This window comes from Nonomuraea sp. NPDC049028 (assembly GCF_043197735.1).
In the GTDB taxonomy this organism is placed as follows: Bacteria; Actinomycetota; Actinomycetes; order Streptosporangiales; family Streptosporangiaceae; genus Nonomuraea.
This window is the reverse complement of record NZ_JBICTR010000019.1, coordinates 111,321-168,083: the sequence shown is the minus strand read 5'-3', so window position 1 is coordinate 168,083 and position 56,763 is coordinate 111,321. Positions and strand designations below refer to the sequence as shown.

The 56,763-nt window shown below is 69.6% G+C and carries 50 protein-coding genes (2 of these 50 running past the window's edge); 29 read left to right on the top strand and 21 right to left on the bottom strand.

All coding sequences use genetic code 11. From position 1 onward, the window contains the following. The 3 genes from ACGFJ2_RS53615 to ACGFJ2_RS53605 form a co-directional block, all read right to left on the bottom strand. Positions 1–1,104: the 5' portion of an ABC transporter substrate-binding protein gene (locus tag ACGFJ2_RS53615; protein ID WP_393482131.1), read on the bottom strand. Its footprint begins 720 nt before the window's first position; only the first 1,104 of its 1,824 coding nucleotides appear in the window; the start codon lies at positions 1,102–1,104; the stop codon falls past the left edge of the window. Between the two features lie 150 nt (positions 1,105–1,254). Further along, positions 1,255–2,217: a zinc-binding alcohol dehydrogenase family protein gene (locus tag ACGFJ2_RS53610; protein WP_358197731.1), complete on the bottom strand. Its 963-nt coding sequence runs from the start codon at positions 2,215–2,217 to the stop codon at positions 1,255–1,257. A gap of 15 nt (positions 2,218–2,232) precedes the next feature. Further along, a complete protein-coding gene (locus ACGFJ2_RS53605; RefSeq protein WP_393482128.1) occupies positions 2,233–3,423 on the bottom strand; it encodes a M20 family metallopeptidase in 1,191 nt (396 codons plus the stop codon). A 53-nt stretch (positions 3,424–3,476) separates the two neighbouring features. Here ACGFJ2_RS53605 and ACGFJ2_RS53600 point away from each other — a divergent pair, with 53 nt between their 5' ends. Further along, entirely contained in the window at positions 3,477–4,265 is a 789-nt protein-coding gene (locus ACGFJ2_RS53600) for an HAD-IIA family hydrolase (protein WP_225291503.1), read from the top strand. 42 nt (positions 4,266–4,307) lie between these two features. Continuing rightward, positions 4,308–4,931 (top strand): hypothetical protein, encoded by a 624-nt coding sequence (locus tag ACGFJ2_RS53595; RefSeq protein ID WP_393482124.1) that lies wholly within the window; start codon positions 4,308–4,310, stop codon positions 4,929–4,931. On the opposite strand, the gene ACGFJ2_RS53590 is transcribed toward ACGFJ2_RS53595, so the two are convergent. Continuing rightward, a complete protein-coding gene (locus ACGFJ2_RS53590; RefSeq protein WP_393482121.1) occupies positions 4,894–5,361 on the bottom strand; it encodes an NUDIX domain-containing protein in 468 nt (155 codons plus the stop codon). The two genes, ACGFJ2_RS53595 and ACGFJ2_RS53590, sit on opposite strands and share 38 nt — an antisense overlap. An 83-nt stretch (positions 5,362–5,444) precedes the next feature. Here ACGFJ2_RS53590 and ACGFJ2_RS53585 point away from each other — a divergent pair, with 83 nt between their 5' ends. After that, the gene (locus ACGFJ2_RS53585) at positions 5,445–6,365 is read left to right on the top strand and encodes an acyl-ACP desaturase (RefSeq protein ID WP_357946373.1); all 921 of its coding nucleotides are present in this window, start codon (positions 5,445–5,447) and stop codon (positions 6,363–6,365) included. A gap of 24 nt (positions 6,366–6,389) precedes the next feature. Here ACGFJ2_RS53585 and ACGFJ2_RS53580 read toward each other — a convergent pair whose 3' ends face one another. After that, on the bottom strand, positions 6,390–7,382 hold the full coding sequence (locus ACGFJ2_RS53580) for an aldo/keto reductase (RefSeq protein WP_393482118.1): 993 nt from the start codon (positions 7,380–7,382) through the stop codon (positions 6,390–6,392). A 117-nt stretch (positions 7,383–7,499) separates the two neighbouring features. Here ACGFJ2_RS53580 and ACGFJ2_RS53575 point away from each other — a divergent pair, with 117 nt between their 5' ends. Continuing rightward, on the top strand, positions 7,500–8,063 hold the full coding sequence (locus tag ACGFJ2_RS53575; RefSeq protein ID WP_357946154.1) for an NAD(P)H-dependent oxidoreductase: 564 nt from the start codon (positions 7,500–7,502) through the stop codon (positions 8,061–8,063). A 14-nt stretch (positions 8,064–8,077) separates the two neighbouring features. Here ACGFJ2_RS53575 and arfB read toward each other — a convergent pair whose 3' ends face one another. Then, a complete protein-coding gene (arfB, locus tag ACGFJ2_RS53570) occupies positions 8,078–8,485 on the bottom strand; it encodes an alternative ribosome rescue aminoacyl-tRNA hydrolase ArfB (protein ID WP_225291497.1) in 408 nt (135 codons plus the stop codon). A gap of 113 nt (positions 8,486–8,598) precedes the next feature. On the opposite strand from arfB, the gene ACGFJ2_RS53565 reads away from it, so the two are divergent. Next, a complete protein-coding gene (locus ACGFJ2_RS53565; protein ID WP_358197682.1) occupies positions 8,599–9,426 on the top strand; it encodes a hypothetical protein in 828 nt (275 codons plus the stop codon). Between the two features lie 44 nt (positions 9,427–9,470). On the opposite strand, the gene ACGFJ2_RS53560 is transcribed toward ACGFJ2_RS53565, so the two are convergent. Continuing rightward, on the bottom strand, positions 9,471–9,749 hold the full coding sequence (locus ACGFJ2_RS53560; protein ID WP_357946160.1) for a helix-turn-helix transcriptional regulator: 279 nt from the start codon (positions 9,747–9,749) through the stop codon (positions 9,471–9,473). Positions 9,750–9,909: 160 nt separating this feature from the next. On the opposite strand from ACGFJ2_RS53560, the gene ACGFJ2_RS53555 reads away from it, so the two are divergent. The 5 genes from ACGFJ2_RS53555 (at position 9,910) to ACGFJ2_RS53535 (ending at position 16,508) form a co-directional block, all read left to right on the top strand. Continuing rightward, on the top strand, positions 9,910–10,728 hold the full coding sequence (locus ACGFJ2_RS53555) for a hypothetical protein (protein WP_358197665.1): 819 nt from the start codon (positions 9,910–9,912) through the stop codon (positions 10,726–10,728). Further along, on the top strand, positions 10,725–11,306 hold the full coding sequence (locus ACGFJ2_RS53550; RefSeq protein WP_357946166.1) for an HAD family phosphatase: 582 nt from the start codon (positions 10,725–10,727) through the stop codon (positions 11,304–11,306). Before ACGFJ2_RS53555 ends, ACGFJ2_RS53550 begins: the two co-directional genes overlap by 4 nt. Before the next feature lie 93 nt (positions 11,307–11,399). Further along, on the top strand, positions 11,400–13,181 hold the full coding sequence (locus tag ACGFJ2_RS53545; RefSeq protein ID WP_357946169.1) for an HSP90 family protein: 1,782 nt from the start codon (positions 11,400–11,402) through the stop codon (positions 13,179–13,181). After that, a complete protein-coding gene (locus ACGFJ2_RS53540; RefSeq protein ID WP_393482112.1) occupies positions 13,174–14,916 on the top strand; it encodes a hypothetical protein in 1,743 nt (580 codons plus the stop codon). The genes ACGFJ2_RS53545 and ACGFJ2_RS53540 overlap by 8 nt, the downstream gene beginning before the upstream one ends. Before the next feature lie 65 nt (positions 14,917–14,981). After that, positions 14,982–16,508: an alkaline phosphatase D family protein gene (locus ACGFJ2_RS53535; RefSeq protein WP_358197641.1), complete on the top strand. Its 1,527-nt coding sequence runs from the start codon at positions 14,982–14,984 to the stop codon at positions 16,506–16,508. A gap of 102 nt (positions 16,509–16,610) precedes the next feature. Here the strand turns inward: ACGFJ2_RS53535 and ACGFJ2_RS53530 are convergent, their stop codons facing one another. After that, the gene (locus tag ACGFJ2_RS53530; RefSeq protein WP_393482108.1) at positions 16,611–18,143 is read right to left on the bottom strand and encodes an efflux RND transporter periplasmic adaptor subunit; all 1,533 of its coding nucleotides are present in this window, start codon (positions 18,141–18,143) and stop codon (positions 16,611–16,613) included. A 177-nt stretch (positions 18,144–18,320) separates the two neighbouring features. Between ACGFJ2_RS53530 and ACGFJ2_RS53525 the strand changes: the two genes are divergently transcribed. From ACGFJ2_RS53525 to ACGFJ2_RS53500, 6 genes are read left to right on the top strand one after another with little or no spacing between them, the layout of a single operon-like run. Further along, the gene (locus tag ACGFJ2_RS53525) at positions 18,321–19,433 is read left to right on the top strand and encodes an efflux RND transporter periplasmic adaptor subunit (RefSeq protein WP_393482105.1); all 1,113 of its coding nucleotides are present in this window, start codon (positions 18,321–18,323) and stop codon (positions 19,431–19,433) included. Further along, positions 19,430–20,161: an ABC transporter ATP-binding protein gene (locus ACGFJ2_RS53520; RefSeq protein ID WP_357946184.1), complete on the top strand. Its 732-nt coding sequence runs from the start codon at positions 19,430–19,432 to the stop codon at positions 20,159–20,161. The genes ACGFJ2_RS53525 and ACGFJ2_RS53520 overlap by 4 nt, the downstream gene beginning before the upstream one ends. Next, on the top strand, positions 20,158–21,432 hold the full coding sequence (locus ACGFJ2_RS53515; protein WP_393482102.1) for an ABC transporter permease: 1,275 nt from the start codon (positions 20,158–20,160) through the stop codon (positions 21,430–21,432). The genes ACGFJ2_RS53520 and ACGFJ2_RS53515 overlap by 4 nt, the downstream gene beginning before the upstream one ends. A 22-nt stretch (positions 21,433–21,454) precedes the next feature. Beyond that, on the top strand, positions 21,455–21,997 hold the full coding sequence (locus ACGFJ2_RS53510) for a hypothetical protein (protein WP_393482099.1): 543 nt from the start codon (positions 21,455–21,457) through the stop codon (positions 21,995–21,997). After that, on the top strand, positions 21,994–22,686 hold the full coding sequence (locus tag ACGFJ2_RS53505) for a response regulator transcription factor (protein ID WP_225291483.1): 693 nt from the start codon (positions 21,994–21,996) through the stop codon (positions 22,684–22,686). The genes ACGFJ2_RS53510 and ACGFJ2_RS53505 overlap by 4 nt, the downstream gene beginning before the upstream one ends. A 26-nt stretch (positions 22,687–22,712) precedes the next feature. Next, a complete protein-coding gene (locus ACGFJ2_RS53500; RefSeq protein ID WP_393482096.1) occupies positions 22,713–24,239 on the top strand; it encodes a sensor histidine kinase in 1,527 nt (508 codons plus the stop codon). 8 nt (positions 24,240–24,247) lie between these two features. Here the strand turns inward: ACGFJ2_RS53500 and ACGFJ2_RS53495 are convergent, their stop codons facing one another. From ACGFJ2_RS53495 to ACGFJ2_RS53485, 3 genes are all read right to left on the bottom strand, one after another. Continuing rightward, entirely contained in the window at positions 24,248–26,515 is a 2,268-nt protein-coding gene (locus tag ACGFJ2_RS53495) for an arylsulfatase (protein ID WP_393482093.1), read from the bottom strand. Between the two features lie 137 nt (positions 26,516–26,652). Next, positions 26,653–27,417 carry a FadR/GntR family transcriptional regulator gene (locus tag ACGFJ2_RS53490; protein ID WP_358197577.1) on the bottom strand — a complete coding sequence of 255 codons (765 nt, stop codon included), beginning with the start codon at positions 27,415–27,417 and terminating at the stop codon, positions 26,653–26,655. Next, positions 27,414–28,874: an amidase gene (locus ACGFJ2_RS53485; RefSeq protein ID WP_393482090.1), complete on the bottom strand. Its 1,461-nt coding sequence runs from the start codon at positions 28,872–28,874 to the stop codon at positions 27,414–27,416. The genes ACGFJ2_RS53490 and ACGFJ2_RS53485 overlap by 4 nt, the downstream gene beginning before the upstream one ends. A 119-nt stretch (positions 28,875–28,993) precedes the next feature. On the opposite strand from ACGFJ2_RS53485, the gene ACGFJ2_RS53480 reads away from it, so the two are divergent. Genes ACGFJ2_RS53480 through ACGFJ2_RS53455 form a run of 6 tightly spaced genes read left to right on the top strand, consistent with a single transcriptional unit; the run spans position 28,994 to position 34,449 of the window. Continuing rightward, positions 28,994–29,173: a hypothetical protein gene (locus tag ACGFJ2_RS53480; protein ID WP_357946204.1), complete on the top strand. Its 180-nt coding sequence runs from the start codon at positions 28,994–28,996 to the stop codon at positions 29,171–29,173. Then, on the top strand, positions 29,170–30,696 hold the full coding sequence (locus ACGFJ2_RS53475; RefSeq protein ID WP_393482087.1) for an ABC transporter substrate-binding protein: 1,527 nt from the start codon (positions 29,170–29,172) through the stop codon (positions 30,694–30,696). The genes ACGFJ2_RS53480 and ACGFJ2_RS53475 overlap by 4 nt, the downstream gene beginning before the upstream one ends. Positions 30,697–30,712: 16 nt before the next feature. Continuing rightward, positions 30,713–31,663, top strand: coding sequence for an ABC transporter permease (locus ACGFJ2_RS53470; RefSeq protein WP_358197553.1), 951 nt, complete (start codon positions 30,713–30,715; stop codon positions 31,661–31,663). Next, positions 31,660–32,538 (top strand): ABC transporter permease, encoded by an 879-nt coding sequence (locus ACGFJ2_RS53465; protein ID WP_357946212.1) that lies wholly within the window; start codon positions 31,660–31,662, stop codon positions 32,536–32,538. Before ACGFJ2_RS53470 ends, ACGFJ2_RS53465 begins: the two co-directional genes overlap by 4 nt. Beyond that, positions 32,535–33,584 carry an ABC transporter ATP-binding protein gene (locus tag ACGFJ2_RS53460; RefSeq protein ID WP_357946215.1) on the top strand — a complete coding sequence of 350 codons (1,050 nt, stop codon included), beginning with the start codon at positions 32,535–32,537 and terminating at the stop codon, positions 33,582–33,584. The genes ACGFJ2_RS53465 and ACGFJ2_RS53460 overlap by 4 nt, the downstream gene beginning before the upstream one ends. Beyond that, complete coding sequence (locus ACGFJ2_RS53455; RefSeq protein WP_358197527.1) at positions 33,577–34,449, top strand: ATP-binding cassette domain-containing protein; 873 nt, start codon at positions 33,577–33,579, stop codon at positions 34,447–34,449. The genes ACGFJ2_RS53460 and ACGFJ2_RS53455 overlap by 8 nt, the downstream gene beginning before the upstream one ends. Positions 34,450–34,558: 109 nt before the next feature. Here ACGFJ2_RS53455 and ACGFJ2_RS53450 read toward each other — a convergent pair whose 3' ends face one another. After that, a complete protein-coding gene (locus ACGFJ2_RS53450; protein ID WP_358197515.1) occupies positions 34,559–35,953 on the bottom strand; it encodes an FG-GAP and VCBS repeat-containing protein in 1,395 nt (464 codons plus the stop codon). 67 nt (positions 35,954–36,020) lie between these two features. Here ACGFJ2_RS53450 and ACGFJ2_RS53445 point away from each other — a divergent pair, with 67 nt between their 5' ends. After that, on the top strand, positions 36,021–37,250 hold the full coding sequence (locus ACGFJ2_RS53445; protein ID WP_357946223.1) for a cytochrome P450: 1,230 nt from the start codon (positions 36,021–36,023) through the stop codon (positions 37,248–37,250). On the opposite strand, the gene ACGFJ2_RS53440 is transcribed toward ACGFJ2_RS53445, so the two are convergent. From ACGFJ2_RS53440 to ACGFJ2_RS53425, 4 genes are all read right to left on the bottom strand, one after another. After that, positions 37,240–38,640 carry an MFS transporter gene (locus ACGFJ2_RS53440; protein ID WP_357946225.1) on the bottom strand — a complete coding sequence of 467 codons (1,401 nt, stop codon included), beginning with the start codon at positions 38,638–38,640 and terminating at the stop codon, positions 37,240–37,242. The two genes, ACGFJ2_RS53445 and ACGFJ2_RS53440, sit on opposite strands and share 11 nt — an antisense overlap. Positions 38,641–38,676: 36 nt before the next feature. Further along, positions 38,677–39,288 (bottom strand): TetR/AcrR family transcriptional regulator, encoded by a 612-nt coding sequence (locus tag ACGFJ2_RS53435; protein WP_393482080.1) that lies wholly within the window; start codon positions 39,286–39,288, stop codon positions 38,677–38,679. Between the two features lie 469 nt (positions 39,289–39,757). Then, complete coding sequence (locus ACGFJ2_RS53430) at positions 39,758–40,399, bottom strand: biliverdin-producing heme oxygenase (RefSeq protein ID WP_357946229.1); 642 nt, start codon at positions 40,397–40,399, stop codon at positions 39,758–39,760. 103 nt (positions 40,400–40,502) lie between these two features. Then, positions 40,503–41,315, bottom strand: coding sequence for an alpha/beta hydrolase (locus tag ACGFJ2_RS53425; protein ID WP_393482077.1), 813 nt, complete (start codon positions 41,313–41,315; stop codon positions 40,503–40,505). 433 nt (positions 41,316–41,748) lie between these two features. On the opposite strand from ACGFJ2_RS53425, the gene ACGFJ2_RS53420 reads away from it, so the two are divergent. The 4 genes from ACGFJ2_RS53420 to ACGFJ2_RS53405 all read left to right on the top strand — a co-directional run bounded on the left by ACGFJ2_RS53420 (position 41,749) and on the right by ACGFJ2_RS53405 (position 45,528). Beyond that, complete coding sequence (locus ACGFJ2_RS53420; protein WP_358197473.1) at positions 41,749–42,603, top strand: SDR family NAD(P)-dependent oxidoreductase; 855 nt, start codon at positions 41,749–41,751, stop codon at positions 42,601–42,603. Between the two features lie 351 nt (positions 42,604–42,954). Then, complete coding sequence (locus ACGFJ2_RS53415) at positions 42,955–43,899, top strand: acyltransferase domain-containing protein (RefSeq protein ID WP_357946237.1); 945 nt, start codon at positions 42,955–42,957, stop codon at positions 43,897–43,899. Between the two features lie 34 nt (positions 43,900–43,933). Next, positions 43,934–44,059 carry a hypothetical protein gene (locus ACGFJ2_RS53410; protein ID WP_393482072.1) on the top strand — a complete coding sequence of 42 codons (126 nt, stop codon included), beginning with the start codon at positions 43,934–43,936 and terminating at the stop codon, positions 44,057–44,059. A gap of 404 nt (positions 44,060–44,463) precedes the next feature. Next, positions 44,464–45,528 carry an LLM class flavin-dependent oxidoreductase gene (locus tag ACGFJ2_RS53405; RefSeq protein WP_393482069.1) on the top strand — a complete coding sequence of 355 codons (1,065 nt, stop codon included), beginning with the start codon at positions 44,464–44,466 and terminating at the stop codon, positions 45,526–45,528. Between the two features lie 97 nt (positions 45,529–45,625). Here ACGFJ2_RS53405 and ACGFJ2_RS53400 read toward each other — a convergent pair whose 3' ends face one another. From ACGFJ2_RS53400 to ACGFJ2_RS53380, 5 genes are all read right to left on the bottom strand, one after another. Continuing rightward, entirely contained in the window at positions 45,626–46,987 is a 1,362-nt protein-coding gene (locus ACGFJ2_RS53400) for a phenylacetate--CoA ligase family protein (RefSeq protein WP_393482066.1), read from the bottom strand. A gap of 112 nt (positions 46,988–47,099) precedes the next feature. Then, complete coding sequence (locus ACGFJ2_RS53395; protein ID WP_393482063.1) at positions 47,100–50,762, bottom strand: hypothetical protein; 3,663 nt, start codon at positions 50,760–50,762, stop codon at positions 47,100–47,102. A gap of 305 nt (positions 50,763–51,067) precedes the next feature. Then, complete coding sequence (locus ACGFJ2_RS53390; protein ID WP_358197426.1) at positions 51,068–51,400, bottom strand: hypothetical protein; 333 nt, start codon at positions 51,398–51,400, stop codon at positions 51,068–51,070. A gap of 321 nt (positions 51,401–51,721) precedes the next feature. Beyond that, positions 51,722–52,378, bottom strand: a complete 657-nt coding sequence (locus ACGFJ2_RS53385; protein ID WP_357946251.1) for a response regulator transcription factor — start codon at positions 52,376–52,378, stop codon at positions 51,722–51,724. After that, entirely contained in the window at positions 52,375–53,640 is a 1,266-nt protein-coding gene (locus ACGFJ2_RS53380) for a sensor histidine kinase (protein WP_393482059.1), read from the bottom strand. The genes ACGFJ2_RS53385 and ACGFJ2_RS53380 overlap by 4 nt, the downstream gene beginning before the upstream one ends. Before the next feature lie 169 nt (positions 53,641–53,809). Between ACGFJ2_RS53380 and lon the strand changes: the two genes are divergently transcribed. Both lon and ACGFJ2_RS53370 read left to right on the top strand, forming a co-directional pair. Then, positions 53,810–56,170, top strand: coding sequence for an endopeptidase La (lon, locus tag ACGFJ2_RS53375; RefSeq protein ID WP_357946256.1), 2,361 nt, complete (start codon positions 53,810–53,812; stop codon positions 56,168–56,170). Positions 56,171–56,278: 108 nt separating this feature from the next. Then, positions 56,279–56,763, top strand: partial view of a Fic family protein gene (locus tag ACGFJ2_RS53370; RefSeq protein WP_393482056.1) — the start only. 664 nt of this gene lie beyond the right edge of the window; the window shows 485 of its 1,149 coding nt (coding positions 1–485); its start codon is at positions 56,279–56,281; its stop codon lies beyond the right edge, outside the window.

Genomic DNA, 56,763 nt, shown 5'->3' with positions numbered 1-56,763 from the left:
GGCCTTCTGGTGGATGCCGCTGGTGGTGACGGCCGGGGTGCCGCCCTCGGGCGAGGCGACCTTGGTGACCTGGTCGCGGTCGATGAGGTAGGCCAGGCCCCTGCGCACGTGCACGTTGTCATAGGGCTTCTTGGACTGGTTGAAGGCCATGCCCACGGCCACCGGCGAGTAGCCCTTGATGACCTCGTTGCCCGGGCCCTGCTTGATCCGGTTCATCACGTCCGTGGGAGCGGCGACGAAGCCGGACTGGTCGAGCTTGCCGGCGGTGAGGTAGTTCCAGATCTGCTCGTTGCCGGTGTAGTTGAGCAACTTCACCTGCGACGGGGCCACGTTGGCGGCGTTGAAGAAGTTCTTGTTCTTGACCAGCAGGGCTTCCGCGGGATTGACCCGCTCCAGCACGAACGGACCGGCGGAGACGTCCTTGGGCGGGGCGAAGGCGATCACCTTCTGGCCCAGGGCGGTGATCTCCGCGCGGGCCTTCTCCGCCTCCGCGCCGTCGCCCCGGGCGGCCTTGAGCTTGTCCCAGAAGTCCGCGGGAAGGACACTGCTCCACACGTGGGCGGGCAGGACGGCCGTGTCGAGCACGCCGCGGGCGAACTTCGGACTGGGGCTGGCCATGTCCTGCGTGATCTTCAAGGTCTGGTTGTCGACGACCGTGACCTCCGCGGCGGCGCCCGCCGCGCCGGGGGTGAGCGAGAAGGCCGTGCTCCCCTGCGTGTAGGCGATGCCGATGGACATCTTGACGTCCTCGGCGGTCACCGGCTTGCCATCGGACCACTTGGCGTTCGGCTGAAGCTTCAGCGTGATCGCGGAGTTGTCCGGCGCGATCTCCCAGCTCGCCGCGATGCCGGGCAGAGCCTGGTTCGGGTCCGTCAGGTGGTTCTTGACCCACGCGATTCTCATCGCGTTGAAGCCGGAGAACGAGTTGCCCTTGGGGTTGTACGGGTTGGCCGGGGCCGAGGCCTCAAGGCCCGGCCGGTTGACGTCGATCGTGGTGAAGAGCCCGCCACCACCGCCCGAGCTGGACTTGTTGGTGGAGCCACTGCTGCACGCTGTGGCAGTGGCCAGGCCCAGCAACGCTACTACCGCTGCTAGTCGCTTCATGTACCGCTCCGGGGAGTGTCGGACCTGCTTGAGGATCGCGTGGGATTAGCCGGACCCTACGGTCACGCACAGGTCACGTCAATAATCTCCAGGTGTTGTGAGGCTAATGTAACTTTCCTTCATGCCCCATGTCGATGGCGCTCGGCGCCATTAGCCCAGCATAAGCACCGCAGCCCCGTTGACCTGCCCGTCTGCCAGATCGCGGAGCGCGGAGGCGGCCCTGCCGAAGGGATAGGGCGTCGTCATCACGTGCGGCGGACGCCCGAGTGACAGGTCGAGATAGGCCCGTCCGTCGGCCCTGGTGTTGGCGGTCACGCTCCGTAGCGTCCGTTCCTGGAAGAGGTGGCGCTCGTAGTTCAGCGTGGGGATGTCGGTGAGGTGGATCCCGGCCACGGCGAGCGTGCCGCCCCGGTCGAGCGCCGCCAGCGCCACGGGCACCAGATCGCCCACGGGCGCGAACAGGATGGCCGCGTCCAGCGGCTCGGGCGGCCGGTCTCCGGCGGAGGCGGCGCCCAGCTCCAGGGCCAGCTCCCTGGCGGCGCTTGACCTGGTGACCACGTGGACGACGGCCCCATGGGCGATGGCCGCCTGCGCGGTCAGGTGGGCGGACGCACCGAACCCGTAGACCCCGAGCCGGCCGCCTTCCGGCAGGTCGGCTCGGAGCAGCGCCCGATAGCCCACGATCCCGGCGCACAGCAGGGGCGCCAGCTTCTCGGCGGGCGCCCCCTCGGGCAGGGCGTAGACGTAGGCGGCGGGCACCGTCAGATACTCCGCGTAACCGCCGTCGGCATCCCACCCGGTATAAGCGGACGAAAGGCAAAGATTTTCTTTACCGTCCAGGCAGTAGCGACAGGCCCCGCAGGTCCATCGGAGCCAGGCGACCCCGACCCGCTGCCCGACGTCCCCGTCCCCGCCGACCACGTGCCCGACGACCTGGTGGCCGGGCGAGATCGCGGGGTGACGGGGCGGCAGGTCCCCTTCGACCAGGTGCAGGTCGGTCCGGCACACACCGCAGGCCTCGACCTGGACCAGCACCTCCCCGACGCCCGGCTCCGGCATGGGCTTGTCCACCATGACCAGCAGCCGGTCCGGATCCGGAATCCATGCCTTCATCGGGCCCCCTTCAGCTCAGGACGCCAGCCGGGACAGCGCCAGGGAGGCGTACAGGGCGGCGCCGTCCGGCAGCACGGAGTCGTCGAACTGCGCCTCGGGGGAGTGGTTGTACGGCGCCGTGGCCGGATCGCGGTCGGGCGGGCACGCCCCCAGGAAGACGAATGCCCCGGGGATGGCCTGCAGCACGTACGAGAAGTCCTCCGAGCCCATGACCGGCTGCGGCGAGACGAAGTAGCGTCCGGGCCCGAACAGCTCCTCGGCGGTCCTGGAGACGAAGTCCGCCTCGGTGGGATCGTTCACGGTGACCGGGTAGCCCATCCCGAACGACGCCTCGACCGACAGCCCGTGCGCGGCCGCGACGCCCTCGACCACCTCCACCAGCCGCCGCTTCACCAGCTCCCGGTTGCCCGGCGAGAACGTGCGCACCGTCGCCTCGAAGCGCGCCTCGTCCGGGATCACGTTGTCGGCCGTGCCCCCGTGGAAGGACCCGACCGTGACCACGACCGGGTCGAACACGTCGAACGTCCTGGTCACCATCGCCTGCAGCGACGTCACCATCTCGCAGCCCGCCTGGATGGGGTCGAGCGCGCGGTGCGGGCTGGAGCCGTGCCCGCCGCGCCCCTTCACCGTCACCTCGAACACGTCGGCCGCGGCCATGAGCGGCCCGGGCCGGGAGGCGAACAGGCCCGGGGGCAGCATCGAGGAGACGACGTGCATCCCGTACGCGGCGACGGGCCGCGCGCCCGCCGCGTCCAGCACGCCCTCCTCGATCATGTGCTTGGCGCCCTCATGACCCTCCTCGCCCGGCTGGAACATGAAGATGACGTCCCCGGCCAGCTCCGCCCGCCGCGCGCTGAGCAGGTGCGCGGCGCCGGCGAGCATGGCGGTGTGCAGGTCGTGGCCGCACGCGTGCATCTGCCCGTCGATCTGCGACCGGTAGGGCAGATCATTGCGCTCGGTGACCGGCAGCGCGTCCATGTCGCCGCGCAGCAGCACCGCCGGACCCGGCCGGCCGCCCCTGAGCACGGCGGTGATCGAGCTGAGCGCCTTCCCGGTGGTGATCTCCAGGGGCAGCCCGTCGAGCGCCGTCAGGACTTTCTCCTGGGTACGCGGCAGCGCGAGGCCGATCTCGGGAGTGGTGTGCAGTGACTGACGCAGCCGGACGAGCTCGTCCCGCAGGTCCCGCGCGGATTCAGTGAACGACATGAACAACATTCTTCATGTGCTGGTCGGGAAGTCGATAAGGGACACTCTGTACGATGGGCCGCGTGACTCAGCGTAAGCGGATCAACTCCTGGCTTTCCGACATGGACGGCGTCCTCGTACACGAGGGCCGGCCCGTCCCGGGTGCGGATGTGTTCATCAAGCGGCTCAGCGAGTCCGGCAAGAAATTCCGGGTGCTGACGAACAACTCCATCTACACCCAGCGGGATCTTTCGGTACGCCTGGCGAATGCCGGTCTGGAGGTGCCCGCCGAGTCGATCTGGACCTCGGCGCTGGCCACCGCCCAGTTCCTCGACGACCAGCGGCCGGGCGGCTCCGCCTACGTGATCGGCGAGGCCGGGCTGACCACCGCGCTGCACGAGGTCGGCTACGTGCTGACCGACCTCGACCCCGACTACGTGGTGCTCGGCGAGACGCGTACCTACAGCTTCACGCAGATCACCCGGGCGATCCGCCTCATCGAGGGCGGCGCCCGCTTCATCGCCACGAACCCGGACCCGGTCGGCCCGTCCACCGAAGGCTCGCTGCCCGCCTGCGGCGCGGTCGCCGCCATGATCACCAAGGCCACCGACGTCGAGCCCTACTTCGTCGGCAAGCCCAACCCGCGGATGATGCGCAGCGCGCTCAACGAGATCGAGGCGCACAGCGAGACCACCGCGATGATCGGCGACCGGATGGACACCGACATCGTGTGCGGGATGGAGGCCGGGCTCTACACGATCCTGGTGCTCACCGGCGTCACCCAGCGCGAGCAGATCGACCGCTTCCCCTTCCGGCCGTCGCTGGTCGTCGACTCGGTGGCGGATCTCATCGACCTGATCTGAACCTGACACTGGTTGGCAGGTAAGCCTGGCAAGGTGCCCCGTATGACGCATATCTACCTGGAGGTCGGCCCCAAGAAGGTCTTCGCCTGCTCGCTGGAGTGGCCCGGCTGGTGCCGCGTGGCCAAGGGCGAGGAGGCGGCCATCGACCTGCTCGTGGACTACGCGCCGCGTTACCGGGTGATCGCCGAGCGGGCCGGGCTGCCGTTCGAGCCGGGCGATCCCGTGGTGGTCGCCCGCGAGCCGGGCAGCGAGATGACCGACTTCGGCGCGCCGTTCGCGATTCCCGAGCTCGACCAGGAGCCGATCGACGCCGAGACCGCGGGACGCCGGGTGGCGCTGCTGCGCGCCGCTTGGGAGCTGTTCGACGAGGTCGCCGCCGAGTCTCCGGAGGAGCTGCGCAAGGGGCCGCGGGGCGGCGGGCGCGACCTGTCGAAGGTCGTGGCGCACGTCGCGGAGGCGGAGCGTGCCTACGCCCGGAAGGTGGACGTACGGCACAAGCCCTACAAGAGCCCGGCGGACCGCGACGCCATGCGCGAGGAGCTGGCCGAGGTGCTGTCACGCCCCTGGCAGCCGCCGCAGACCACCGGCTGGCCGCCCGCCTACGCCGTGCGGCGGACCGCCTGGCACGTCATCGACCATCTGTGGGAGATCGAGGACCGCCGATGAGCCGCGGCAGCGCGCTGATGTTGCGCGACAGGTAGGCGGCCACGGCCTCGGGGACGACGTGCCGGGAGGTGATCTCCGCCTCCCGCAGCGGCAGCCGTACGACCTCGTAGACGCCGCGCGACGGGTCCTCGAACTCGGGCCCGTGCCGCAGGGCCGGATCCATGTCGATCAGGCGGCAGCCATATACGTGCTGAGTCTTGACCTCGCCCTGCCACGGATAGGTGACCGTGGTCAGCGGGGTCACGCCCGAGACCGTCGCGCCCAGCTCCTCCAGCAGCTCCCGGTGCAGCGTGTGCTCCAGGGTCGCGTCCTCGGGCTCGACATGGCCGCCGGGCACGGACCAGTAGACCTGGCGGCCCGGGACCGTCCGGCGGAAGATCACTAATTGCTCGTCATGGTCAAGGAGGACGCCACGGACACTCGGTCGCATACGACCACCCTATTTGGCCGGTATGACCTTCGGGTAGCCTAACTTACGGTACCGTAACCTACAGGGAGACGATCTTGAAGGCGATGACGCAGACGCAACTTCTGCACGAGCTGGAGCCCGTGGTCGCCGGGGAGCTCGACCGCCATAACGCGATGGCGAAAGAGTGGTTCCCGCACGAGTACATTCCGTGGAGCGAAGGCCGCGATTTCGACGGCGTCTACGGCGGCGAGGCCTGGCAGGACAGCGACTCGAAGCTGCCCGAGGCCGCCCGGGTCTCGCTCATCGTCAACCTCCTCACCGAGGACAACCTGCCCAGCTACCACCACGAGATCGCCACGACGTTCGGCCGTGACGGCGCGTGGGGCACCTGGGTGCAGCGCTGGACCGCCGAGGAGGGCCGGCACGGCGTCGCGATCCGCGACTACCTCACGGTGACGCGCGCGGTCGACCCGGTCGCGCTGGAGCGGGCCCGCATGACGCACATGGAGGCGGGCTTCGCCACCGAGTACGGCACGATGCTGGAGCAGCTGGCCTACGTCTCCTTCCAGGAGCTGGCCACCCGCATCGCCCACCGCAACACCGGCCGGGCCTCCGGCGACGAAGGCTGCGAGCGGCTGCTGGCCAGGATCGCCGCCGACGAGAACCTGCACATGCTCTTCTACCGCAACCTGCTCAAGGCCGCCTTCGAGCTGGACCCCAACCAGACCATGCGCGCCGTGACCGACGTCGTGAAGACCTTCCAGATGCCCGGCTCCAGCATCGAGGGCTTCACCCGCAAGGCGATGATCATCGCTCACGAGGGCATCTACGACCTGCGCCTGCACCTCGACGACGTGCTCATGCCGGTGCTGAAGCAGTGGTCGGTGTTCGACAAGACCGGCCTCGACGCCGGCGGGGAGCAGGCCCGGGAGGAGCTGGCCGAGTTCCTGGCCAAGACCGAGGCGACGGCGGCCAGGTTCGTCGAGCGCCGGGCCGAACGCAAGGCTCGCGCCGCCCAGCGCTGATCGAGAGTCCGGGCCCTTTGCCGATCACCAGCCGTAGCCGAAGGGTTCGCGCGGCCGGTAAGGGGCCTCCAGGCGGGCGACCTCGTCAGCGGTGAGGACGAGGTCCACGGCGGCGAGCGCGTCGTCGAGGTGGCCGGGGCGCGTCGCCCCCACGATCGGCGCGGCGACGGCGCTCGCCGCGTGCCCGACCGCCGTGCCGTTGCCGGGCTTCTTGCCGAGCAGCCAGGCCAGGGCCACCCGCGCGGGCGGCACGCCGCGCTCCCCGGCGACGGCCCGCAGCGCCGCCACGACGCCGTCGTTCTCGGGCGCACGGTCCTCGTGGGCCGCCCTGGTGGTGGCCCGCCCTTCCCCGCCGGCCAGCAGGCCGCGGGCGAGCGGACTGTACGGCAGCACGCCCAGCCCCTGGTCGGCACAGTAGGGAAGCACCTCGCGCTCCTCCTCCCGGTAGGCGAGGTTGTAGCGGGTCTGCATCGCCACGAACCTGGTCAACCCCGCCGCCTTCGCCACGTGCTGCGCCTTGGCCAGCTGCCAGCCGTACATGAGTGAAGCCCCGATGTAGCGGGCCTTGCCCGCCCTGACCACGTCATCCAGCGCCCGCATGGTCTCCTCGACGGGCGTCTCGTCGTCCCAGCGGTGGATCTGGTAAAGATCCACGTGATCGGTGCCGAGCCGCCGCAGTGACGCGTCGATCGAGTCCAGGATGTGCTTGCGCGACAATCCGCGATCGTTGACCCCCTTGCCCATGGGGTAACCGACCTTGGTCGCCAGTACGTAGTCCTCGCGGCGGTCGAAGAGCCGGCGCAGCAGGCTGCCGGTGATCTCCTCGCTGACGCCCCCGGAGTACATGTCGGCGGTGTCGAAGAAGGTCACCCCGCCCTCCACCGCCCGGCGCACGATCGGCTCGGCGGCCTCCTCGGGCAGGAACCAGGGCGAGGCCGCCGGGTCGCCGTAGCTCATCATGCCCAGGCCGATCCGCGACACCTTCAGGCCCGACGTTCCCACGCGTACGTATTCCATCGGCCCATCATCGGGTAAGCCCGTGCCCCCTCTTGACCCGGAGATGGTCTTGGACATCCGCGACATCGGGAAGGTTCAGGACTACGGGCCACACATCAACATCCCTGGGAGTGAAGGGTGAGAATCTTCGGGATCGCCGCGAGCCTCCAGGCGGGATCGTTCATCACCAGGTTGCTGGAGGCAATGGAGGGTGAGCTGCCCCGGGGGGCGCGCCTGGAGTGCTGGCGGGGGCTCGGCACGGTCCCGCCCCACTCCCTCGGTCCCGTACCGGAGCAGGTCGCGGGCCTGCTGCGCAAGCTGGACGAGTCCGACGCGGTGCTGATCACCGCGCCCGAGCACAGCCTGCTCCCGGCTGAGCTGGGCCACGCGCTGCGCTGGATGTCGACCGGCGGGCGCCTGGCGGGCAAGCATGTCGCCGTGATGAGCGCCAGCGTGCGCGCCTGCGGCGCCATGTGGGCGCAGGCCGAGCTGTTCAAGGAGCTCACCGGCGCCGGCGCGGTCGTGATGGGCACGGAGCTGGTGCTCTCGCCCACCTGCCCGCACTTCGACGACCAGGGCCGTCTGACGGCGCTCTACCTGCGCGACCAGGTACGGGAACTGGTCGGCCAGCTCTGCCCCGTACCGCACAGGACGCGGCCCGTGTTCACGCCCCGGCTCGTCCTGGCGGGCCCTTCGGCATAGTCCCGGCTAACGGGTCAGGGGCTGCGGCGCAGGCGTTTCACGTCGGAGCGGAGCTTCTTGGTGGCGATGCGGCGCTCGACCGAGCCCCGGCTGGGCTTGGTGGCGCGGCGGCGCTTGGGCGGGGGCGCGATGGCCTCGCGGATGCGCTGGGCCAGGCGCTGTTCGGCGGCCTCGCGGTTGCGCAGCTGGGAGCGGTATTCGGACGCGGCGATGGTGATCGTGGGGGAGCCGAGCCGGTCGAGGGCGCGGGCCTTGAGCTCCGGCGGCAGCGCCGTGGTGGCCGACACGTCGAAGACGAGCTCCACCCGGCTGTCCGTGGTGTTGACACCCTGGCCGCCCGGGCCTGAAGAGCGGGAGAAACGCCAGACGAGCTCGGCGTCCGGGATGACGACCGAGTCGTTGACGACCAGCGGGCCGGGCATGGCGGGGTGCTCCTGTTCTCCGAAGTGGAATGTCACCGTACCTGAGCGACATATGCCCAAAGCAATGGGATTTCCAATCACAGACGCCGCTGCGACTATGGAATGAACGATCTGTGGGGGAGGCCGATTCCGTGGTGCACGTGACGGCGGTGCAGCTGGCCCTGGTGCACGTGACGGCGACGCAGATAGCCCTGACAGTGCCCTTGGCCATCGCCTCCGCCACCGGATTCCTCTTACTCCGCTGCCAGGGCAAGGGCCGGCCGTTCGGGCCCGGCGGCTGGTGGCTGGCGATCGTCATCATCCTGCTGACCGGGCTGGTCTCCTCGGCCGTGGCGCTGGTGGGCGGCGAGCTGCTGAACAACTACCTGTCCACGGTGCTGGGCGCGGTCGCGCCGGGCGGCCTGTGGCTGAGTCAGGTGCGCTCCCGCGAGGACGACCGGCGCTCGCTGGCCAAGGAGGCGGCGACGTTCTGGCTGGTGTCGTTGCTGGCCAAGCTCGACCAGGCGATGGCCGAGGACCAGCGGGTCTGGTGCGAGAAGCGGGTCGACGACTCGTGGAGCGTCTACGAGCTGAGCCTGGCCGCCAACCGCTACCACGAGCGCATCGGCGAGCGGCTCTCGGTGGAGGAGCGCAGGAAGGAGCGGGTGCACGCCAGGCTCGACGCGATCGAGCGGCGGCTGGACGTGGCCGCGCTGGTCGAGGACGGAGCGTCGCGGTCCAAGGTGATCACCGCGCTGCGCGGCTCCCGGCACACGCGGCTGGCCAGGTATGAGCGCTACATCAATGATCTGACCCGGTTACACGGCATCCTCCGGCATGACGCCGAGAACGACGTGCTGCGGCTGCTGGCCTCGGCCTATCGGAGCGGGTATCGGTCGCTGCCCAGGTTCGTACCGCCGACGCGGTCGCGAATCGCCACGTCGCTCAGACCGCACCCATGAGACGCGCCGCTCACGCCGCCCCTATGAGACGGGCCGCTCAGGCTTCACCCACGAGAGCCGCGAGTCTCCTCGACGAGCAGGATGGACTCCTCCTCGGCCTCGCTCAGCGTGAACTCGATGCGGGCGCCGAGCGCCTTGACCACGGCGCCGAGAGTGCGGAGCGTGAGGTTCTCGTCCCCCGACAGGATCTGGCTCACCCGGCCCGGCGACACGCCCATCGAGGCGGCCAGATCGGCCCGCGAGACCTTGTGTTCACGCATATACCACGTGATCTCGTCGACGGCGTCCTGGGCGAGACCGCCCGGGCTCACCTCGTCAGGCATGCTCCGGCGAAAGGCCATCTCGGTCTCGCTCTCAGCGGTCGGTTCCTGGTGACTCAACTTTAGCTCTACCTAAACCTTTAGGCAAGACTAAACCGGCAAACGATCTGCAAGTGAGGTGTGTCACCATCTCCGGGAATCACGGGGAAACAGGGAGGGCGCTGTGGCGGGCATCGTCGGCGTGCACGGGATCGGCAAGTACAACTACTACGTAGCGGCGGGCAACTCCGCGACCGGGGCGGCCGAGGCGATGCGCCGCAAATGGGACCGCTACCTACAGGCGGCGCTCGGGGGAGAGCACCGGGCGTACTTCAGCGAGGTGGCCTACTTCTCCCACCTGCTGCACGACGGCCGGCCCAAGGAGGGCCCGCAGGCGTTCGCGGCCATGCAGGGCTCCGCCCACCAGGTGCTCGTCGACTGGGCCAGGAACATGGGCCTGGGGGAGCGCTTCACCGGAGCGCTCAAGTTGTTCACCGGGTGGCTGCTGGCCCGGCTCGACAGCAGGTCGGCGGCGTTCGCGTCGCTGTTCGCGCCGGAGGTGGCGGCCTACCTGACCGACCCGGCCCGGCGTGAGAGGTGCCAGGAGGCCGTCCGCGACACGATCAGGAAGCACAGCCCCCGGGTGGTGATCGCCCATTCGCTGGGCAGCGTCGTGGCCTACGAGACGCTCTGGGCCAACCCCGACCTCGAGGTCGACCTGCTCATCACTCTCGGCAGCCCGCTGGGCATGCGCAACGTGATCTTCGAGCGCCTCCTGCCCGCCCCGATCAACGGCCTCGGCTCCCGGCCCGCCGGAGTCAAGCGCTGGGTGAACATCGCCGACAAAGACGACATCGCGGCCATCCCACCCGATCTGTGTGGCAGCTTCACCGGAGTGGACGTCGAAGAGCTCGTCAATCTCGACTGGATCGACTTCCACACCGCCGAGAAATACCTGGGTTGCCCGGCACTCGACCCGCATCTGCGACCATTCCTGCCATGACGTGGATTGTCTTCGACTACGGCAACGTGCTGTCCCTGCCCCAGTCCGAGTCCGACGCCGACGAGATGGCCCAGGCGGTGAACGCCGATCCCGAGGCGTTCAAGCGGGCCTACTGGGAGCACCGCCTGGAGTTCGACCGGGCGGCGCTGTCTCCGGCCGCCTACTGGTCGGCGGTGCTCGGCCGGCCCGCCTCCATCGCCGAGATCGCCCGGCTGGTCGCGATGGACGTAGCCAGCTGGGCCTACCCGGACGAGGGGACGGTCGCCATCCTGAACGATCTCCTGGACGACGGCGGCAACGTGGCCCTGCTGTCCAACGCGCCCGCCTGCCTGGCCGACGGCCTGGACGGGCTGCCCTGGATCGCGAACATCAAGCACCGCTTCTACAGCGGCCGGATGGGCCTGGTGAAGCCGGACCGGGAGATCTTCGACCGGATGGCGGCCGACCTCGACGCCGACCCGGCCGAGATCGTGTTCATCGACGACCGGGCGGAGAACGTCGCCGGGGCCGAGCGCGCGGGCATGACGGGCGTCCACTTCACCTCCGCCGAGGCGCTGCGGGAGGCGCTCAAGGCGTGAGGCGTTCAAGGCGTGAGGCGTTCAAGGCGCTCAAGGTGTGAGGAGCGTTAATCGAGCGGCGGATCATGTCTTGTGTGATTTATGGTGTTTCAAATGGAGAGCGCGTTTAATGTCGATCTGCGCGGCGTGGTCGACCTGCTCAGCCGCCACCTGTACTCGAGCCCCCGCGTGTACGTACGCGAGCTCCTCCAGAACGCGGCCGACGCGATCACCGCACGCCGGGCGGCCGACCCGGAGGCGCCCGCCACGGTGACCATCGAGGTGGCCGATGGGCGGCTCAGCGTGCACGACACCGGCATCGGCCTCACCGAGGACGAGGTCCACGTGCTCCTGGCCACCATCGGCCGCTCCTCCAAGCGCGACGAGCTGGGTTTCGCCCGGCACGAGTTCCTCGGCCAGTTCGGCATCGGCCTGCTGTCCGGCTTCCTGGTGGCCGATGAGATCAGCGTGCGGACCAGGTCGGCGACGGGCGGCCCGACCGTGCTCTGGACCGGACGCTCCGACGGCCGCTACGAGGTGGCGCCGGCGGGGGAGGAGCGGGACGAGCCGGGCACCACGGTCACCCTCGCGGCGCGGCCGGACGCCGCCGAGTGGGTGACGGAGCGGACGATCACCGAACTGGCGGAGCTGTACGGCTCGCTCCTGCCGATCGACGTCACCGTGAACGGCCGCCGCACCACCGTCGGTGCCCCGCCCTGGCAGACAAAGCACGCTTCTCCCGCGATAAGACGGAATTTCCTGCAAAAGCATTGCGCGGAGCTGTTCGGGTTCACGCCGCTCGACGTCGTCGACCTCCACGTCCCCGAAGCCGGGCTCACCGGCGTGGCCTACATCCTGCCCACTCCGGCGAACCCGGCCATCCGCGGTGGCCACCGCGTCTACCTCAAGCGCATGCTCCTCACCGAGAGCGCCGACGGCCTGCTGCCCGACTGGGCGTTCTTCGCCCGCGGCGTCGTCGACGCGGCCGAGCTGCGGCCCACCGCCAGCCGCGAGGCGCTCTACGAGGACGACCTCCTCGAACACACCCGCCTGGAGCTCGGCCGCCAGCTGCGTGCCTGGCTGGTCCGGCTGGCCGAGACCGACCCCGACGGCCTGCGCGCCTTCCTGGGCCTGCACCACCTGGGCGTCAAGGCCCTGGCCCTGCACGACGACGAGATGCTCAGGCTGGTCGATCAATGGCTGGAGTATGAGACCAGCGCCGGGCGGATGACGCTCGCCCAGTTCAGGTCGAGGCACCCGAACGGCCGCTACACCACCAGCGTCGACGAGTTCCGCCAGCTCGCGGCCGTTTCCGGCGCGCAGGGCGTCGGCCTGGTCAACGGCGGCTACGTCTACGACAGCGAGATCCTGCCCCGCCTCACCCGCATCGACCCGGACGCCCGGCTGGCCCGCCTCGACCCCGGCGAGCTGGTCACGCACCTGGGCCCGGCGGACCTCGAGGCGGAACTACGCGCCCGCCCCTTCCTCGGCGCCGCCGCGCGGGTGCTCGACCCGCTCGGCTGCGAGGTGGTGCTGCGCGACTTCGACCCGGCCTCGCTGCCCGCCCTCTACCTGACCAGCCGCGCGGCCCAGCACCACGCGGAGCTGCGCGAGGCCCGCGACCTGGGGGACGAGCTCTGGGCCGACGTGCTCGGCGCGATGGAGCGCACGCTGGCGGTGGACCGGCCGAGGCTGGTGCTCAATCACCGCAACCCGCTGGTCCGCCGCGTCACCGGGCTGCCGGACCTGACGCTGGCCGCCACCGCCGTCGAGGCGCTGTACGGCATGGCGCTGCTCCACGGGCATCACCCGCTGCGGCCCGCCGACACCGCGGCGCTCAACCGTTCGTTCCTCGGCCTGCTCGACTGGGCCGTGCAAGGGGGCACGCATGGCTGACCAGGTCGAGACGCTGCTGGCGGAGGCGGCGCGCCTGCCGTACGGGGAGGCCAGGACCGTGCTGGCCGAGCGGGCGCTGCGCGAGGCCGAGGCGCTGCGCGAGCCGGAGCCGGCGATCGCGGCGCGGCTCGCGCTCACCCAGGCCTACCAGTACGGCGGCGAGCCCGCGAAGTCGTTCGCCACCTTCTCCCGGACCGTGGCCGCCTACGACGCCGAGCCCGGCCGGTTCACCGAGTGGCAGGCGCGCAGGGTGCTCTGGCAGTTCAAGTGGATCATGAGCGACATGCGCAGGTTCCCGGAGATCCCGCTGCGGCGGGCGCTGGACGCGCTGGACGACATGGAGCGGCGCTACCGCGAGGCCGGAGCACCTCAGGCCGTGTACGCGCAGCGCTGCCGCGTCGCGCTCCACCTCGGCGACGAGCCGGGTGTCGAGGAGTGGCTGCACCGCTGGGAGACCGCGCCGCGCGACGACCTGTCCGACTGCCGCGCCTGCGACCTGGGCGGCCGGGCGTACGTGCTGGCGTCGCTGGGCCGGTACGAGGAGGCCGTGGCCGTCGGCGGGCCCGTCGTCGCGGGCGAGTTCTCCTGCGGAGTGCAGCCGCAGAGCATCCTGTGCACCCTGCTCACGCCGTACCTCAAGACCGGACATCTGGACGAGGCCGCGGAGGCGCACCGCCGGGCGTACCGCATCGTGCAGGGACAGCTCGGATATCTGGACGACATCGGCGACCACCTGGAATTCTGCGCGCTGACCGGAAACGAGACGCGCGGGCTGGAGATCCTGGAGCGGGAGCTGCCGCTGCTGGAGCGGCCGCCGTCGCCGGCGCAGGCCCGCTCGTTCATGACGGGCGCCGCGCTGGTGCTGCGCCGCCTGATGGAGACGGGCCACGACGGTCTCACCGTACGGCGGGCCGGCCGTGACGTGCCGGTGCCGGAGCTGCACGCGGAGCTGGCGGCCGGGGCGCGGGAGATCGCCGCCCGCTTCGACGTCCGAAACGGCGACGACGTCCACACGCGTCGCGTGGCGGCCACCCTGGCGGCCGAGCCGCTGGTCGCCCACCTCCCGCTCGTCTCGCCCGCCCGCCGCGGCGAGCCGGCCGGACGGATCAACCCGGCGGACACCGACAGCCGTACGGCGATCCGCGAGCTGTTCGAGCTGGGCGAACACGACGCCGGGCTGGCCGCCCTGCGCGCGGCGGGCGACCCGGCCGCGGCCATGGAGACGGCCAAGGAGCTGGCCGACCTCGATCTGGACGTGGAGGCGGCACAGGCGTACGCGGCGGCGGCGGACCTCTACCGGAACGCCGGCGAGCTCCTCGCCGCAGGCTGCGCCATGAGGCAGCGCGCGAAGTGCGTCTACTTCGCCAGCGACGACTTCGCCGAGATCAGCGAGGCGTACGCCCAAGCCAGAGCCGCCCTGACCGCGGCGTCGGAGGCGGGGGAGCGGGACGCGGGGGAGCCGGGCACAGGACCGTCGGACACGGGGCAGTCGGACACGGGGCAGTCGGACGCAGGGCGACGGCGGGAGGCGGTCTGGGAGCTCGCCGGGCTCGGCTACGACGAGGCCGTCGCCCTCGAGTGGGCCAAGTGCCACGAGGCCGCGGCCGAACGCTGCCAGGAAGCCCTCGACGCCTATCTGGCCCTCGACGATCAGATCGGCGCCATGCGAGCCCGCGAACTTCTGGAAGGACTGCGAGAAGAGCCACTGCGAGAAGAGACGGAGCAGGAGGACTGACGCTGTTCATCCAGCCTTGACTCCATTGTCACAACCCTGTCAGTCGAGGTGGACATACCTGGACCGTGGACCGCAGATCCTTCCTCGCCGCGGCGGCAGTGACGTTCCTCGCGCCATCCCAGCAGGCAGCAGCAGCCTCTTTCCAGCAGACCAGAACCCTCAAATCCGACCCGTTCAACCTAGGCGTCGCCTCCGGAGATCCGTCCACCGACGGCTTCGTCCTCTGGACCCGCCTCGCCCCGAACCCCCTCGCCGGAGACGGTCGCGGCGGCATGCCCTCCCGTGATGTGGACGTCGACTGGCAGGTCTCCACCGACGAGCGCTTCTCGAAGATCGTCAAGTCCGGTACGGCCGAGGCCCGGCCGGGCGCCGCTCACAGCGTCCACGTCGAGGTCGCCGGCCTGGAGCCGGGGCGCGACTACTTCTACCGGTTCAAGAGCGAGGGCAGGCTCTCGCCCGCCGGCCGGACCAGGACCACGCCCACGGGAGAGGTGCCGCTCACGTTCGCGGTCGCCGCGTGCGCACACTACGAGCACGGCTACTACACCGCCTACCGGCGGCTGGCCGAGCAGGAGCCCGAGCTGGTGGTCTTCCTCGGGGACTACATGTACGAGTACGGCCCCAGCGGCTACACCGCGCTGGCCGGCCGGGTGCGTACGCACACGCCGGGCAAGTGCGAGACGCTGGCCGACTACCGGCTGCGGCACGCCCAGTACAAGAGCGACCACGACCTCCAGCGGGCGCACGCGGTGGCGCCGTGGCTGGTGGCCTTCGACGACCACGAGGTGGAGAACAACTGGGCCGGGTCCGTCTCCAGCACCGACGCTCCCCACTTCACCCGGCGCCGGGCGGACGCCTTCCGGGCGTACTACGAGAACATGCCGCTGCGCCGGGCGAGCCTGCAGGGCGCGGTGCTGCGGGTGAACCGGCGCGTCTCCTGGGGGTCGCTGGCCCGCTTCCACCTGCTCGACACCCGGCAGTTCCGTGACGACCAGGCGTGCCTGGACGGGGTACGCGCGGGGTGCGACGAGCGGCTGTCGGCCGGGCGTACGCTGCTGGGCGCCGACCAGTGGCGCTGGCTGGAGGACGGCCTGCGCGGCTCCGGCACCCGGTGGAACCTCCTCGGGCAGCAGATCCTGATGGCGCAGCGCGACTACAAGGTCGGGCCGGGCCGCGAGGTGAACCTCGACGCGTGGGACGGGTACGCCGCCGAGCGGACCCGGCTGCTGGGCTCGCTGTCCGGCACCTCGAACCCGGTCGTGCTGACCGGCGACGCCCACATGCACCACCTTGCCGACCTCAAGACCGACTTCGACGACCCCGATTCGCCCGTGGTGGCCAAGGAGCTGGTGACGTCGTCGATCGCCAGCGACGGGGACGGGTACCGGGACCGGACGTGGATCGCCGAGTCGCTGCAGGAGAACCCGCACATCTCCTACATCGACCAGCGGCGGGGCTACCTGATGGCCAAGGTCACTCGTGACGATATTTCGGTAGATTTCCGGACGTTGGATTACATCTCGCGCAAGGGCGCCCCGGCCAAGACCGCCCACAGCCTCACCATCCCGGCCACCACCCGAGCCCGAGCCTGAGCCCGTCCGCGCGTTCGTACCTGAACGTTCGCTGTCAAACGGCTGAGGGTTCGCTCAACGGAACGCGGCCGAGCCACCCCATGTGGCCCGGCCGGTGGGTGGTCAGCTCTCCGGCCAGCTGTCGTCCGGGAACTCGCCCGTGCTGCTGTCCGCCATGACCACCTGGTCGCTCTCGCTCAGGCCCGAGGTGATCTCCACATATTGGTCCCCGCGCACCCCGGTGCGCACCGCCCGTACCGCGTCGCGTCCGCCCGAGCGTACGGTGACCACGCTCGTACCGTCGGCCCGGCTCTTCACCGCCTCGGCGGGTACGTAGATCCCGTCATTGGCCGTGCCCGTCGTCACCGACACCGAGGCGGTCTGCCCGAGCATCAGCCCGCGCGGCGGCTGGTCGAAGGCGAGCGTCACCGAGTAGCGGACGAGCTGGTCGCTCACGGTCGCGGTCGGCGCGATGCGGGTGACCGTGCCCGGGTACTTCTGCGCGCCCCGCGTGGCCAGGGTGATGCTCGCCTGCTGGCCGAGCTTGAGCTTGTTCACGTCGGATTCGGTGACCAGCGCGTCGACCTGGAGCTCGTTCAGGTCGCCGAGGCTGATGAACGTACTGGTGCCCGCCGTGTCGCCGACCGATCCCGCCACCGACAGAACCGTGCCGGACGCGGGGGCCACGATCCGGGTGCCGCGCACCGCGTCGGCGGCCTGCTCAAGGGCGGCCTGGGCGCGGTCGACGTTCGCGCCGGCCTGGTCTTCGCTGATGCCGCCCTTGCCGTTCGTGCCGGCGCAGGGGCTGCCGCCCTGGGACTGGCGGGTTCCGGGCGTGGCCTTCCCGGTCGGCCGCCCCGAGGCGCCGGTCGACGGCTTTCCCGTGGGCCTCCCGGTGGCCTCACCTGTGGGCTTGCCGGTGGCTTTACCCGTGGGTTTCCCCGTGGGTTTGGCGGACGGCTTGCCGGTGGAGGTGCCGGTCGGCGAGGCTGACGGCCGGCCGCCCTCCGGCGTGGCCGTGACGGTCGCGGTGACGGTCGCCGTGGCCGTGACGGTCACCGTGACGGTGGGCTGCGGCTCGGGGCCGCTCGGCGTGGGCTCCGGCGTCGGCGTCCAGGTGGGCCGGGGGGTCGGCGTCGTGCCCGGAGTGAGCGTGCTGGTAGGGCCGGCGTCCACGACAGGAACCGCGGAAGGCCCGAAGGCGCCCTTGGCGGCGACCGCCCCGGCGACGGAGGCGGACGTGCCGCCGCTGCTCGGCGCGCACGAGGCCGTGCTGGTGGCGGCGGCCGAGGCGGTCTCGAGGGCCTCCTCGGCGGCGGCCAGGTCGGCGGTGGCGGCCGTGTAGCCCTCGCGGGCCGCCCGGCTGTCCACCCGGGCCAGCACCTGCCCCTTCTTGACCTTGGCGCCGACCTTGACGTAGACCTTGGTCACCGTTCCGGAGCCGCCGAAGCCCAGGTCACGCCGCGAGCCGTCCACGGTGTTGCCCGCGGCCGTGACCGAGGCGGTGACGACGCCCCGCTTGGCCGCCGCCAGCCGTACCTGGGCGGCGGGCTCCGAATCGTCACGGAGCGCCAGCACCAGGCCGGAGCCGGCCACCAGGACGGCCAGCGCGAGCCCGCCGAGTTTGAGCGCCTTCGGCGGGATAGTCGATCTCATGAAGGCCCATCATGGCGTGAACAGGTGGGTACGAGGCTGCGAGCGGGCTCAGAGTTGTCTGTGTGTCTCCGTATGCTCCGGTTTTGTCAGCGAACCTTCAGCTAGCTCCCGGCTCCAGCGCAGACTGGTGTGCAAGGGTCACCGCCTGTGAAGGTGTCGACAAGGCGCAGAGCGCTGATGACCAACGGAGCCCTGAGCGTGCTCCTGCTGGGCGGGGTCGCGTTCGCGTACGCCCAGCTCGGCACGGGCGAGGTGGCGAGTGAGACGGTCACCCGCACGGTGAGCGCCGGGCGCGGCACCGTGACCGCCTCGGTGTCCGCCTCGGGGGCGGTGGAGAGCTCCAAGAGCAGAGCGCTCGCGTTCGGCACGAGCGGCACGGTCGAGCGCATCTACGTCAAGGCCGGTGACAAGGTTCGCAAGGACGATATCCTGGCCAGGCTCGACGACGCGGCGGCGCAGGAGAGCCTGTCGGCCGCCCGCGCCACATACAACAGCGCCGTCGACGACGGGACCTCGACCGCCCAGCTCTACGCCGCCTACATCAAGGCGCGCAACGCCTACCGCGAGGCTCAGCGGACGGCCGCGGCGACGGTGCTGCGAGCGCCGTTCGGCGGCACGGTCACGGCCGTCAACGGCACCGTCGGCGGTTCCTCCAACGGGTCCGGCACGTCCACCACTCAGAGCACCGGCCAAAGCACCGGCCAGAGCGGGCAGGGCGGCAGCCAGTCGGGCAGCGGATCGGGATCCGGGTTCATCGATCTGGCCGACACCGGCAAACTCCAGCTGGTCGGTACCTTCACCGAGTCGGACGTCAGCAAGCTCAAGGTCGGCCAGGCGGCCACCGTCACGTTCGACGCGCTGCCGGGCGTCACCGCCACCGGCAAGGTCACCCAGATCGAGCCGGTCGCCGCCACCAGCAACAACGTTGTGCAGTATCCGGTGACGATCTCCTTCACCAAGGTCCCCAAACAGGTGCGACTCGGGCAGACCACCACCGTGGAGGTGGTGACCGGCGTGGCGGAGAACGTCATCTCCGTACCTTCCACCGCGATCTCCACCAGCGGCGGACAGAACACGGTCACCCTGCTCAAGAACGGCCAGCAGATCAGAACCCCGGTCGAGGTGGGCGTACAGGGCGCCTCGCTGACCGAGATCAAGTCCGGCGTCTCCGAAGGCGACCAGATCGTCCCGCCGGCCACCACGACCACGGGCACCGGCAACAACCAGCGGCAGGGCGGCTTCGGCGGCGGCTTCCCCGGTGGCGGCCCGATGCCGGGAGGCGGGCGATGACCGCTCCTGTCCTGCGCGTGCAGAACCTGGTCAAGGAGTACGGCGAGGGCGACGCCAGGGTACGGGCGCTGCGCGGGGTGAACCTCGACGTCGAGCAGGGAGACTACGTCGCCATCATGGGCGCCTCCGGCTCCGGCAAGTCGACGCTGATGAACATCCTCGGCTGCCTGGACGTGCCCACCACCGGCCGCTACCTGATCGACGGCGCCGACGTCGGGCAGCTCGACGAACACCAGCTGGCCAAGCTGCGCAACCGCCGGGTCGGCTTCGTCTTCCAGTCCTTCAACCTGATCCCGCGCATGAGCGCGCTGGCCAACGTCGAGCTGCCGCTGGTCTACGGCGGCATCGGCCAGGCCGAGCGGCGCAGGCGCGCGCTGGCCGCGCTGGAGCAGGTCGGACTGTCGGACCGCGTCCACCACGAGCCCAACCAGCTGTCCGGCGGCCAGCAGCAACGCGTGGCCGTGGCCAGGGCGCTCATCACCGCCCCCGCCCTCCTGCTGGCCGACGAGCCCACCGGCAACCTCGACACCGCCTCCACGCAGGACGTACTGGAGATCATGGACAGGCTCAGCGACTCGGGCCGCACGATCGTGCTCATCACGCACGAGAACGACGTGGCGGCGCACGCCAAGCGGGTCATCAGGCTGGTGGACGGCGAGATCGTGGAAGACGTCCGGCAGGGCCCGATCGACGGGCCGCCGCCGCGGATGGCGGAGGTCGCTCGATGAACCAGTTCGAGGTCCTGCGCTTCGCCCTGCGCGGGCTGCTGGCCAACAAGATGCGCAGCTCGCTGACCACGCTCGGCATCCTCATCGGCGTCGCCGCGGTCATCATGCTGGTCGCCGTCGGCGAGGGCTCCTCGCAGAGCATCCAGAAGAACATCCAGCGGCTCGGCGCCAACACGCTGACGATCTCCCAGTCCTTCGCGGGCGGTGGCGGTGGTGGCGGCGGCTTCGGGCGGGGCGGCGGCGGGGGACCCGGCGGCGGGCAGCAGAACACCGGCCCGCGTACCCAGGCCAGGCCGCTCACCCTCGCCGACGCCAAGGCCCTGACCGACAAGACGGTGGCCCCGTCGGTCAAGTCGGTCTCGCCGGTCGTGACCGCCTCCTCGGCCGCCACCACCTACGGGGCGGCCAGCCACTCGATCGCCCAGCTCGTCGGCACCTACCCGAGCTACTTCGAGGCCACGAACAAGCCGGTGACCAAGGGCACGTACTTCTTCAACGACGACGTCCTGGCCGCCAGGAAGGTCGTGGTGCTCGGGCAGACCGTGGTCGAGGAGCTGTTCGGCACCCTCGACCCGATCGGCAAGCAGGTGACGGTCTCCGGAGTGCCGTTCACTGTCGTCGGCGTGCTGAAGGAGACCGGGTCGACGGGTGGCCAGGACGCCGACGACGTGGCCATCGCGCCGCTGCCGGCCGTACAGCAGAGCCTGACCGGGTTCGGCTCGCTCAACTCGATCGTCGTGCAGGCCGGCGGCTCGACGGCGACGGAGTCGGCGCAGTCGGAGGTCACGGCCATCCTCAACCAGCGGCACGGCATCACCGGCACCGCCTCGGCCGACTTCCGGATCCTCAACCAGGCCACCCTGCAGGAGACCGTCAGCGCGGCGACCGGCACGTTCACCGTGCTGCTCGGCGCGGTCGCGGCGATCTCGCTGCTGGTCGGCGGCATCGGCATCACCAACATCATGCTGGTGACCGTCACGGAGCGGACCAGGGAGATCGGCATCCGCAAGGCCATCGGCGCGCCCAGGAGCGCGATCCTGGGCCAGTTCCTGATGGAGGCCACGCTGCTCAGCCTGGTCGGTGGGCTCTCCGGGGTGCTGGTGGCCTTCCTGGGCACCCGCTTCACCGTCGCGGGCATCCAGCCGGTGCTCGTACCGTCGTCGGTCGCGCTCGCGCTGGGCGTCTCCGTCGGCATCGGATTGTTCTTCGGCAGTTATCCCGCCAACAGGGCGGCCAAGTTGAGGCCGATCCAGGCCCTGCGCCATGAGTGACGGACCCCCGAAGGAGACAGAAATGGCCAAACTCGACGGCTCGCCGTATCCGGATGATCTGGACAGCGAGCTGGCCGTCCAGCCGCGCAAGCCGATGTCGAAGGTGACGCTCGGACTGATCGCGGGCGTGGTGCTGGTCGCCGGGGTGGTGATCGGCATCCAGGCGCAGAAGGCGCTGGGCGCCCCCGACACGACCGCCGCCATGCAGCCGGGCGGCCGGCAGATGCCCGGCGGGTACGGCCAGCAGGGCAGGCAGCCCGGCGGGTACGGTCAGCAGCCAGGTGGCCGGCAGCAGATGCCAGGCGGGTACGGTCAGAGGATGGGCGGCGCGGGCGGCGGCACCGTGGGCACGGTCGAGAAGGTCGAAGGCGGCAAGATCTACGTCAAGACCATGGACGGCTCCACGGTCACGGTCACCACCACCGACGCGACCACGGTCCAGGTGACCAAGCCGGGCAAGCTGGCCGACCTGCGGACCGGTACCAACGTCGTGGTCCGCGGGGAGAAGGGCGGGGACGGCTCGGTGGCCGCCACCTCGATCAGCCAGGGGGGAGTCGGCAGATGACCGAGCCGGAGGCCAGGCTGCTGGTGGTGGACGACGAGCCCAACATCAGGGAGCTGTTCTCCGCCAGCCTGCGGATGGCCGGGTTCGAGGTGCTGACGGCGGCCGACGGCAAGGAGGCCCTGCGGGTGGCCGAGCAGAGCACGCCCGACCTGGTCATGCTGGACGTCATGCTGCCCGACCTGGACGGCCTGGCGGTCGCGGGCAGGCTGCGGTCCCGCGGCCGCCGGGTCCCGGTGCTGTTCGTGACGGCCAAGGACACGCCGGAGGACCGGCTCGCCGGGCTGGGGCTCGGCGAGGACTACGTGACCAAGCCGTTCAGCCTGGAGGAGGTCATCGCCCGCATCCGCGCGGTGCTGCGCCGTACCCGGCGGGGCGCGCCGCCGCCGAACCGGCTGCGCATCGCCGACCTGGAGTTGGACGAGGAGACGCACGAGGTGTGGCGCGACGGCGTCCAGGTGCGGCTGTCGCCCACCGAATACCGGCTGCTGCTCTACTTCATGCTCAACGCGGGCCGGGTGCTGTCCAAGACGCAGATCCTCGACCACGTCTGGAACGGCGACTGGCGCACCGACGTGGGGCTCGTCGAGTCGTACGTCTCCTATCTGCGCCGCAAGATCGACACCGGCGAGCGGAGATACCTGCACACCCTGCGTGGCGTCGGCTACATCCTGCGCCCGCCCAAGGATTGACCGCGGCTTCCCGAATGGCTTCCCGAATGGCAGGACTGAGGAGGTATCTCGCGCGGACGCCGCTGTGGCTGCGGCTCGTCTCGGCGACCTTGCTGATGGTCACGCTGGCCATCACGCTGACCGGGCTGTTCGCCGTACGGCTGCTGCGCGGCTATCTCGTCGAGCGCGTCGACCAGCAGTTGCGTGCCGCCAGCGTGCCGTGGCGGGGCGCGCCGCCGCCTCCTGAGCCGCAGCCGGGCCCACGCCCGCAGCGCTTCTTCGGCCTGTTCCACTCGGTGCTCGTGGACTCCACCGGCGTCAAGATCCGGACCATGACCGAGTCGACCGAGACGCACATCCCCAAGCTGCCCAGGCTCACCAGCACCGACGTCGCGCTCATGGCCGGGCAGCCGTTCACCGTCGAGTCGCAGGACCCGCAGGGACCCTCCTGGCGGGCCGTGGCCATGCCGGGCCGCGACGGCGACAGCAGGATCATCGCGATCAGCCTGGGCGACCTGGACGACACGGTCTCCCAGCTGCTGCTCATCGTGGCGGTCGGCGGTGGCGGCACCCTCGTGGTGCTCGGTTTCGCCTGTTACTGGCTCGTACGGCGGAGCCTGCGCCCTTTGGGGGAGATCGAGCGGACCGCCCGCCACATCGCGGACGGCGACCTGTCCCGCCGCGTACCACTCTGGTCAGCCACCACCGAGGTCGGCAAGCTCGGCCGGGCCCTGAACGGCATGCTCGCCCGCATCGAGGTGGCCGTGCGCGAGCGCGAGGCGGCGGCCGAATCGGCCCGCGAGTCGGCCCGGTCGGCCCAGCGCTCGGAGGAGCTGACCCGCAGGTTCATGGCCGACGCCTCGCACGAGCTGCGTACCCCGCTCACCTCGATCAGGGGGTTCGCCGAGCTGTTCCGGCTCGGGGCGGACAAGGACCTGGCGGAGGCGACCCGGCTGCTGAGCCGGATCGAGGGGCAGGCCGCGCGGATGGGCCTGCTGGTCGAGGACATGCTGCTGCTGGCCAGGCTCGACCAGCGCCGCGAGCTCGGCGAACAGCCCGTCGACGTGCTCAGCCTCGCCGCCACCGCGGTGATCGACGCCCAGACGCTCGCGCCGGACCGGAAGATCGAGCTGGTCATGCTGTACGGGAGCGAGGGGCCGGTGTTCGTGACCGGTGACGAACCGCGGCTCGGGCAGGTGCTGGGCAACCTGGTGGGCAACGCGCTCAGCCACACGCCGCCGGGCACGGCCTTCACCGTCGGGGTCGGCGCGCGTGACGGGCAGGCCGTCGTCGAGGTGGCCGACGAGGGGCCCGGGTTCTCACCGGAGGTGGCCGAGCGGGTGTTCGAGCGGTTCTACCGGGCCGATCCGGCGCGCAGCTCCGGCGGTGCCGGGCTGGGGCTGTCGATCGCGGCCACGCTCGTGGAGGCGCACGGGGGCAGCGTGTCCGCGTCGAGCGAGCCGGGCAAGGGCGCCACCTTCCGCGTCACGCTTCCGCTCGCCCCGTCGTCCCAGGCCACCCGCCCTCAGCGTCAGCCGAGCGGGCAGGCCACGTCTCAACCGCACGGTCTTTAGCCCACTTTTCAGTCGATTCGCTCGAAGGGTTCCTTGCTTTCTTCGTCCGGCGCGACCGTGAAGACGACCTTCTCCAACTTTCCGGTGAACGCGAATTCGCCGTCATAGTTGGGTGAGGAGGGCGACAGGGTGTCCCGGCCGATGTCGAGGCCCTGCCATCCCAGGAAGTGCGGGAGGACCCGCGCAATGGCCTCGGTGCCGACCGGCTTTCCTGACACGTACAGATGTCCGACGCCCCGCATGTCACCGGTCTTGACGAATTCGAAGGTCAGCTCCGCCGGGCCGATCGGGAGGTCTTCCGCCGAGGTCACCGCGTACCGGGTGCCGAGGAAGTTGTACTCGTAGACCAGCCGGTTGTCCTTGACATACAGGACGTATCCGCTGCTGATGTTGCCCAGGGACACCAGGACACCCTCGTCTGCCGCGGTGGTCCGGTCGACGAACGCGGTGATGCGGTGCCCGCGGTTCATCACTGGCGGCACTGCGGCGCCGGGCAGATGAGCCATGCCGGGGTAGTAGGTGAAGGTGGTGCGCATGCGTGGAGAGCCGGGACGCGGAATCTTCGCCCGGTAGGCGAATCCGTGATCGTCCAGCGGCAGCACATCGTATTTCCCGGCTTCCGCCCAGAAGCGGGAGACCATCTTCTCCAGTTGCTCGGGCCGCGCCTGCGCCAGGTCGTTGCATTCCGAGAAGTCGGTGTCGTGGTGGTAGAGCTCCCATCGGTCCGCGTCGAAGGGCGTTCCGCGTTGGTGGAAGGCGACGGCTTTCCAGCCGTCGTGCCAGACCGCGCGATGCCCGAACATTTCGAAGTACTGGGCTTCCTTGCGCGTCGGCTCGGTCGGCGAGTCGAAGGTATAGGCCATGCTGACACCGTGTATCGGCAGTTGCGGGATGCCGTTGTAGACCGCGGGAGCCCGCAGACCGAGCAGTTCGAAGAGGGTCGGGACGATGTCGGTGACATGGTGGAACTGCTGCCTGATCTCGTCGGTGCGCGGCAGCCCCCGGGGCCACCGCACGATGAGCGGGCAGCGGACGCCACCTTCGTGGGTGTTCTGCTTGTAGCGCTTGAACGGCGTGTTGCCCGCCTGCGCCCAGCCCCAGGGGTAGTTGGAGTGAGCTCGTGTGGTGCCGATCTCATCGATCCGCGCGACCATCTCCTCGAGGTCCTCGGGGACGCCGTTCTGAAATGCCGTGGGGTTGAGCGAACCCTTCTGACCGCCTTCCTGGCTGGCCCCGTTGTCCGAGAGCAGGATGGTGATGGTGTTCTCCATCCGGCCCATCCGCTCCAGGAACTCCATCAGCCGGCCGATGTGGTGGTCGGTATGGTCGACCATCGCCGCGTAGGCCTCCTGAAGGCGTACGGACAGCTTCTTCTCGTCGTCCGACAGTTCGTCGAAGGGAACGACCCCGGGGTTGCGCGGCGCCAATTCGGTGCCGGGCGGCAGGATGCCCCGTTCGATCTGGCGGGCGTGCCGGGTGGCGCGCTCGGCGTCCCAGCCGTGGTCGAACCGGCCCCGGTACTTCTCCAGGTATTCCCGGGGAGCCTGGTGCGGGGCGTGCGCCGCGCCGAACCCCAGGTACAGGAAGAAGGGCTTGTCCGGAGTGACCGAAGTCTGGTCGGTGATGAATTCGATGGCCCGGTCGACCAGGTCCTCACTGAGGTGGTAGCCCTCTTCCGGGCTCTTCGGCGGAGCCACGGCGTGGTTGTCGTAGAACAGTTCCGGATAGAAGCTGTCCGTCTCCGCTTCCAGAAATCCGTAGTAGCGCTCGAACCCGCGAGACAGCGGCCACTGGGTGTACGGCCCGGACGCGGTGGTCTGTTCCATCGGCGCCAGGTGCCACTTGCCCACGGCCATGGTGTTGAAGCCGCTGTCGCGCAGCACCTCGGACAGCGTCGCGGCGGCCCTGGTGATCCGTCCGCGACCGCTGGGGAAGCCGGTGTCGAAGTTGGACAGCATGCGCATACCGACGGAGTGGTGGTTCCGGCCGGTCAGCAGGGCGGCCCGGGTCGGCGAACACAGCGTGGTGGTGTGGAAGTTCGTGTAGCGAAGGCCGCCGGCGGCCAGGGCGTCCATGGCCGGGGTGTCGATGTCAGAGCCGAAGCAGCCGAGGTCGGAGAAGCCGACGTCGTCGAGCACGATTATCACGACATTGGGTGTGTCCTCGGGAAGTGCCTGCGGTTCGGGCCACCACGGAGTCGACTCCTCGTAGGTCATGCCGATCTTGCCGTGGAAGGTAGCGCTCGCGGCCGGCGGATGCGGAGAGGCGTTGGTCATCCAGGACGCTCCTTTGCGTGGACATGTGACCGCAGCGGGGTCCGCACTCATCACATCTGCTGAGCGGCGCGGCGATCGGACAGGTGGGATTCGAAGGCTTGGCGCGGTCGGCAGCCCCTGGAGGTTCCGAGGAAGGTTCAGGGCTCTTCGTCCACGAGCGCGAGCAGCAGCCCTTGCTCGTTCTCGGTGACGTAGCCGGCGTAGTAGTCGTAGAGATTGCGCCGCGAGATGCGTGCCGCCGCCAAGCCGTCCCGTTCCCTGATCGCCTCCAGCACCTCCTGGTGGTGGTGGAGCGACTCTCGCATGAGCGCCGTGCTGTTGAGCGCGTGGGCGACCTTGTCCGAGATCAGCGAGAGGACAGCGTCCCGGACCACCTGGTTGCAGACCTCGATGAGGGAGTTGCGGCCGGCCCGGGCCACCGCCTCATGGAATGCGACGTCCGCCTTGCTGAACTCCTCGTACCCTGCCTCGATCGCGTCCGACATGACGGCGATCGTCCGTTCCATGGAGGACAGCTCCTCCTCGGACCGCAGCCGAGCCGCCAGCAAGCTCGCCGACCCGTCGAGGATCATGCGGAACGAGATCAACTCGGCCATCGACATGTTGTCGAACTGGACGAGCCGGGTCATCTCCTTGGTCAGACCGGCCGACGAGAACGGCAGGATCTCTGGGCCGTTCGGGTCACCCGGACGCGAGCGGACGAGCCCGTTGCTCTCCAGCACGCGCAAGGCCTCTCGCACTGTGGGGCGGCTCGCCCCAAACTGCGTCACCAGCTCTCGTTCGCTCGGCAGCCGTTGACCGGGCTTCAGGTCACCTCGAGCGATCGCTTGCTCGATCTGCTCGACGATGCGCTGGTAGAGCCGTACCGGCGAAACCTGCCGGAACTGTGCCCCGTCACTCATGGCTTCTTCCCCTCGAGCGTGGTCCATGTCGTCTTCTCCCCGGTGGGCGCCCCGGGGACGCTGTCCGGCCAGCGCGGGACCGCATCGGCAGGTCGGTTCCGTTCGTACCACGCCGCCGCCCTCAAGACGCCGAGATCGTCGAAGCGGCGGCCCGCGATCTGCACCCCGATGGGCCGACGGTCCGCCGTAAAGCCGCAGTTGACGGTCGCCGCGGGTTGCCCCGACATGTTGTACGGCGCGGTGAAGCCGATGTGGGACATGGTCTTCCCGTCCCCCATGAACGGCATTGGCTGCTCAGCGGGAAACGCCGCCACCGGAGCGACCGGTGAGAGCACGAGGTCGTAGGGAAGCGTCGCCGCCACGGTCCGCGCCTGAATGCGCATGATCTGCTGGTAGCACTGGAGTAGCCTTGTGCCCGATATGTCCGCACCCCCCTGGCACCATTGGATGACGTAGGGGTGGACGCGCAGCCCGGCCTCGGGCGCCAGTTCGCGGAAGTCGTTCCAGGACCGCACCCGCCAGAACAGATCCAGGTCGTCGAGGAGATCTTGGCTCATGAACGGCTCGACCGGCTCCACGACGGCTCCCGCCGCCTCGAAGACCGCGGCGGCGCGGTTCACCGCGGCGAGGATCTCGGCGTCGCATGGCTCCCCGCAACCGGCGTCCAGGTGCACGCCCACCCGCAGCCCGCGTACCTCGCCGTCCAGCGCCGACCAGTCGATGTCCTGCGGTGGCAGGCTTGACCAGTCCCGGGGATCCGGCCTGCTCAGGACACGCATGAACAGGGCCGCGTCCGACACGGTGCGCGTCATGGGGCCGGCGGTGCGCCCCAGGTACGGGGTGTCCAGCGGGATCCTCCCGTAGCTGGGCTTGAGCGTGGCGAGGCCCAGCCAGGTGCCCGGCAGCCGGATCGAACCCCCGATGTCGGTGCCGACGTGGAGCGGGCCGTATCCTCCGGCGGCCGCGGCCCCCGCACCGGAACTGGAACCGCCCGTGGTCCAGGCGGCGTTCCAGGGGCTGCGCGCAATGCCGTGCCGGCTGGAGACCCCCGAGGAGAGCATGCCCCAGTCCGGCATCACGGACGACCCGAGTATCACCCCACCGGATTCGACGACCCGCGCGGTGATGGGCGCGTCCACCTCGGGGATGACCGGCTCGACCCCCGCGTTGCCCGAGGGCATGGGGACGCCCCTGCGGGCGATGTTCTCCTTCAGCGTCACAGGCACGCCGTCGATCGGCCCGAGCGGTTCCCCCGCCGCCCATCGGGCCTGGCTGGCCAGGGCCGCCTTGCGGGACTCGGCTGGATCCCGCACCCAGAACGCGTTGAGCACGCTCTCACGCGCCTCGATCACCGACTGGACGGCGTCGTGGACTTCGACCGGCGACAAGGTGCGGTCAGCGAATCCGGCCACCATCTCGACGGCCGACATGGCGGCCAGACCGTGTTCCGTGAGCACCCGCTCTCCTTCGGTCGCGATGCGTGGGGCATTGGAACCCTTGACAAGTGCAGCTTCAGTCGCCACGGTACCTGCAAGTGAGCTTACTGGTCAGGCCAGTCATGCGGAAGGTGGCGTCTATGACGAGGGACACCAAGGTCGTGCGGCTCGCCCTCATACCGGGCGACGGAATCGGCCCTGAGGTCGTCGCGGCGACCGTGCCCGCGCTCCAGAGCGCGCTGGAGGTTGACGGCCACCGGCTCGACGTGACCTCGTTCGACCTCCTGAACACGATGGAAAGCCAGGGGTGGAACCTATGAAACCCAACAAGCGGCGGACGCGGCACCTCGGGACGGTCGCGGCCGCGCTCGCATCGCTGCTGCTGACAGCCTGCTCGGCCGGGTCCACGACAGCGGGAAACAGCACCGGCGGCCCTGCGGGCGACACCCTGAAGATCGGCCTCGTCGCCGAGCCGGCCAACCTCGACTTCACCAAAACCGAAGGTGCGGCCATTCCGCAGGCACTGCTGTACAACGTCTACGAGAACCTGGTGAAGGCGGACCAGTCCGGGAAGATAGAGCCCGATCTGGCCACGTCGTGGACCCTGTCCAAGGACCGCAAGACATACACGTTCCAGTTGGTGAAGGACGCCAAGTTCAGCAATGGCGCGCCGTTCACGGCCGAGGACGCCAAGTTCTCCATCGAACGCGTCACGTCCGGCTGGACGATAGCGCTGAAGTCCCGGATGGACGTCGTCGACACGGTGCAGGCGGTGTCGCCCACCGAACTGAAGGTCACCCTGAAAGAGCCGAGCAACAACTGGCTGTACTGGATGACCACCCGCGTAGGCGCGATGTTCAGCCGGACCGGCGTGAGCAAGCTGGCCACCGAGCCGGTGGGCACCGGCCCGTACGCGCTGAAGTCGTGGACCCGCGGCGACTCGATCACGCTGGCCCGCAATGATGGCTACTGGGGGCCCAAACCGCACTTCGCGTCGGTCACCCTCAAGTACTTCAAGGACCCGACGGCCATGCACAACGCGCTGCTCACGGGCACCATCAACGTGATCGGCACGATGCAGCCCCCGGATGCTCTGGACCGGTTCCAGAACAACCCGAAGTACCAGATCATCGAAGGCTCGACCAACGGCGAGGTGGTCCTCTCCTTCAACAACGGCTCGGGCCCGCTGAAGAATCTGAAGGCCCGCCAGGCAGTCCGCTACGCCATCGACCACAAAGCCCTCGTGGACACCTGCTGGGCAGGCCGCGGCAAGCTCATCGGCAGCATGGTCCCGCCGACCGACCCGTGGTACGAGGACCTCGCGAACGAGTATCCGTACGACATCGGCAAGGCCAAGAAGCTCCTCGAGGAGTCCGGCGAAGCCGGCACCACGCTGCGGCTGCGGCTTCCGACGCTGCCTTATGCCACCGCGTGCGGCACCGTGGTCAAGAGCCAGCTAGAACAGGCCGGGTTCAAGGTCGAGCTCGACCAGCTGGAGTTTCCCGCCGCCTGGCTGACCACCGTGTTCAAGAACGCCGACTATGACATGTCCATCATCTCCCATGTGGAGCCCCGCGACATCTATACGGTGTTCGGGAACAAGACCTACTACACCCGCTACGACAACCCTGAATTCCGCGCGTTGCTGCAGAAGGCGGACGAGGGCACTCAGGAGCAGGAGATCACCCATATGCGGGAGGCCGCCCGGTTGCTGTCCAAGGACGCCGCGGCCGACTGGCTGTTCCTGCTGCCGAACCTGATGGTGGCGGACAAGGACATCACCGGCCTGCCCGTGAACTCCGTCTCCGAGTCACTGGATCTCACCGGTCTGGGCCGCTCGTGAAAGGCGGCGTCAACCGATGATCGTCCGTCTGGTGCAGCGGGTCGCGATCCTCCTGGCCAGCCTTGTCGTGAGCTCCGTGATGGTGTTCGCGTTCATGGCGGTGCTGCCAGGGGATCCGGCCCGTGTCGCCCTCGGCGTCAACGCGTCGGACACGGCGGTGGCGCAGCTGCGCGCGGAGTTCGGGCTCAACCGGCCGCTCGCGGCCCAGTACCTCAGCTGGGTACACGGACTGGTGACCTTCGACCCGGGGAACTCCTACATCTCACACACGCCGATCGGCCCGCAGATCGCCGACCGCCTTCTGGTCACCCTGTGGCTCGTCGGCACCGCGATGGTGCTCGCCTGTGTCCTGGCGGTCCCCATGGCCACGCTCATGGCCATGCGGCACCGCAGGCCGTCCGGGCTCATTCTCTCGGCCCTGTCCCAAGTCGGCGTGGCCGTCCCTGCCTTCCTCGCGGGCATCCTCCTGATCACCGTGTTCGCGGTGGGGCTCGGGTGGCTGCCGGCGAACGGCTGGACACCCCCGGCGCAGGATCCGGTCCTGTTCCTCAAGCAGCTGGTGCTGCCCGCGCTGTCCCTCGGCCTGGTGCAGGGGGCGGTGCTCACCCGCTACGTCCGCAGCGCCGTGCTCGACGTCCTCCGGGAGGACTATCTGCGCACCGCTCGGGCCAAAGGACTTCGCCCGACGCGGGCACTGCTGCGGCACGGCCTGCGGAACGCGGCGGTGCCCGTGGTCACCGTCATGGCGTTGCAGCTCGCCACGCTGCTGGTGGGCGCGGTCGTCATCGAACGGGTCTTCGTCATCCCCGGGCTCGGCAGCCTGCTGCTGGACAGCGTCTCCAACCGGGACCTCATCATGGTGCAGGACGTGGTCATGATCATCGCAATGGCGGTGCTGCTGGTGAACTTCCTGGTGGACGTGATCTACCTGATGATCGACCCACGGCTCAGGGCCGGTGCGTCATGAGTGCTCTGGACACGGAAGCCGCTGCCGCGTCCACGGTGCCCGACGGCCGTCGGCGGCGCCGCCCGATAACAGGCAGCCTTCTGGTGGGCGGTCTCATCGTCTCGGTCGTGCTCGGCATGGCGCTGCTGTCCTTCGTGTGGACCCCGCACGACCCGACCCTGGTGAACGCCATGGCGCGGCTGCGGAAGCCGTCGCTGGAGTACTGGTTCGGCACGGACAAGTTCGGCCGCGACGTGTTCAGCCAGATCCTGGTGGGCTCGCGCACCACGCTGTTCGTCGGCTTCGTGGCGGTGGGAGTCGCCGCCCTGGTCGGAGTGCCCCTTGGCATTGTCGCCGGGATGGCGCCCCGCTGGTTCGGCGAGCTCCTGATGCGCGGCAACGACCTGCTTCTCGCCTTCCCGGCGCTCCTGCTGACCATCATGTTCGCCGCCGTGTACGGCGCCAGCACGCTGGTCGCGATGGTCGCCATCGGCATCGCGTCCATCCCCCATTTCGCCCGGCTGACCCGCAGCGGCACGCTGCAGGTCATGAAGACCGAGTACGTCATCGCGGCGCGCGCGGCGGGCCGCAGGCCGTTCTCGATCGGCCTGCGGCATGTCCTGCCCAACGTCAGCAGTCTCGTCATCGTCCAGTCGTCGGTCGGTTTCGCCATCGCCGTACTCGCCGAAGCCGCGCTGTCCTTCCTGGGCTTCGGCACCCCGCCCCCGGTACCGTCCTGGGGCCGGATGCTGCAGGAGAGCCAGGAGATGCTGTGGTCCGCTCCCCGGCTCGCCGTGTTCCCGGGCATCGCGATCGCGGTGGCGGTGCTCGGCTTCAACCTGCTCGGTGACGGCCTGCGCGACCGTTTCGACCCCAAGCTGGAGGACCGCCGATGACCCCGGCACCTGACACGACGCCGGCCGCCGGGCCGGACGACGTCCTGGCCGTGCGGAATCTCGACGTCGCGGTGGGCGACCTCAAGCTCCTCGAAGATGTCGACTTCACCATCCGGGCCGGCGAGCGGGTCGGTCTGATCGGTGAATCGGGGTCGGGCAAGTCGCTGACCGCGCTGAGCGTCATGGGGCTGCTGCCTGAGGGGCTCCGGGCCACGGGCTCGGTGCGGCTCGCCGGAGTCGACCACGACCTGGTGGGTGCCGACGAGGCGCGGATGTCCCGGGTGCGGGGCAAGGAGATCGCCATGGTCTTCCAGGAGCCCATGACCGCTCTGAACCCCACCATGAGGGTCGGGCGGCAGATCGCCGAGGTGCTGCTGATCCACCGGACCAGGCCCGACCGCGCGTCCGCCCAAGCCGCCGCCGTGGAACTGCTCGCCCAGGTGGGGCTGCCCGATCCCGCGGCCGCCGCGACCGCCTACCCGCACCAGTTCTCCGGAGGCCAGCGGCAGCGGGTGGTGCTGGCCATCGCCCTCGCGAACGACCCCGCGCTCCTGGTCTGCGACGAACCCACCACCGCGCTCGACGTCACGGTGCAGGCGCGGGTGCTCGACCTGATCGTGCGGGGTGTCCAGGAACGCAGGTCGGCCATGCTCTTCATCACCCACGACCTGGCCGTGGTGGCCACCGTCTGCGAGCGGGTCATGGTCATGTACGGCGGGCGGTTGATCGAGTCCGGCCCGGTCCGGGAGGTGTTCACGCGCCCCCGGCACCGCTACACCCAGGGCCTGATCGGCGCGTCGGACCTGACCGTGGTCGACGACCGCGGTCGGCTGGCCACGATCGGCGGGTCGGTTCCGCCGGCGGGCCGCTTCCCCGCCGGATGCGTCTTCAGAAACAGGTGCGCTCAGGCGACCGACGTCTGCGCCACCAGGCCGGAATGGGTCCCTACCGGGCCGGACTCCGGCTACGCCTGCTTCCACCCGGTATCCGAGAGCGGCGCACGCGGGACCGGCACACCCATGAACCAGGAGGCCGGCCGTGGCTGAGCAGCCGACCAGCGCCCCCCTCGCACCCGGGTCGCAGACCGGCCCCGCGGACGCCATCAGCGTCCGTGACGTCACGCGCGACTACCGACGGCCTCGTACCTCGCTGCGCCACCCCAGCCCGCCGGTGCACGCCCTGCGCGGCGTCAGCTTCGCCGTCCCCCAGGGGCAGCGGTTCGGCATCGTGGGCGAGTCGGGGTGCGGCAAGTCGACCCTGCTGCGCATTCTGGCCGGGCTCGACCGCCCCACCAGCGGCAGCGTCGCGATCGACGGCCGGGACATCACCGGGCTCCGGGAGAGCCGGCTCCGGTTCGTCCGCGAGCGGCTCCAACTCGTGTTCCAGGACCCGATGAGTTCGCTGGACCCGCGCATGCGCGTTGGCGACATCGTGGCCGAGCCGCTCGTCGCGCAGGGGCACCGGAATCGCAAGGAGCGGGTGGCCGAGTTGCTCGAGGCCGTCGGCCTGCGAGCCGACGCGGCGGACCGGTATCCACACCAGTTCTCCGGCGGCCAGCGGCAGCGCATCTCGATCGCGCGCGCTCTCGCCCCCCGCCCGAAGATCATCGTGGCGGACGAGCCGGTGAGCGCCCTGGACGTGTCCGTCCGGGCCCAAGTGCTCAACCTCATCGCCGACCTCGTCGACGAGTTGTCCCTCACGCTGGTCTTCGTCTCCCACGACCTGTCCGTGGTACGTCATGTGTGCGACCGGGTCGCGGTCATGCATGCCGGGGAGATCGTGGAGATCGGGTCCACGGAGCAGGTGTACGAGGAACCGCAACATTCCTACACACGTAGGCTCATCGCCGCCGTTCCGACTCTGGGCAAGGCACTGTCGGGTGTGTCGGCGGCCGACCTCAACCGGGAGTAGCGACCGTGACCGCCCACGTCCAACCCGCCGGCGGCGACTGGCCCGTGGGGAGTCCCGCGGGTCTTCCCATCGGCGACAAGTGTGTATCGCCTCGCCTCTCAGACCGGGATCAGCCGAACGCGTAGCCGTACAGACCGGGGCCGCTGCTCAGCTCGCGGACCTTTCTCGGGAGCAGTCCGGGACGCAGGCCCGTCTGACGCGAGCCGGGCACGTACAGCACCTTGCCCTGGTCCGGCGCCGCCACCACCAGCCCGTACAGCGGACGCTCCTTGGTGAGCTGCCGGTAGCGCCCGCCGAGCGCGGGCAGCGCGGCCAGGGACGCGCCGAAATCGCGCCCCTTGCCCTTGATGAGCAGGTTGCCGTCCTTCGTCAGCCCGCCCTTCCTGGCCCCGGCCAGCACTTGGACCCCCTTCTCTCCGGGTACGCCGACGGCCAGCTCGTCGTCGCCGTCGCCGTTGAAGTCCCCGGCCGCCAGCGCGGCGCCGAACCGGTCGTAGTAGCGGGGCGTGCCCTTGAGCAGCCGTTGCGTCCACATCTCCGACCGGGCGCCGCGCAGCAGCGCGCTACCGCTCCCGTACAGGACGTGCACGGCCCCGTCGCCGTAGTCCATCGCCCGCTGGTTGGCGCTCAGCCCTTCGCCGGGTACGCCAACGGCCAGGTCGTCGTGCCCGTCGGCGTCGAAGTCGCCGGTCGTCAGCGCCGCCCCGAAGGCGTCCCACTTCTCCGCCGAGCCCTTGATCCCGGGGCTGCTCTGGGTGAGCAGCCCGGCCCGCCGGCCCCGCACGTCGATGACGGTGACGGAGCCCTGGCCGTCCTGGGTGACGCTGTCGGCGGGGGCGCCCACGGCCAGCTCGGCCCGCCCGTCGCCGTTGAAGTCGCCGGTCGCCAGGGCCGCGCCCCACTGGTCCGTCACGCTTGCCGCCTGCCGTACCCAGGGGGTCTTCTGAGTGATCTGGTACGGCTTGCGGCCCTTCATCCAGTAGATCGTGACGCCCCCGCCCGTACGGTGGCCAGGGGCGCCCACCGCGAGCTCGTCGCGTCCGTCACCGTCGAAGTCACCGGCGGCCAGCGATGCCCCGAACCGGTCGCTCGACGGCTTCGCCGGCGCCAGCTCCTTGCCCGGCCGCAGGCCCGTGGGCGAGCCGTGGAACAGCTCGACGACGCCGTTGCCGTCGGCCCCCGGCACGCGCTCGCCCACGAACTCCTCTGACACGCCCACCGCCAGGTCGGCGCATCCGTCCGCGTTGAAGTCGCCCACCGCCAGAGCCGAGCCGAACGAGTCACCCGGCTCGGCGCCCTCCTGGGTCAGCTTCTCCTTGCGCCCGCTGCCGTAGACGACCGTCACGGAGCCGGCCCGCCGGTTGTCGTAGGGGGCGGCCACCGCCAGATCGGGACGGCCGTCGCCGTCGAAGTCGGAAGGGGATCCGCCACACGACGGAGCCGCGGCGTGACTCGTACCCGAAACGAGGGGAAGAACCAGGCAGGCGGCTAGCAGTGCGTTCATACAGGTAGGTATTTCCGCCCCGACCGAACCAGGTCTTAACGCTACGGGAACGTGCCAGGATAGGCGGGTGGACATCGACCTCGCGGATCTGGGTTTCTGGCGCCAGTCCCCCAAGGCCCGGCATGAGGCGTTCGCCAGACTCCGGCAGTTAGAGCACCCCGTGTTCTTCCCAGAGAAGAAGGTGCCCTTCCTCCGGTCAGGCAGCGGCTTCTACGCCCTGGTCAGGCACGCGGACGTGGTCGAGGCCAGCCGCGACGCCAAGGTCTTCTCCAGCGAGCCCGCCGTCACCAACCCGGAGCCGCCCGGCTGGGTCAAGCAGGTGTTCGGCGAGTCGATGGTCAACATGGACGACCCGCGCCACGCCCGGTTGCGGCGCATCGTCACCCGCTCGTTCAGCCCGCGCATGCTCTCCGGTCTGCAGGACGACATCGAGGCCGCGTGCGAGCGGATCGTCGACGACGTCATCGAGCAGGGCCCGCGCGACTTCGTCGGCCAGGTCGCGGCCCGGCTCCCCATTCACGTCATCTGCGACATGATGGGCATCCCCGACGACCTGCGGGCGAAGGTCCACGAACACGTAGACGTCTCCACCGCCTACACCGGCGTACGCCCCAGCCTGGCCCGCAGCGTTCAGCTGGCCGGCCAGAACATGCTGGCCCTGCTCGCCCTCCAGCGCATGGTGATCAAGCTGGGGCACGAGCGGGCCGCCGATCCCCAAGGCGACCTGGTGTCCCTGCTGGTCACCGCCAACCCCGACGGCGAGAAGCTCACCGACCGCGAGCTCGGCTCCTTCTTCGCCCTGCTCCTGGTGGCGGGCAACGAGACCGCGCGCAACACGATGGCCCACGGCATCAAGCTGCTCACCGACAACCCCGCGCAGCGCGACCTGCTGATGGAGGACTTCGACGGCCGCATCGGCAACGCGATCGAGGAGATGGTCCGCTATGTGTCGCCGATCATGCAGTTCCGGCGCACGCTGACCCAGGACTACTCCCTGCGCGGCCTGGAGCTGAAGAAGGGCGACAAGGTGGTCCTCTTCTACGGCTCGGCCAACCGTGACGAGACGGTCTTCCCCGATCCCGACAGTTTCGACATCACCCGCGAGACCAAGCCGCACGTCGGCTTCGGCGGGCCGGGCCCGCACTTCTGCCTGGGCGCCAACCTGGCCAGGCAGGAGATGCGGACGATGTTCCGCGTGCTGCTGACCAGGTTGCCGGAGATCCGCGCGGTCGGCGAGCCGGAGCTGCTGCTGTCCAACTTCGACAACAGCGTCCGCAGTCAGGGGTTCACGTTCTGAGCTGCTCTTCCGGGGCCAGGACGTTCCTCCTGATCGTCAGGAAGGTGATCAGTGCCGCGACGACCATCATCGCGGCGCTGATCAGCATCGCGGTGTGGAAGCCCGCGTTGAAGACGGGCGGGTTCTTGAAGGCGTCGCCGACCAGGCCGACCAGGGGCGGCACGGCGGCCACCGCGAGCAGGCTGCCGGTACGGGCCACCGCGTTGTTGACGCCGCTGGCCGTACCCGCGTGGCGCTCTTCGACGGTGGCCAGCACGGTCGCGGTCAGCGGCGCCACCGCCGCCGACAGACCGAGCCCGAACACCGTGACCGCGGGGATGACCTGAAGAACGTACGAGGCGCCGAAACCGATCGTGCTCATCAGGAGGAAACCGAGCCCGGCCACCAGGATGCCGATCGTCATGGGCCAGCGCGGGCCGTAGCGCTTGGCCACCTCACCGGCGCGCGCCGACAGCAGCAGCATCAGGATGGTCGTCGGCAGCAGCGACAGCCCGGCCGGGGTCGCCGCGAACCCGGACACCACCTGCAACTGCACGACGAGCAGGAAGAACACCACGCCCATGGCCGCGTACATGATCAGCGTCACCACGTTCACGGCCGTGAACACCCGGTCCCGGAAGATGCTCACCGGCACCAGCGCGTCGGGGGACCTGCGCTTCTCCAGCACCACGAACGCCACGCCCAGCGCCACCCCCGCGATCAGCGGGATCGTCGCCCCCTTCTCGATCAGGCCGTAGGTGAGGAATGCCAGGGCCAGCGCCGCCAGCACCGCCCCCAGCACGTCGAACCGGCCCGCGGCCTGCTCATCCCTGCTCTCGGGCACGTGCCGCACCGTGACCAGCACGACCAGCGCCGCGACGGGCAGGTTGAGCAGGAACGCCCACCGCCAGCCCGCCGTCTGCACCAGCACCCCGCCCAGCAGCGGACCGATCGCGGCGGCCACCCCACCCAGCCCTGACCAGGCGCCGACCGCGCGCGGCCGGTCGTCCCTGACGAACGACGCCTGGATGATCGCCAGCGACCCCGGGGTGAGCAGCGCGCCGCCGACGCCTTGCAGCGCGCGGGCGGCCACCAGGAACTCGACGTTCGGCGAGAGCCCGCACAGCGCCGAGGCCAGCGCGAACCAGACCGTGCCGATCAGGAACACCTTGCGCCTGCCGTAGCGGTCACCGAGCGAGCCGCCCAGCAGGATCAGCCCGGCCAGGGTGAGCGTGTAGGCGTTGATCGTCCACTGCAGGCCGGCCATGTCCGCGTCGAGGTCGTCGCCGAGGAAGGGCAGCGCGACGTTCACTACGGTGCTGTCGAGCATGGCCATCCCGGAGCCCAGCACGGTGGCCGCCAGGATCCAGCGCCCTCGGGCGGATTTGAGCGCTACGTGGTCGTCCTGCATGAGGGCAATCCTGTCACCTCTTTCGGTGCATAGCGGTCAGCCCCTCCCCGGAGAGGTGCTGCCCAGGGCCCTCAGCACGAAGCCCGTCACCAATGCCTCCGCCGCCTCGACGGTGACCGCGCCGCTGATCAGGGGCACCCGCTCGGCGCCGATCACCGCGATGATCATCCGGGCCGTCGCCTCGACGTCGACCACCTGGAAATCGGCCGACTCGATCCCGCTCTCCAAGATCCCCACCAGGATGCGCTGCATGGGCGCCACGTGCTCGGCGAGCTGCTGGTAGGCGTCAGGGCCGAGGGCGGCGCTGAGATCCGCCGCTCCCGGGTGCGGGTGCGCCAGCAGGCCGGTCAGCTGCAGCCGGACGAACACCCGTAGCCGGTCGGCGGGGGAGGCGACAGCCGGCAGTTCCTGCTCGTAGCTTTCGATGAAGTAGCTGGTGACCCGCTCGGTGAAGGCCAGCAGCAGGGCGGCCTTGTCCGGGTAGTAGTTGTAGAGGACGGTCCGGGTGATCCCGGCCTCGTTCGCCACGTCCGTCATGGAGATGGCGTCGATCCCCTGCACCCTCGACAGGCGGGCGACGGCCTCGAGGATGCGATCACGCGTCTGGGCTCGGTGCTCACCGATGGTGGCTGCGGAGATGCGGGGCATGCGTCCATGGTAGGCCGGTGCCCATCCAGCTATAAGCCGACTTCTATAGGCCGGACTTCGCGCACGAGAGGCGGGGGATGGACCAGCCTCTGGAAGGCGGCGCGGTCACGTACCGTGGGCGGCGGACCGGCCCCTCGAAGGCAGCGAGGTCAGCCCCGCCAGCGGCGGACGCTGAGACCCGCTCGGCACCCCGCGTCCTCTCGCATTCTTCGCCCCGCGCCCCCTCGCATTGTCACTGGCATTTCACCGGCAGTTGTGCAGTGTGGCGAATGCGGTGGTGTGCCGTATGCGTTGGTACCGGTGGTACGCGTGGTGCCGGTGGTACCCGGTACGGGTGGTGCCGGTGGTACGGATCTGGGTGATACGGGTCGATGTGGTAGGGATTGTGCCCTGCCACCCATGGTGCCCTTGCTACAGGTGGTGTCCGTGTGCCTTGCTACGCGGGGTGCGAGAGGTGCGGTGGTGTGCCCTACGCGGCGGCCTTGACCACGTGGAGCAGCTCGCCGAGTACCTCGGTGTTGAGCTGGTAGGCCAGCTTGACCTCACGGATCACGCGATGCTGCTCCCGCTCGCCGAAGGGCAGCGCGTCGAGGCGGGCGCGATATTCGCTCTTGAATCGGGGCAGGCTGCCGACCTCGTCGAACAGGTAGAAGTCGACCCCGCCGCCCTTCTGGTAGCCGTAGATCTTCTGCAGCTCCATCCGGATGAACTGCCCGCCCGACAGGTCGCCCATGTAGCGGGTGTAGTGGTGGGCGATATAGCCGCCCGGCCAGTCGGCCACCTGCTCGATCCGCGCCACCAGGGTCCGGGTCGCCTTCGAGGGTACGATCCGGTCGCGCCAGCCGGCACCGTAGACGGTCTGCAGGTCACGCTCCAGCGCCTGCTCCCGATAGAGCTCCGGGAAGACGAACCGGCCGGCAACCGGGTGATCGGCCAGGGCCTTGGCGGCGCCGTCGAGGGCGAGATAGGCGAAGTAGTGCTGTGCGACGAGCTCGCCGTAGTCGTGCTCGCTCAGTCGGCCGCCCATCAGCTCTTTGAGGTAGCTCTCATCCTCGGCCGACTCGTGGTCGCTCCAAGTGGCGTTCTTCAAGGTCTCGGAGAACGACGTCACGCTTCACCCCAATGTGTTGCCAGGTCTTTCATGACAAAGTGTCACAAACCCTGGACGGGCCCGTCAAGTTGATGACGACACTCTGTCATTAAACCCGACCCTGTCATGCTGGCGCCGCAGCCGTCACATCGCCGGGGCGGCCGAGGGCGATCAGTGTGAGATTGCGCAACGACGGCGTGCCTGGTGTGAAGTAGTCACTGTGCCCGCCGGGACCCACCTCAAACACCTGCGCCCCGTACCCGGGACTCAGCGCGTCGGCCCCGAAACCAAGCGGCCCGAGCTTCACCTTCGGCACGAACCTGATCCAATCACTACCACCCACACCCGCCCACACTCTGGTGACAGACGGCGCCGGGCCGGACACCCTGTGGTTGGACGGCGGGCGATACGACGCGTCGGACAAATGGTGGTCGGACGGTGCTCCATCGGACGGTGCCCCGATGCCGGGGCTTCCGAACAGCGCCATATCCGCGACGGGCAGGTCCGTCCCGGCCTTGGCGCACACCACCGAGCCGTAGCTGTGGCACAGTAACGCGATCGGCGCGGACGTCCGCGCGTGCAGCTCCATGACGGTACGGCGCAGCGCCTTCGCCCCCTCGACGGCCGCCGTGTCGGTGATGGCGCCCAGGCTCCACGTAGGCGGCGCGTCATAACCGAGCCAGGCGATCACGGCCAGCCGCTCGCCGTGGCCCACCTTGGTGGCCTCGGCCAGCAGCGCCCGCGCCGCGCCCCCGGGCCGCTTCGTACTCGCTTCGAAGGTGGCGACCGTGGTGTCGGCCCCCGGCACCACGATGGCGACCCGATCGGCGGTGGCCAGGTCGCCGTAGACCTTCACAAGCCGGCCACTGTGCTGGCCGGGCAGCGCCAGGACCGCGCCGAACGCGAGACTTCCGGCGAGCGTGAGGATTCTGAGCATGCTCGGAAAGCTACGAAAGAGAGGCCGTCGACCGCGTCACCGCTGGGGCTGAACTCTCTTGTAGTACCTGGGGGTGACAAGGCCGTCGGCAAGCACATGGTGGGCGATCTGGGTCGTGTCCTCCCGTTGTACGAGCGGAGGCGGCGGTGCCGCTTGGTAGCGATGAAGGCGACGCCGCGGCGGGCTGATCGTCCGACGGCCGGGGCTGCCGGGGAGGGCGAGGGCCGGGGAGGGCTGGCGCGTCATGGCTTGTCCTCGCGATAGGTCATCAGGCGGGAGCCACGAGGACGGGTCGGCGGGCTGGCCGGGGTGCTGGGGTGGGGCGGGACCTGGCGGATTCTATGGCGCAGATCACATAGCCGCACTTGTCACAGGGATCAGGTCGTCGGCGTCTCGTGCCCGGCAGCAAGCAACGGAAGAATGGAAGGTCATCATGAGCAAGGTCTGGTTCGTCACTGGTTCGTCCCGCGGCCTGGGCCGCAGCTTTGTCGAGGCGGCGCTGTCTCGTGGCGACAAGGTGGCCGCGACCGCCCGCAAGACGGAGAGCCTTGACGACCTGGTCGCCGCCTACGGCGACGCGGTGCTCCCGCTTGCGATGGACGTGACCGACAAGGTCGCCGTCTTCGAGAACGTGACGCGGGCCGCCGAGCACTTCGGCCGCCTGGACGTCATCGTGAACAACGCCGGCTACGCCCAGGTCGGCGCGGTCGAGGAGCTGACCGAGCGGGAGCTGCGCGACCAGCTGGAGACCAACCTGTTCGGCGCGGTGTGGGTGGTCCAGGCCGCGCTGCCCTACCTGCGCGAGCAGCGCTCGGGACGCATCATCCAGCTGTCCTCGGCCGCCGGACTCATCGCCATGCCGCTCGGCGGCGCCTACCACGCCTCCAAGTGGGCCCTGGAGGGCTTGAACGAGGCTCTCGCCGGTGAGGTCGCCGACTTCGGTGTCAAGGTGACCATCATCGAGCCCGGCGGCTTCGCCACCCGTTCCGGCAAGAACCCCGACCCGCTCGACAACGGCCACATGGCCGAGCCCGACCCGGCCTACGCCGGCCTCCGCCGGCGCCTCGGCGCGATGGCCGGCAAGCAGCCCGCCGGCGACCCGGCCGCGGCGGCCCAGACGCTGCTCAAGCTGGTGGACTCCGACAACCCACCGCTGCGGATTCTCTTCGGCCAGGGCTTCCACCCGATGATCCAGCAGGCCTACGCCGACCGGCTCAAGATGTGGGCCGACTGGCAAGACCTTTCGTTGGAGGCGCAGGGCAAGACCGACCAGCAGGCCGCGGTTTGAGCCTTCCAGGTCTGAGCCGCGTCGTCCTTCTCGGCTCGATGTACGCCCCCGGCTGGTGGCTGGTGCTCAATAGGGGCACCTCCCGGTTCCTGGTTGTGAGTGCGTGAGCTGTACGGCCGGCGCCGGCCGTACAGCTTTCGGGCCAGAGGTTGCTCGGCTCGAACGGCGGTGTCGGGACAGCTGCCCTCTCCTGAGGACACGTTCGTCGCCCTGTCCACCGGCTGAAGGCAGTTGGTGACCCTGCTCGCAGTCCTCTCGCGTCGAGGAGAGAAGGAGATCAGCAAAACAGGACAAGAGGTAGATCCCTTGACTTTCCTCCGTAGCGTTGCCAGTGATCGTAGGATCGTCCGCGTGGATCTGGACGACGTCGCCGCCCGGCTCGGGGTACCCGTCGAGGACGTCGACCGCGTACACCGGCTCGCCGGCGACCGGCCGTCGGCTCCGCTGCCCGCCAAGGCCGACGCGCCCGCGATCCTCGACCGGCTCGCGGTGCGGCCGGACGACGCCGCCGAGATCATGGCGGGCTGGCCCGACCCCGACTCTCCCTTGTGGACTGCGGAGCTGCGCTGGCTGCTCGACCGCTCGATCGCCCTGGTCCGCGCCGATCTCGGGGGCCACGGCTGGCTGCCGCCCGGTCCGGAGCTGCCGCGCGAACGGGGCCCCGCCTGGCGGCATCTCTACGTGTACGCGTACCTGGCCCTGGTCGACGTGGTCACGGCGTACCACCGCGACCACGGCATCGCCGATGCCGTCTCGTGGGCGACCCTCGCGGATCTGGGCCGCAACCTCGCGATCGACCGGCGAATGCGGCGTGAGGGCTGGCCGGTCATGCAGAGCTGGCTGACGCTGCACGCGCGCGGCGGCATCTACGAGCTGGGCCGGCTGCAGCACCAACGCGGCGGCACCACCATCGGCCTGCACATCCCCGAGTCGGGATCGATGACCCCGGAGGCGGTCGCGGCGTCGCTCGACGAGGCCCGCGCGTTCTTCCCACGCCACTTTCCCGACGAGCGCTACACGACGTTCTCCTGCGGCTCGTGGCTGCTCGACCCGCAGCTACTGGAGTACCTGCCTGAGGACTCCAACATCGTCCGGTTTCAGCGAAGGTTCGAGCTGGAACCCTACGAGGAACCGGAGGGGCAGGACGCCGATGTCGAGGTGCTGCGGTTCGTGTTCCGCACCCTGACCACGCCGCTCGACCGGCTACCGCGCCGCACCGTGCTCCAGCGCGCGATCGTCGACCACCTGAAGGCCGGCCGCCACTGGCGCATCCGCCGCGGCCACTTCCCGATCTAGCCGAGCCGAGACATCCACAGAGTGGTCGTGTGCGATGAGGTTGACGAAGGCCGCCATCGAGGTGCTCAGCCGCTCCCTGGCCCAGCTCGCCCGCGCGCGCGGGATCACCGTCAACGCCGTCGCCCTCGCGAACGTGTTCTCGGGCTACAAGATGCGTTGATGCCGCGACACCGTACGGCAGCCAGACCCATCTTGTGTGCCCGGCTCACGGGTGTGAACGGCGAAAACCCGGGTGATCGAAGACTCCTGGGGGAGTTGCCGGAGCGCCGAAGACGAATGGGCGTTCGTGACGAGGGGTGGCTGCCTACCTCGTTGTTGAGATCGGCACCGGGTGTCGCCGAGCATGTCGCGCGGCCGTTTGTCGGCGTCGGTCGCGGTGAGGCGGAGTGACGGTTGCGGTGGAACCTGTCGGTGTTCAGGGTGAGTTGTCGGGTTCCGCCTTCGATGTCGCCGTACGACATCCGCAACCGCTCGGCGCCGACTGTCCCATCGACCTCGACGTGCTCGATCCGCCGTCTGGTGTCAGGCTGAGTACGCTCGATTTTCCGCGCCTTGGAGGTTTTGATGCGTGCAGGCGTCGTGGTCACCGCACACCCCGGTGTGGAGGAGCTCGCCGTACAGGCCGAGGAGTTGGGCCTGCACAGTTTCTGGCTCAACGACACCCCGATGGTCCACGGCGACCCCTTCGTCGCCCTGGGACTGTGTGCGAAGGCCACCAGCCGCATCAGGCTCGGCATCGGCGTGACCTCACCGGCGCTGCGCTCGGCCCCGGCCGCCGCGAGCGCGTTCGCCAGCCTCAACGCCCTGGCGCCAGGCCGGATCATCTGCGGCATCGGCACCGGAAACACCGCCCGGCGCACACTGGGCATGCGGCCGACCACTACAGCCATGATGGAGAACTTCACCGCCGCACTGCAGGACCTGTGCGCCGGAGGCACCATCGAGTATCGCGAAGGTGACCGAGTCCGCAACGTCCGGTTCCTGCACACCGGGGCGCACGCGAACACGGCCGACCCGATCGAGTTCGTCGTGGCCGCGCTAGGACCGAAGGCCGCCGCCGTCGCCGGCCGCCGCGGCACCGGCCTGATCTCCTTCGGCCTGCTGGACCCCACCGCCTGGCAAGCACTGCATGACACCCGCCGCCACGCCGCTCACGACACACCACACGGCTCCGGCTCCCGCGTGGACTCCTACCTGGTCACCGCGCTGCACATCCTCGAGGAGGACGAGGACCCCAGCGGCGACGCGGTCCGGGACGCAACCGGCCACCTCGTCCTGTCGCTGCTGGCCTTCGCCGCCGACACCGCCGCCGACGCACGCGCTTTCGCCGAGCAACTCGTCCCCGAGGAGCGCGAGGCGGTGCGGCGACTCCTCGACCGGCGCGGCACCACCGCCACCGCACCCGACCGGCACACCAAGCTCTACCCCAACTACCTCGGACGCATCGCACCGGAGGACCGGGACCTGATCCTGCCCTCACTGATGAACACCCTGGCCCTGGTCGGCACCCGCGACGACCTCCGCGCCCGCATCACCACCCTGGAACAGGCCGGCGTCGACGAACTGCTCATCCAGCCGGTCATCGACCCACCCATCGAGATGGCCCAGCTCGCGAAACTCCTCACCTGAGCGGACCCAACTGCCATGGGAGCTTCCAGCGGATCTTGTCACCGGTGTTCCGGTGAACATGATCGACCGGTCTGGGATCAGCCTGCCGGGACGGTCGTCACGCTCGGGTGTAGCGGTGTTTGGTGCCGGGCGGGAAGTACTCGGGGTCGCCCAGCTCACGTAGCCGGATGAACGGCGCCTGCTGGGCCATCGGTACATAGGCCGCGAACTCGCTGTTGAGCCGGAGCAGCTGTTCGAGGATCGACTCGCCCACCAGCCTCGCCGTCTCCTCCGATGGCTTCTCGCCGGGCATGAGCTCTACTGTCACCGTCAGGTGCCGGTCACGCCGGTCGTCCTCGACCGCCTCCATGACGAACTTCCCGGTCACCAGCGAGCTGACCGCCGGCTGCTGCAGCCCTACGGAGATGTTCTCCGGGTACACGTTCGCGCCGTAGTAGGACACGGTGAAGTGGCTGCGCCCGAACACGTAGACGAAGGGCCGGGACGGGCCGGTCGCCGAAGGCTCGAAGCCGTGGTGCCGTACGAAACGTGACATCCGTTCGAACGGCACGATTCCGCCCTCGTCGGCGATGTGATAGCGGATCAGGGGGATGCCATTGTCGCCCGAGAACACCAGCGTGCCCTCGTGCTCCTCGAAGAAGCGGACCTCCGGGTCGTACTGGACGAGCGTCGGCAGCCGCGACTCCCCGAACAGCTCCCTCGCGGCCCCGGGACGGCCGGCCAGGAACCGGCGGATCTCCACGGAAAGAGGCGTCTCGTTGCCCAGTACGCCCGCGTCGGCCGTGCCGTACAGGGAGGCGATACCGCGCACCGGGTCGGCGATGCCCGCCCTGTCCGCCACGAGCGTGCGCCACTCCTCGCTGAACACCTCCCCGGCCGTGACGAGCTTGACGTTCCACCTGGACCAGGGCAGTCCCGCGTCGATGACGTCCTTGAGGAAGGGCGGATAGCCGAGGAGTACGACCTGGTCGAAGTGCGGGGCCAGTTGCGGGAGTACGCGAAGGATCTCCCGCTTGTCGCTCCCGGGGGCGACCACAGTGATCGGGTAGCCGCGCTCGGCCAGGTGGCGGCAGCAGGCCACGGTGAACAGCCCGCCCACCCAGGTGCCGAGCGCGAAGCAGACGACGGCCAGCGTTCTGCGCTCCCGGGCCTCGAAGGAGTCCCGGAACACCTCCTCGAACCGCGCGGCGATCACCCGCTCGTCGGACACGGAACGCGGCCAGAACGACGGCGTACCCGTCGAACCGGACGAGACCGCGATCATGTCGCCGATCACGCCGTCGCGGCAGAGCCGGGGGAGTGGGTGGCGGTTGAGGTAGCCGTCCTTGGTGAGCAGCGGCAACCGCGCGAAGTCGGCCATGCTCGACACCTGGTCCGGACTGACACCCTGCTCGGCGAGGAACTCCCTATACGCGGGCACCGACGCGGACACCTGATGGAATAGCGCAAGCGGGTCCATTTCTCAGACGGTAGATCCTGTTTGCCGTTGACGCACGCGGTCATCCCGCCTGCCTCCAGGGAGCGCTTCGCTCGGCCGATCTCCAGGCACCTTCATCGCTGAGCAGCCGAGGTCAAGGGGATGGTTCGAGGTAGATCTTGCGTTCTTCGGGGGTCAGTTCGCGGATGGTGCGCTTGGCGGCGAGTGCCTGGACCTGGTGCATGGGGCCGCATACCGCGCAGCGCCAGATCCGTACCGTGGCGTCGTCGTAGGTCGAGAGTAGCCGCCACCCGTCCGGGCTGAACTTCACGGAGTTGACCGTAGTGCCGGAGCCGCTGAAGACCACTGGCTCGCGCCCCTCGGCCGGCATCCAGATCCGCACGGTGTTGTCATTGCCACTGCTGATGACCTGCTTCCCGTCCGGGCTGAAACCGACGCTCCACACCACGCCCTGATGGCCGCGCAGCACGATCGGGTCTCCGGTCCCGCCGGTGTTCCAGATGCGGATCGTGCCGTCGTTGCCCCCGCTGACCAGCCGCCGCCCGTCCGAGCTGAGGGCGAGGCACCACACCAGGCCTTGGTGGCCGCGCAGTATGACAGGTTGACCGGTCCCGTCGGCGTTCTGGATCAGGATCGTGCCGTCCACGCCTGCGCTCGCCACCCGCCGTCCGTCGGGGCTGAACCCGACATACCGGACCTGGCTCTGAGGGCTTTTCATGATGACCGGCGCTCCGGTCCCGTCAGTGTGCCAGACGCGCACAGTGCCGTCGTCACCTCCGCTGACCACCCGCGTGCCGTCCGTGCTGAAGGCGGCGTTCCACACGTTTCCACTGTGGCCGCGCAGCACGACAGCCTGGCCGGTCCCGTCGGCGTGCCAGATCCGTACCGTGCTGTCAGCACCTGTACTCGCCACTCGCCGCCCGTCCGGGCTGAAGGCGACCCCGAGGACGTCCGCCTTGTGGCCGCGCAGCACCAGCGCGTCACCGCTGCCGTCGATGTTCTGGACGCGGATCGTGCCGTCGATACCGGCACTGGCGACGCGTCGCCCGTCCGGGCTGAACGCGGCGTCGTACACGGCCCCGGTATGACCTCGCAGGATCATCGCGTCACCGGTGTACGCCACGTCCCACAGCCGCATCGTCCCGTCATCGCTCGCGCTCGCCACCGTACGCCCGTCTGGGCTGAACGACGCGTTCCACGTCGTACCACGATGGCCGCGCAGAATGAGCGGGTCGATGTTGCTGGCCATGTTCCAAATCCGGACCGTGCCGTCGTTGCCCACGCTGGCGATCCTCCGGCTGTCGCGGCTGACCGCCGCACCCTCCACCGTGCCGTCGTGCCCGCGTAGCACCGCTGGTGCATTCTGTCCGGTCACGTCCCACACCCGCACCGTGCCATCGGTACTGGCGCTGACCAGGTTCCGCCCGTCCGGGCTGTACTGCAGTCCTTCCACAGAATTCTCGTGGCCGCGCAGCACGACCGTTTTCGCCTTACCGGCGGGGTCCCAGATCCGGACGGTGCCGTCGCCGCCGCTGCTGGCCAGTCTCCGCCCGTCCGGGCTGAACACGACCTGCAGAGCCCGCCCATCGTGGCCGCGCAGCACCTTGGGAGCAGCGCCTCCCGCAGATGAACCGCCGGTCCACCTGCCGCCATCCGGTGCTTTCCAGATCCGCACCGTGCCGTCGTCCCCGGCACTTGCCAGGCGTTGCCCGTCGAGGTTGAACGAGACGCCCCACACCGGACCACGGTGGCCGCGCAGCACCAGCGGATCGCCACCGCCGGCCCAGTCAGACACGCTGACCGTTCCGTCGATGCCGCCTGTCGCCAGGTAGCGTCCGTCCGGGCTGAACACGGGGTTCCACGCCTCACCGGCATGGCTGTGCAGCACCACCGGATCTCCCGTGGGCAGCCCTCGTACGGACACCTGCCAGACCCGTACGGTGCCGTCTCCGCTGCCGGCGGCCAGATGCCGCCCGTCCGGGCTGAATGCGACGCCGCAGACCTTGCCCGCGGCGATGGGCACGATGAGCCGGATCCGCGAGTCGACGGTGGCCTGCCGGAGTACCGCCGTGGCCTCCTCCGTTGGGCTGACCGCGTATGCCCGCCGAGCCAGCAGCAGCCCGAGCTGCGGGTCAAGCTGGAGCTGGCCACGCGCGTCCGCCGCCAACTGGCGAGAGTACGCGAGATCTCGCTCCTCCTCCGCCCGGTTCGCGTTCCCCAGCGCCATCACGGCCAGCGCTCCGACCACGGTCGCCACCACCACCAGGCTGATCAGAGCCGCGCGCACACGACGGCCCGCCGCCGCCCGCTCCCGGCGCGCGCGTGCCCTGCTGGCCGCCAGGAACCCGTGTTCCAGGTCGTTGAGCCGGTCGAGCGCGCGGTCCTCCCAGGCCGCCAGTCGCGTTCCCCGGTACAGCAGCTCGTTCTCGCGCCCGTGCTGCTCCCACTCGGCGGCGGCGTCGGTGAGCCGCCGCTGGAGCCGGACGAGTTCCCGGTCTTCGGCGAGCCAGCCCCGCAGCCTCGGCCAGGAACGGATCACCGCCTCGTGAGCCACCTGGACGCTGTCCTCGTCGACGGTGAGCAGCCGCGCCGCCGTCAGCCGGGACAGCACGGCCGCCATCGCCGCCCCGTCCGGCCCCGCCAGCAGCTCCGCCGGCGGGACGCGCCTGCGCGTGTCCTCGGTTCCCTGCCCCAGCGCCGTCAGGCGGAGGAACGCGTTCCTGGCCAGATTTCGCTCACCGACGTCGAGCCCGTCGTAGATCTGCTCGGCGGTCTGCGCGATGGCGCCCTGGATGCCTCCTGCTTCCCGGTACCCCGCGAGCGTCAACGTGCCGCCTTTGCGGCGCTTCCACGTCTCCAGCAGGGCGTGGGAGATCAGTGGCAGCGCGCCGGGCTCGCCTCTCGCGTCGCTGAGGATGGTCTCGACGAGCGCCCGCTCGACCTTGAGCTCTGCCCGGAGCGCCGGGCCGATGATCACCTGTCGGAGGTCGTCGTCCTCCATGGGACCGATCAGCAGGTGCCGGTCGCGCAGCATGGCCACCAGCGGCGGGTGTTCAGCGCACCGGGCGTAGAAGTCCGCGCGGATTCCCAGGACGACGCGGGCTCGATCATTGGTCTCCTCCGCCGCGGCGAGCAGCGAGTCCAAAAAGAGGGATCTCTCCTTCTGGTCGTCGCAGAGGCTGAAGACCTCCTCGAACTGGTCGACGACGATCACGATGCGCACGCTCTTCGGCCTGCCCGCCAGTATCTGACCGATCGCCAGCCGGACGTTCGAAGGGGCGGCCACCAGGTCGGCGTACAGGGAGGGAGCGGAGGTTCCGCTGAGGTTGGCCAGGCCCACCGCGAGTTCGTCCAAGGGGTGCGCGCCTGGCGTGAGAAGGAGCGTCGGCCGGTGGAGGCCTTCCACCGCGGCGCTGTTCCGCAACGCCGGAAGCAGGCCAGCTCGAAGCAGGGAGGACTTGCCGCTTCCTGAGGCGCCGAACACCGCGAGCAGGGATGTGTCGCGTAATCGCGCGGAGAGTTCGTTCACCAGCTCGCGCCGGCCGAAGAACCGGTCCGCGTCGTCAGGATCGAAGGTGACCAGGCCGAGGTACGGCGCGTCCTGGTCCATCTGGTCCTCCGCACCGGCGTCGGTGTCGGCCAGCTCCGCGGCGACCTCTCGCCAGAGTTTCTCCCAGGTCTTGGTGTCGCCGCCGCAGGCCTCGACATAGGCCAAGGTGACCGCCAGCGTGGGAAAGATCCCCCCACCTGCTGCCTCGGACAGTGCGGTCACCGAGTAGTGCGCGCGCCTGGACAATTCGCGGTAGCTGGACCGAGGGGCCCCGGCGCGTAACTGCCTCAGCTCGTGTGCGAACCGCTGTAACGGGCCCGCGTCAGGGTCGAGCGGTCGTTCCGGTCGTCCCATGAACCCGCCCCCATGGCCGTACGATCGCCGGTTGTCGAACTGCGAAGTTCGGCGCTTGACAACCGGAATCGACTATAGCCATCGGGAGTTGATTACGCGATGAACCGCCCGTCCCGCCCCCGTGGAAGACGGGCGGCTCCAACGCGACTTACGCCCGGTAATGCCGGCGACAGCCTAGGGCTGGGCTGGATCCGGCCTTATAGGTCGTAGTGCAGGTCGGTCTTGCCATTGCTTGGGTTGTAGGTGCAGTAGTAGTCGATGCCGGTTTGCGAGTGCAGGTAGGACGCTCTGCTCAAGCAGTCGTAGCAGCTTTCGTAGTTCGGGGGCACCCACACGCTGTTCGGGTTGGCCTCTGTCCTGAGGTGGCATCGGTTTGGGGCGAGGATCGTGGAGGCCTCGCTGCTCGACGAGGTGCTCGCGGTCGAAGCGTACGACAGGCCGGGTACGGAGGCGATGACAGCGGTGGCGAACATGGCTGCCGTCACAAGGCCCAGACCGCTCGCGAGCTTCCTGCGGGACTGTCGTTCCATGTCGATTCCCTTCGTCGGGTGACTCGGTAAGCCGTATCCCCTGGTCTAGCCGTCTCGAAATTGTCCAGCGCGCGTACGGCGTGCTGGACAAACAACTCTTCGGAGGCGGGTCGGTGTTGGAACTTCTAACAGGTGAAACCCATTTCTTTGATATGCGTGTGAGTTAACGTGGGTTTAGGCTCTGGTTTCCGGATCGGCGCATGCCCGCTGTGGGAATGCCACAAAAGCCGCCAGGGCGCGTCACCTTCCTCAGGGAACCCCGCGTTGCTCCGTACCCAGTCCCGCAGAGCTCACGGGTCACTTCGCTCGTCGCGTACGCGGTCAATCGCCCGGTCGTACCAGTCCCGTCTCGTACGCGTACACGATCGCCTGCGCCCTGTCGCGCAGCCCCAGTTTCATCAGCACCCGCCCCACATGCGTCTTGACGGTCTGCTCCGCCACCACCAGCTTCTCCGCGATCTCCTGGTTGGACATCGCCTGCGCGACCAGGGCGAGCACCTCCGTCTCGCGCTCCGTCAGCTCCGCCAGCCGCCGGACCGTCGGCGCTCGGGGCGCGCCCAGCCGGGCGAACTCGTGGATCAGCCGCTTGGTGACCGCCGGGGCGATGAGGGCGTCGCCCGCCGCGACGACCCGCACCGCCTCGGCCAGCTGGACGGCCGAGGCGTCCTTGAGCAGGAACCCGCTCGCTCCCGCCCGCAGCGCCTCATAGACGTAGTCGTCGAGGTCGAAGGTGGTCAGGATGAGGACCTTCGGGCCGTCGCCCGACGACAGGAGCCGCCTGGTCGCCGTCAGCCCGTCCATGACCGGCATGCGTACGTCCATGAGCACCACATCGGGCCGCAGCTCGGCCGCCCGCCGCACCGCCTCCTCGCCGTTGGCCGCCTCGCCCACCACCTCGATGTCGGACTGCGCGCTCAGGAACACCGTGAACCCGGTGCGCACCATTCCCTGGTCGTCCGCGATCAGCACCCGGATCACGCCGTCTCCTCCGTCCCGGCGATCGGTAACGTCGCGGTCACCTGGAAACCGCCCCCTTCGATGGGTCCCGCCTGTAACGTGCCGCCGAGCAGCGCCGCCCTTTCCCGCATGCCCACCAGCCCCTGTCCGGTCCCTTCCGGGCCGCCCGCCGTGGCGCCGGCGCCGTTGGTGACGTGGAGCCGTAAGGCGTCGTCGTCGCATGCGACGACGACCGTGACCGTGGCGCCGGGCGCGTGGCGCATCGCGTTGCTCAGGGACTCCTGCACGATCCGGTACGCGGAAAGCCCGACGGTGGGCGGCAGCGCCCCGAGCGGCTGCTTCGGCAGCTCGACCCCCACGGTGAGCCCGGCGGCGCGGGCGTTGGACACGAGCTCGTCGAGCCGGTCGAGGCCGGGCTGCGGCGCGGTGTCGGTGCGGCCGTCCTGGTCGCGCAGCACACCGAGCACCTGGCGCAGCTCGGAGATGGCCTCCAGGGACAGGCTTCGGATCTCGGCCAGGCCCGCCTCCAGCAGGGCGGGATCGCCGGCCGCCTTGAGCGGCACGGCCTCGGCCTGGATGGCGATCACTGACATGTGGTGGGCGACCACGTCGTGCAGCTCCCGCGCGATCCTGGCCCGCTCTTCGAGCACGGCTTGGGCGCCTTCGGCGAGCCGCGAGCGCCGTTCCTCCTCGGCGAGCCTGGTCGTGGCGTTACGGCGTACGCGCACGTTGTAGCCGAACAGCAGGGAGACCGTCACCATGATCGTGACGAGGACCATCGAGTCGGGATGAACGATCCACGCGGTCAAGACGCTGATCACCCACACGGCGACGGTGATCCGACGGTCGCCGCGCACGGCAACCGAGTAGGTTACCAACAGGTACATCACCGCCAGCCCGACCGTGTAGGGCGGATAGCTGGTGCCGACTGTCTGCGTCACCCAGAACGCGAACGGCAGCTGGACCATGGCCACCCGCCAGGCGCCCAGCGGCCACCGATCGCGCAGCGCCACGGGCAGGGAGAGAGCAGCGGAGGCGAGAGAGAGAAGCGAGTCGTCGACTGGCGGCTTGGCGCCGTCGTTCCAGTTGACGAGCTGGGAGAACGTGGTGGCGAACAGGATATAGGCCACCAGGATGTCCGCCACCTGGACCAGGTCGACGTGGCCGGCCAGTGGCTGCCAGCGGGGCAGCCGGAAACGCAGCCAGCGCGATCGGGGCGGCGGCGGGTCCGCGTCGCCCTGGAACAGCGCCAGCGCGAAGGGCCGCACCACTGCCGAGAACACGCGATCACCCTACGGGGGCGTGGCCGGGCGGGCATCAACCCTGGGTCTTCATCCTCAGGTATGACTGGCTTACATGATTACGATCGCCGTGAGCGAACATCGGCAACCCTGGGAACAATCAGAGGCTCTAATGACTTGAGTCGGTATAACTCAACCCTTTGGAGTTCGTATGAGTGAGAGCTTGATCCTCCCGGTCCTGCCGCTGGACGACGAGGTCGTCCTGCCGGGCATGGTGGTTCCGCTGGACCTGTCCGACTCCGAGGTGCGGGCTGCCATAGACGCGGCTCAGGCATCCGGTGGTAACAAGCCGCGGGTCCTTCTCGTTCCCCGGATCGACGGCCGTTACGGCGCTGTCGGCGTGCAGGCCGTTGTCGAGCAGGTCGGGAGGCTGCCCGGTGGCGAGCCCGCCGCCGTGGTGCGCGGCGTCGACCGCGTGCGCGTTGGCACCGGCACGACCGGCCCCGGCGCCGCCCTTTGGGTGGAGGCCATCACGATCGACACCGTCGCCGCCGGTGAGCGCGCCCAGGAGCTGGCCAAGGAGTACAAGGCCCTGGCCACCACGATCCTGCAGAAGCGCGGCGCCTGGCAGGTGGTCGACCAGGTCAACCAGATCGACGACCCGTCGGTGCTGGCCGACAGCTCCGGCTACACGCCTTGGCTGACGACGGCTCAGAAGGTCGAGCTGCTTGAGGCCGCCGACCCGGCCGAGCGGCTGGCCCGGCTGGTCGAATGGTCGCGCGAGCACCTGGCCGAGCTCGATGTCGCCGAGACGATCCGCAAGGACGTCCAGGAGGGCATGGACAAGCAGCAGCGTGAGTTCCTGCTGCGCCAGCAGCTCGCCGCGGTCCGCAAGGAGCTCAAGGAGCTCAACGGCGACTCCACCGAGACCGAGGAAGAGGACTACCGGGCCCGCGTCGAGGCCGCCGACCTGCCGGAGAAGGTGCGCGAGGCCGCGCTCAAGGAGGTCGACAAGCTGGAGCGTACGTCCGACCAGTCTCCCGAGACCGGCTGGATCCGTACCTGGCTCGACACCGTTCTCGACCTGCCCTGGAACGAGCGGACCGAGGACAACTACGACATCACCGGCGCCCGTGCGGTGCTGGACGCCGACCACACCGGCCTCGCCGACGTGAAGGACCGCGTCATCGAGCACCTGGCCGTGCGCAAGCGCCGCCAGGACAAGGGCTTCGGCGTGGTGGGCGGCCGTCGCAGCGGCGCCGTACTCGCGCTCGCCGGGCCTCCCGGAGTGGGCAAGACCTCGCTGGGCGAGTCCGTCGCGCGGGCGATGGGCCGCAAGTTCGTCCGCGTCGCGCTCGGCGGCGTCCGTGACGAGGCGGAGATCCGCGGTCACCGGCGCACCTACGTCGGCGCGCTGCCCGGCCGCATCGTCCGCGCCATCCGCGAGGCCGGTTCGATGAACCCGGTCGTCCTGCTCGACGAGGTCGACAAGGTCGGCTCCGACTACCGTGGCGACCCGACGGCGGCCCTGCTCGAAGTGCTCGACCCGGCGCAGAACCACACGTTCCGCGACCACTACCTCGAGGTCGAGCTGGACCTGTCCGACGTGCTGTTCCTGGCGACGGCCAACGTCCTGGAGGCCATCCCCGGGCCGCTGCTCGACCGCATGGAGGTCGTCACGCTCGACGGCTATACCGAGGACGAGAAGGTGGCGATCGCCCGTGACCACCTGCTGCCCCGCCAGCTCGACCTCGCCGGCCTGACCGCCGACGAGGTGGGCGTCGAGGACGCGGCACTGCGCAGGCTGGCCGCCGAATACACCCGGGAGGCCGGCGTACGGTCCCTGGAGCGCTCGGTCGCCCGCATCCTGCGCAAGGTCGCGGCCAAGAACGAGCTGCCCGTCACGGTCGGCGAGGACGACCTGGTCGGCTACATCGGCCGCCCCAGGTTCGTGCCGGAGTCGTCGCTGCCGGAGGCCACCCAGCGCACCTCGGTGCCCGGCGTGGCGACCGGCCTGGCGGTCACCGGAGCGGGCGGCGACGTCCTCTACGTCGAGGCGTCGCTGGCCGAGCCGGAGACCGGCGAGACCGGGCTCACGCTCACCGGCCAGCTCGGCGACGTGATGAAGGAGTCGGCCCGGATCGCGCTCTCCTACCTGCGCTCGCACGGCGCGGAGCTGGAGCTGCCGGTCACCGCGTTCAAGGACCGCTCGGTCCACGTCCACTTCCCCGCGGGCGCCGTGCCCAAGGACGGCCCTTCGGCGGGCGTGACGCTGACGACCGCGCTGGCCTCGCTCCTGTCCGGTCGTACGGTACGCAGTGACGTGGCCATGACCGGTGAGATCTCCCTCACCGGCCGGGTGCTGCCGATCGGCGGCGTCAAGCAGAAGCTGCTGGCGGCGCACCGGGCGGGCATCACCACGGTCCTCATCCCGGCCCGCAACGAGCCGGACCTGGACGACGTGCCCGAGGAGGTGCGTAACGAGCTGACGATCCACCCGGTCAGCGACGTGCGCGAGGTCCTCGACATCGCCCTGACGCCGGCTCAGGTCGCCTCCACGGTCGCGGCCTGACCTGTCACCCATCTGCCCCGTCGTACTTCGGTACGGCGGGGCTTTTGGCTTTTTGGACGAATTATCCGTTCGTTTGACTGAATGATTCGTGCATGCTTTCCTGGGCCCATGCTGTACGGCACGCCCGCGCTGGAAGCCGCCGACAAGGCCGCGCTCGCGGAGATCGAGGACATGCGGCGCGAGCTGAAATATCGCCTGGCCGAGACGCATCGTTGGGACGGGCAGCTGCGCAGGCAGTTGCGGGCGCGGGCGATCCAGGGGTCCAACTCGATCGAGGGCTACCGGGCCAGCGTGGAGGACATCGAGTCGATCATGGCGGGGGAGGAGCCGCTGGAGACGTCGGCGTCGGTGACACGGGAGATCGCGGGTTACCAGCAGGCGCTGACCTATATCCAGGCGTTGTCGCGGGCGCCGGTCTTCCGATTCGACGTGGGCGTGCTCAACGCGCTCAACTTCATGATGATCGGCCACCATCGCAACAAGACACCAGGCGTGATCCGACCGGGTGGGATCTACATCCGGGATTCCGAGTCGGGCGAGGTGGTCTACGAAGGCCCCGACGCCGACCTTGTCCCGGGGGCGATGGACGACTT

Bases quoted from the DNA above. Each gene is read 5' to 3' on its own strand.
- ACGFJ2_RS53610 (WP_358197731.1), bottom strand. From the start codon at position 2,217: ATGAAGGCATGGATTCCGGATCCGGACCGGCTGCTGGTCATGGTGGAC.
- ACGFJ2_RS53605 (WP_393482128.1), bottom strand. From the start codon at position 3,423: ATGTCGTTCACTGAATCCGCGCGGGACCTGCGGGACGAGCTCGTCCGG.
- ACGFJ2_RS53600 (WP_225291503.1), top strand. From the start codon at position 3,477: ATGGGCCGCGTGACTCAGCGTAAGCGGATCAACTCCTGGCTTTCCGAC.
- ACGFJ2_RS53595 (WP_393482124.1), top strand. From the start codon at position 4,308: ATGACGCATATCTACCTGGAGGTCGGCCCCAAGAAGGTCTTCGCCTGC.
- ACGFJ2_RS53590 (WP_393482121.1), bottom strand. From the start codon at position 5,361: ATGCGACCGAGTGTCCGTGGCGTCCTCCTTGACCATGACGAGCAATTA.
- ACGFJ2_RS53585 (WP_357946373.1), top strand. From the start codon at position 5,445: ATGACGCAGACGCAACTTCTGCACGAGCTGGAGCCCGTGGTCGCCGGG.
- ACGFJ2_RS53580 (WP_393482118.1), bottom strand. From the start codon at position 7,382: ATGGAATACGTACGCGTGGGAACGTCGGGCCTGAAGGTGTCGCGGATC.
- arfB (WP_225291497.1), bottom strand. From the start codon at position 8,485: ATGCCCGGCCCGCTGGTCGTCAACGACTCGGTCGTCATCCCGGACGCC.
- ACGFJ2_RS53560 (WP_357946160.1), bottom strand. From the start codon at position 9,749: ATGCCTGACGAGGTGAGCCCGGGCGGTCTCGCCCAGGACGCCGTCGAC.
- ACGFJ2_RS53550 (WP_357946166.1), top strand. From the start codon at position 10,725: ATGACGTGGATTGTCTTCGACTACGGCAACGTGCTGTCCCTGCCCCAG.
- ACGFJ2_RS53545 (WP_357946169.1), top strand. From the start codon at position 11,400: ATGGAGAGCGCGTTTAATGTCGATCTGCGCGGCGTGGTCGACCTGCTC.
- ACGFJ2_RS53540 (WP_393482112.1), top strand. From the start codon at position 13,174: ATGGCTGACCAGGTCGAGACGCTGCTGGCGGAGGCGGCGCGCCTGCCG.
- ACGFJ2_RS53530 (WP_393482108.1), bottom strand. From the start codon at position 18,143: ATGAGATCGACTATCCCGCCGAAGGCGCTCAAACTCGGCGGGCTCGCG.
- ACGFJ2_RS53525 (WP_393482105.1), top strand. From the start codon at position 18,321: ATGACCAACGGAGCCCTGAGCGTGCTCCTGCTGGGCGGGGTCGCGTTC.
- ACGFJ2_RS53520 (WP_357946184.1), top strand. From the start codon at position 19,430: ATGACCGCTCCTGTCCTGCGCGTGCAGAACCTGGTCAAGGAGTACGGC.
- ACGFJ2_RS53515 (WP_393482102.1), top strand. From the start codon at position 20,158: ATGAACCAGTTCGAGGTCCTGCGCTTCGCCCTGCGCGGGCTGCTGGCC.
- ACGFJ2_RS53510 (WP_393482099.1), top strand. From the start codon at position 21,455: ATGGCCAAACTCGACGGCTCGCCGTATCCGGATGATCTGGACAGCGAG.
- ACGFJ2_RS53505 (WP_225291483.1), top strand. From the start codon at position 21,994: ATGACCGAGCCGGAGGCCAGGCTGCTGGTGGTGGACGACGAGCCCAAC.
- ACGFJ2_RS53500 (WP_393482096.1), top strand. From the start codon at position 22,713: ATGGCAGGACTGAGGAGGTATCTCGCGCGGACGCCGCTGTGGCTGCGG.
- ACGFJ2_RS53495 (WP_393482093.1), bottom strand. From the start codon at position 26,515: ATGACCAACGCCTCTCCGCATCCGCCGGCCGCGAGCGCTACCTTCCAC.
- ACGFJ2_RS53490 (WP_358197577.1), bottom strand. From the start codon at position 27,417: ATGAGTGACGGGGCACAGTTCCGGCAGGTTTCGCCGGTACGGCTCTAC.
- ACGFJ2_RS53480 (WP_357946204.1), top strand. From the start codon at position 28,994: ATGACGAGGGACACCAAGGTCGTGCGGCTCGCCCTCATACCGGGCGAC.
- ACGFJ2_RS53475 (WP_393482087.1), top strand. From the start codon at position 29,170: ATGAAACCCAACAAGCGGCGGACGCGGCACCTCGGGACGGTCGCGGCC.
- ACGFJ2_RS53470 (WP_358197553.1), top strand. From the start codon at position 30,713: ATGATCGTCCGTCTGGTGCAGCGGGTCGCGATCCTCCTGGCCAGCCTT.
- ACGFJ2_RS53465 (WP_357946212.1), top strand. From the start codon at position 31,660: ATGAGTGCTCTGGACACGGAAGCCGCTGCCGCGTCCACGGTGCCCGAC.
- ACGFJ2_RS53460 (WP_357946215.1), top strand. From the start codon at position 32,535: ATGACCCCGGCACCTGACACGACGCCGGCCGCCGGGCCGGACGACGTC.
- ACGFJ2_RS53450 (WP_358197515.1), bottom strand. From the start codon at position 35,953: ATGAACGCACTGCTAGCCGCCTGCCTGGTTCTTCCCCTCGTTTCGGGT.
- ACGFJ2_RS53440 (WP_357946225.1), bottom strand. From the start codon at position 38,640: ATGCAGGACGACCACGTAGCGCTCAAATCCGCCCGAGGGCGCTGGATC.
- ACGFJ2_RS53435 (WP_393482080.1), bottom strand. From the start codon at position 39,288: ATGCCCCGCATCTCCGCAGCCACCATCGGTGAGCACCGAGCCCAGACG.
- ACGFJ2_RS53425 (WP_393482077.1), bottom strand. From the start codon at position 41,315: ATGCTCAGAATCCTCACGCTCGCCGGAAGTCTCGCGTTCGGCGCGGTC.
- ACGFJ2_RS53420 (WP_358197473.1), top strand. From the start codon at position 41,749: ATGAGCAAGGTCTGGTTCGTCACTGGTTCGTCCCGCGGCCTGGGCCGC.
- ACGFJ2_RS53410 (WP_393482072.1), top strand. From the start codon at position 43,934: ATGAGGTTGACGAAGGCCGCCATCGAGGTGCTCAGCCGCTCCCTGGCC.
- ACGFJ2_RS53405 (WP_393482069.1), top strand. From the start codon at position 44,464: ATGCGTGCAGGCGTCGTGGTCACCGCACACCCCGGTGTGGAGGAGCTC.
- ACGFJ2_RS53400 (WP_393482066.1), bottom strand. From the start codon at position 46,987: ATGGACCCGCTTGCGCTATTCCATCAGGTGTCCGCGTCGGTGCCCGCG.
- ACGFJ2_RS53390 (WP_358197426.1), bottom strand. From the start codon at position 51,400: ATGGAACGACAGTCCCGCAGGAAGCTCGCGAGCGGTCTGGGCCTTGTG.
- lon (WP_357946256.1), top strand. From the start codon at position 53,810: ATGAGTGAGAGCTTGATCCTCCCGGTCCTGCCGCTGGACGACGAGGTC.